62 protein-coding genes and 1 tRNA gene (1 of these 63 running past the window's edge) are annotated in these 57,671 nt (G+C 47.1%); 41 read left to right on the top strand and 22 right to left on the bottom strand.

Features of this window, described 5'->3' with window-relative positions; genetic code table 11:
* From OWQ48_05380 to OWQ48_05365, 4 genes are all read left to right on the top strand, one after another.
* Positions 1-742, top strand: partial view of a tRNA(Ile)(2)-agmatinylcytidine synthase gene (locus tag OWQ48_05380; protein MCY0868641.1) — the 3' portion only. It extends 614 nt beyond the left edge of the window; the window shows 742 of its 1,356 coding nt (coding positions 615-1,356); its start codon lies beyond the left edge, outside the window; the stop codon is at positions 740-742.
* A 61-nt stretch (positions 743-803) separates the two neighbouring features.
* Complete coding sequence (locus OWQ48_05375) at positions 804-2,003, top strand: pyridoxal phosphate-dependent aminotransferase (protein MCY0868640.1); 1,200 nt, start codon at positions 804-806, stop codon at positions 2,001-2,003.
* Between the two features lie 124 nt (positions 2,004-2,127).
* Positions 2,128-3,537 (top strand): pyruvate carboxylase subunit B, encoded by a 1,410-nt coding sequence (locus tag OWQ48_05370; GenBank protein ID MCY0868639.1) that lies wholly within the window; start codon positions 2,128-2,130, stop codon positions 3,535-3,537.
* Between the two features lie 22 nt (positions 3,538-3,559).
* Positions 3,560-4,117, top strand: coding sequence for an HD domain-containing protein (locus OWQ48_05365; protein MCY0868638.1), 558 nt, complete (start codon positions 3,560-3,562; stop codon positions 4,115-4,117).
* On the opposite strand, the gene OWQ48_05360 is transcribed toward OWQ48_05365, so the two are convergent.
* From OWQ48_05360 to OWQ48_05345, 4 genes are all read right to left on the bottom strand, one after another.
* Entirely contained in the window at positions 4,110-4,958 is an 849-nt protein-coding gene (locus OWQ48_05360) for a M55 family metallopeptidase (protein ID MCY0868637.1), read from the bottom strand. The two genes, OWQ48_05365 and OWQ48_05360, sit on opposite strands and share 8 nt — an antisense overlap.
* A 313-nt stretch (positions 4,959-5,271) precedes the next feature.
* On the bottom strand, positions 5,272-6,114 hold the full coding sequence (locus OWQ48_05355; protein ID MCY0868636.1) for a sugar kinase: 843 nt from the start codon (positions 6,112-6,114) through the stop codon (positions 5,272-5,274).
* Positions 6,115-6,117: 3 nt separating this feature from the next.
* Positions 6,118-6,363 (bottom strand): hypothetical protein, encoded by a 246-nt coding sequence (locus OWQ48_05350; GenBank protein MCY0868635.1) that lies wholly within the window; start codon positions 6,361-6,363, stop codon positions 6,118-6,120.
* A 141-nt stretch (positions 6,364-6,504) separates the two neighbouring features.
* Positions 6,505-7,149: an MBL fold metallo-hydrolase gene (locus OWQ48_05345; protein ID MCY0868634.1), complete on the bottom strand. Its 645-nt coding sequence runs from the start codon at positions 7,147-7,149 to the stop codon at positions 6,505-6,507.
* A 43-nt stretch (positions 7,150-7,192) separates the two neighbouring features.
* Here OWQ48_05345 and OWQ48_05340 point away from each other — a divergent pair, with 43 nt between their 5' ends.
* The 4 genes from OWQ48_05340 (at position 7,193) to OWQ48_05325 (ending at position 13,425) form a co-directional block, all read left to right on the top strand.
* Positions 7,193-8,614, top strand: coding sequence for a glycosyltransferase family 2 protein (locus OWQ48_05340; protein ID MCY0868633.1), 1,422 nt, complete (start codon positions 7,193-7,195; stop codon positions 8,612-8,614).
* Positions 8,615-8,728: 114 nt separating this feature from the next.
* Positions 8,729-11,437, top strand: a complete 2,709-nt coding sequence (locus tag OWQ48_05335) for an ATP-dependent helicase (GenBank protein MCY0868632.1) — start codon at positions 8,729-8,731, stop codon at positions 11,435-11,437.
* 42 nt (positions 11,438-11,479) lie between these two features.
* Positions 11,480-12,220, top strand: a complete 741-nt coding sequence (locus tag OWQ48_05330; protein ID MCY0868631.1) for an ABC transporter ATP-binding protein — start codon at positions 11,480-11,482, stop codon at positions 12,218-12,220.
* Entirely contained in the window at positions 12,202-13,425 is a 1,224-nt protein-coding gene (locus OWQ48_05325) for a SufD family Fe-S cluster assembly protein (GenBank protein ID MCY0868630.1), read from the top strand. Before OWQ48_05330 ends, OWQ48_05325 begins: the two co-directional genes overlap by 19 nt.
* 68 nt (positions 13,426-13,493) lie before the next feature.
* Here the strand turns inward: OWQ48_05325 and OWQ48_05320 are convergent, their stop codons facing one another.
* Positions 13,494-14,006 (bottom strand): CDP-archaeol synthase, encoded by a 513-nt coding sequence (locus OWQ48_05320; GenBank protein MCY0868629.1) that lies wholly within the window; start codon positions 14,004-14,006, stop codon positions 13,494-13,496.
* Positions 13,985-14,611 carry an AAA family ATPase gene (locus OWQ48_05315; protein MCY0868628.1) on the bottom strand — a complete coding sequence of 209 codons (627 nt, stop codon included), beginning with the start codon at positions 14,609-14,611 and terminating at the stop codon, positions 13,985-13,987. Before OWQ48_05315 ends, OWQ48_05320 begins: the two co-directional genes overlap by 22 nt.
* A 61-nt stretch (positions 14,612-14,672) precedes the next feature.
* Between OWQ48_05315 and OWQ48_05310 the strand changes: the two genes are divergently transcribed.
* The 7 genes from OWQ48_05310 (at position 14,673) to OWQ48_05280 (ending at position 20,372) form a co-directional block, all read left to right on the top strand.
* Positions 14,673-15,317, top strand: a complete 645-nt coding sequence (locus OWQ48_05310) for a hypothetical protein (GenBank protein ID MCY0868627.1) — start codon at positions 14,673-14,675, stop codon at positions 15,315-15,317.
* On the top strand, positions 15,304-16,563 hold the full coding sequence (locus OWQ48_05305; protein ID MCY0868626.1) for a Clp1/GlmU family protein: 1,260 nt from the start codon (positions 15,304-15,306) through the stop codon (positions 16,561-16,563). The genes OWQ48_05310 and OWQ48_05305 overlap by 14 nt, the downstream gene beginning before the upstream one ends.
* A 4-nt stretch (positions 16,564-16,567) precedes the next feature.
* Positions 16,568-17,848, top strand: a complete 1,281-nt coding sequence (locus OWQ48_05300; GenBank protein MCY0868625.1) for a UbiD family decarboxylase — start codon at positions 16,568-16,570, stop codon at positions 17,846-17,848.
* A gap of 1 nt (position 17,849) precedes the next feature.
* Positions 17,850-19,037, top strand: a complete 1,188-nt coding sequence (locus OWQ48_05295) for an aconitase X catalytic domain-containing protein (protein ID MCY0868624.1) — start codon at positions 17,850-17,852, stop codon at positions 19,035-19,037.
* A complete protein-coding gene (locus tag OWQ48_05290) occupies positions 19,018-19,413 on the top strand; it encodes a DUF126 domain-containing protein (GenBank protein ID MCY0868623.1) in 396 nt (131 codons plus the stop codon). The genes OWQ48_05295 and OWQ48_05290 overlap by 20 nt, the downstream gene beginning before the upstream one ends.
* A complete protein-coding gene (gene tmk, locus OWQ48_05285; protein MCY0868622.1) occupies positions 19,403-20,005 on the top strand; it encodes a dTMP kinase in 603 nt (200 codons plus the stop codon). The genes OWQ48_05290 and tmk overlap by 11 nt, the downstream gene beginning before the upstream one ends.
* 106 nt (positions 20,006-20,111) lie before the next feature.
* Positions 20,112-20,372, top strand: coding sequence for a HEPN domain-containing protein (locus OWQ48_05280; protein ID MCY0868621.1), 261 nt, complete (start codon positions 20,112-20,114; stop codon positions 20,370-20,372).
* Between the two features lie 35 nt (positions 20,373-20,407).
* On the opposite strand, the gene OWQ48_05275 is transcribed toward OWQ48_05280, so the two are convergent.
* On the bottom strand, positions 20,408-20,530 hold the full coding sequence (locus OWQ48_05275; protein ID MCY0868620.1) for a hypothetical protein: 123 nt from the start codon (positions 20,528-20,530) through the stop codon (positions 20,408-20,410).
* Positions 20,531-20,649: 119 nt separating this feature from the next.
* Between OWQ48_05275 and OWQ48_05270 the strand changes: the two genes are divergently transcribed.
* Positions 20,650-20,790, top strand: coding sequence for a hypothetical protein (locus OWQ48_05270; GenBank protein ID MCY0868619.1), 141 nt, complete (start codon positions 20,650-20,652; stop codon positions 20,788-20,790).
* A 107-nt stretch (positions 20,791-20,897) separates the two neighbouring features.
* Here the strand turns inward: OWQ48_05270 and OWQ48_05265 are convergent, their stop codons facing one another.
* Positions 20,898-21,275: a hypothetical protein gene (locus OWQ48_05265; protein ID MCY0868618.1), complete on the bottom strand. Its 378-nt coding sequence runs from the start codon at positions 21,273-21,275 to the stop codon at positions 20,898-20,900.
* 119 nt (positions 21,276-21,394) lie between these two features.
* Between OWQ48_05265 and OWQ48_05260 the strand changes: the two genes are divergently transcribed.
* The 3 genes from OWQ48_05260 (at position 21,395) to OWQ48_05250 (ending at position 23,199) form a co-directional block, all read left to right on the top strand.
* Entirely contained in the window at positions 21,395-21,664 is a 270-nt protein-coding gene (locus tag OWQ48_05260; protein MCY0868617.1) for a UPF0147 family protein, read from the top strand.
* A gap of 14 nt (positions 21,665-21,678) precedes the next feature.
* Entirely contained in the window at positions 21,679-23,106 is a 1,428-nt protein-coding gene (locus OWQ48_05255; GenBank protein MCY0868616.1) for a DUF402 domain-containing protein, read from the top strand.
* An 8-nt stretch (positions 23,107-23,114) separates the two neighbouring features.
* Positions 23,115-23,199, top strand: a tRNA-Leu gene (locus OWQ48_05250).
* 15 nt (positions 23,200-23,214) lie between these two features.
* Here OWQ48_05250 and OWQ48_05245 read toward each other — a convergent pair.
* The gene (locus tag OWQ48_05245) at positions 23,215-24,090 is read right to left on the bottom strand and encodes a DMT family transporter (protein ID MCY0868615.1); all 876 of its coding nucleotides are present in this window, start codon (positions 24,088-24,090) and stop codon (positions 23,215-23,217) included.
* Positions 24,091-24,169: 79 nt separating this feature from the next.
* On the opposite strand from OWQ48_05245, the gene OWQ48_05240 reads away from it, so the two are divergent.
* Positions 24,170-24,979 (top strand): slipin family protein, encoded by an 810-nt coding sequence (locus tag OWQ48_05240; GenBank protein MCY0868614.1) that lies wholly within the window; start codon positions 24,170-24,172, stop codon positions 24,977-24,979.
* 18 nt (positions 24,980-24,997) lie between these two features.
* Positions 24,998-26,344 (top strand): serine protease, encoded by a 1,347-nt coding sequence (locus OWQ48_05235; GenBank protein MCY0868613.1) that lies wholly within the window; start codon positions 24,998-25,000, stop codon positions 26,342-26,344.
* On the opposite strand, the gene OWQ48_05230 is transcribed toward OWQ48_05235, so the two are convergent.
* The 6 genes from OWQ48_05230 to gcvT form a co-directional block, all read right to left on the bottom strand.
* On the bottom strand, positions 26,330-27,823 hold the full coding sequence (locus OWQ48_05230; protein MCY0868612.1) for a DUF2139 domain-containing protein: 1,494 nt from the start codon (positions 27,821-27,823) through the stop codon (positions 26,330-26,332). The genes OWQ48_05235 and OWQ48_05230 overlap by 15 nt on opposite strands.
* Positions 27,824-27,867: 44 nt before the next feature.
* The gene (locus OWQ48_05225) at positions 27,868-28,740 is read right to left on the bottom strand and encodes a methyltransferase domain-containing protein (protein ID MCY0868611.1); all 873 of its coding nucleotides are present in this window, start codon (positions 28,738-28,740) and stop codon (positions 27,868-27,870) included.
* Complete coding sequence (deoC, locus tag OWQ48_05220) at positions 28,737-29,420, bottom strand: deoxyribose-phosphate aldolase (protein MCY0868610.1); 684 nt, start codon at positions 29,418-29,420, stop codon at positions 28,737-28,739. Before deoC ends, OWQ48_05225 begins: the two co-directional genes overlap by 4 nt.
* Before the next feature lie 65 nt (positions 29,421-29,485).
* Complete coding sequence (gcvH, locus tag OWQ48_05215; GenBank protein ID MCY0868609.1) at positions 29,486-29,917, bottom strand: glycine cleavage system protein GcvH; 432 nt, start codon at positions 29,915-29,917, stop codon at positions 29,486-29,488.
* Between the two features lie 48 nt (positions 29,918-29,965).
* Positions 29,966-31,270: a serine hydroxymethyltransferase gene (locus OWQ48_05210; protein MCY0868608.1), complete on the bottom strand. Its 1,305-nt coding sequence runs from the start codon at positions 31,268-31,270 to the stop codon at positions 29,966-29,968.
* 80 nt (positions 31,271-31,350) lie between these two features.
* The gene (gene gcvT, locus OWQ48_05205; protein MCY0868607.1) at positions 31,351-32,466 is read right to left on the bottom strand and encodes a glycine cleavage system aminomethyltransferase GcvT; all 1,116 of its coding nucleotides are present in this window, start codon (positions 32,464-32,466) and stop codon (positions 31,351-31,353) included.
* 70 nt (positions 32,467-32,536) lie between these two features.
* Here gcvT and gcvPA point away from each other — a divergent pair, with 70 nt between their 5' ends.
* The 3 genes from gcvPA to OWQ48_05190 are packed head-to-tail and all read left to right on the top strand — an operon-like array spanning position 32,537 to position 36,880.
* Positions 32,537-33,961, top strand: coding sequence for an aminomethyl-transferring glycine dehydrogenase subunit GcvPA (gene gcvPA, locus OWQ48_05200; protein MCY0868606.1), 1,425 nt, complete (start codon positions 32,537-32,539; stop codon positions 33,959-33,961).
* Positions 33,954-35,513 carry an aminomethyl-transferring glycine dehydrogenase subunit GcvPB gene (gene gcvPB / locus OWQ48_05195; GenBank protein MCY0868605.1) on the top strand — a complete coding sequence of 520 codons (1,560 nt, stop codon included), beginning with the start codon at positions 33,954-33,956 and terminating at the stop codon, positions 35,511-35,513. The genes gcvPA and gcvPB overlap by 8 nt, the downstream gene beginning before the upstream one ends.
* A complete protein-coding gene (locus OWQ48_05190) occupies positions 35,510-36,880 on the top strand; it encodes an NAD(P)/FAD-dependent oxidoreductase (GenBank protein MCY0868604.1) in 1,371 nt (456 codons plus the stop codon). Before gcvPB ends, OWQ48_05190 begins: the two co-directional genes overlap by 4 nt.
* 237 nt (positions 36,881-37,117) lie before the next feature.
* Here the strand turns inward: OWQ48_05190 and OWQ48_05185 are convergent, their stop codons facing one another.
* From OWQ48_05185 to OWQ48_05165, 5 genes are all read right to left on the bottom strand, one after another.
* The gene (locus OWQ48_05185) at positions 37,118-37,414 is read right to left on the bottom strand and encodes a hypothetical protein (protein MCY0868603.1); all 297 of its coding nucleotides are present in this window, start codon (positions 37,412-37,414) and stop codon (positions 37,118-37,120) included.
* Entirely contained in the window at positions 37,411-37,656 is a 246-nt protein-coding gene (locus OWQ48_05180) for a DUF131 domain-containing protein (protein ID MCY0868602.1), read from the bottom strand. The genes OWQ48_05185 and OWQ48_05180 overlap by 4 nt, the downstream gene beginning before the upstream one ends.
* A gap of 145 nt (positions 37,657-37,801) precedes the next feature.
* Positions 37,802-39,001: an MFS transporter gene (locus tag OWQ48_05175; protein ID MCY0868601.1), complete on the bottom strand. Its 1,200-nt coding sequence runs from the start codon at positions 38,999-39,001 to the stop codon at positions 37,802-37,804.
* An 82-nt stretch (positions 39,002-39,083) separates the two neighbouring features.
* On the bottom strand, positions 39,084-39,485 hold the full coding sequence (locus tag OWQ48_05170) for a transcriptional regulator (protein ID MCY0868600.1): 402 nt from the start codon (positions 39,483-39,485) through the stop codon (positions 39,084-39,086).
* Between the two features lie 30 nt (positions 39,486-39,515).
* Positions 39,516-39,878, bottom strand: a complete 363-nt coding sequence (locus OWQ48_05165; protein ID MCY0868599.1) for an MGMT family protein — start codon at positions 39,876-39,878, stop codon at positions 39,516-39,518.
* An 81-nt stretch (positions 39,879-39,959) separates the two neighbouring features.
* On the opposite strand from OWQ48_05165, the gene OWQ48_05160 reads away from it, so the two are divergent.
* The 6 genes from OWQ48_05160 (at position 39,960) to OWQ48_05135 (ending at position 45,467) form a co-directional block, all read left to right on the top strand.
* Entirely contained in the window at positions 39,960-40,448 is a 489-nt protein-coding gene (locus OWQ48_05160) for a MogA/MoaB family molybdenum cofactor biosynthesis protein (GenBank protein ID MCY0868598.1), read from the top strand.
* Positions 40,449-40,455: 7 nt separating this feature from the next.
* Entirely contained in the window at positions 40,456-41,181 is a 726-nt protein-coding gene (locus OWQ48_05155) for an HAD family hydrolase (GenBank protein MCY0868597.1), read from the top strand.
* A gap of 113 nt (positions 41,182-41,294) precedes the next feature.
* The gene (locus OWQ48_05150) at positions 41,295-42,710 is read left to right on the top strand and encodes an MATE family efflux transporter (protein MCY0868596.1); all 1,416 of its coding nucleotides are present in this window, start codon (positions 41,295-41,297) and stop codon (positions 42,708-42,710) included.
* Positions 42,711-42,755: 45 nt separating this feature from the next.
* Complete coding sequence (locus OWQ48_05145; GenBank protein MCY0868595.1) at positions 42,756-43,955, top strand: DUF1464 family protein; 1,200 nt, start codon at positions 42,756-42,758, stop codon at positions 43,953-43,955.
* Positions 43,945-44,556 carry a DUF447 family protein gene (locus OWQ48_05140; protein MCY0868594.1) on the top strand — a complete coding sequence of 204 codons (612 nt, stop codon included), beginning with the start codon at positions 43,945-43,947 and terminating at the stop codon, positions 44,554-44,556. Before OWQ48_05145 ends, OWQ48_05140 begins: the two co-directional genes overlap by 11 nt.
* The gene (locus OWQ48_05135) at positions 44,541-45,467 is read left to right on the top strand and encodes a GHMP kinase (protein ID MCY0868593.1); all 927 of its coding nucleotides are present in this window, start codon (positions 44,541-44,543) and stop codon (positions 45,465-45,467) included. The genes OWQ48_05140 and OWQ48_05135 overlap by 16 nt, the downstream gene beginning before the upstream one ends.
* Here the strand turns inward: OWQ48_05135 and OWQ48_05130 are convergent, their stop codons facing one another.
* The gene (locus tag OWQ48_05130; GenBank protein ID MCY0868592.1) at positions 45,468-46,961 is read right to left on the bottom strand and encodes a gamma-glutamyltransferase; all 1,494 of its coding nucleotides are present in this window, start codon (positions 46,959-46,961) and stop codon (positions 45,468-45,470) included.
* Between the two features lie 469 nt (positions 46,962-47,430).
* Between OWQ48_05130 and OWQ48_05125 the strand changes: the two genes are divergently transcribed.
* The 11 genes from OWQ48_05125 to OWQ48_05075 all read left to right on the top strand — a co-directional run bounded on the left by OWQ48_05125 (position 47,431) and on the right by OWQ48_05075 (position 56,467).
* Complete coding sequence (locus tag OWQ48_05125) at positions 47,431-47,754, top strand: hypothetical protein (GenBank protein ID MCY0868591.1); 324 nt, start codon at positions 47,431-47,433, stop codon at positions 47,752-47,754.
* A complete protein-coding gene (locus tag OWQ48_05120; protein MCY0868590.1) occupies positions 47,751-48,698 on the top strand; it encodes an NADH-quinone oxidoreductase subunit H in 948 nt (315 codons plus the stop codon). Before OWQ48_05125 ends, OWQ48_05120 begins: the two co-directional genes overlap by 4 nt.
* Positions 48,699-48,709: 11 nt before the next feature.
* Positions 48,710-49,141 carry a hypothetical protein gene (locus OWQ48_05115; protein MCY0868589.1) on the top strand — a complete coding sequence of 144 codons (432 nt, stop codon included), beginning with the start codon at positions 48,710-48,712 and terminating at the stop codon, positions 49,139-49,141.
* Positions 49,131-49,415 (top strand): hypothetical protein, encoded by a 285-nt coding sequence (locus OWQ48_05110; protein MCY0868588.1) that lies wholly within the window; start codon positions 49,131-49,133, stop codon positions 49,413-49,415. The genes OWQ48_05115 and OWQ48_05110 overlap by 11 nt, the downstream gene beginning before the upstream one ends.
* A 23-nt stretch (positions 49,416-49,438) precedes the next feature.
* Entirely contained in the window at positions 49,439-51,244 is a 1,806-nt protein-coding gene (locus OWQ48_05105; GenBank protein ID MCY0868587.1) for a proton-conducting transporter membrane subunit, read from the top strand.
* A 2-nt stretch (positions 51,245-51,246) separates the two neighbouring features.
* Complete coding sequence (locus OWQ48_05100; protein MCY0868586.1) at positions 51,247-52,554, top strand: proton-conducting transporter membrane subunit; 1,308 nt, start codon at positions 51,247-51,249, stop codon at positions 52,552-52,554.
* Positions 52,547-53,902, top strand: coding sequence for a proton-conducting transporter membrane subunit (locus OWQ48_05095; protein MCY0868585.1), 1,356 nt, complete (start codon positions 52,547-52,549; stop codon positions 53,900-53,902). Before OWQ48_05100 ends, OWQ48_05095 begins: the two co-directional genes overlap by 8 nt.
* 100 nt (positions 53,903-54,002) lie before the next feature.
* Entirely contained in the window at positions 54,003-54,461 is a 459-nt protein-coding gene (locus tag OWQ48_05090; GenBank protein MCY0868584.1) for an NADH-quinone oxidoreductase subunit B family protein, read from the top strand.
* Positions 54,458-54,910, top strand: coding sequence for an NADH-quinone oxidoreductase subunit C (locus tag OWQ48_05085; GenBank protein MCY0868583.1), 453 nt, complete (start codon positions 54,458-54,460; stop codon positions 54,908-54,910). The genes OWQ48_05090 and OWQ48_05085 overlap by 4 nt, the downstream gene beginning before the upstream one ends.
* Positions 54,898-56,073, top strand: coding sequence for a nickel-dependent hydrogenase large subunit (locus OWQ48_05080; GenBank protein ID MCY0868582.1), 1,176 nt, complete (start codon positions 54,898-54,900; stop codon positions 56,071-56,073). The genes OWQ48_05085 and OWQ48_05080 overlap by 13 nt, the downstream gene beginning before the upstream one ends.
* A gap of 7 nt (positions 56,074-56,080) precedes the next feature.
* Positions 56,081-56,467 carry a 4Fe-4S binding protein gene (locus tag OWQ48_05075; GenBank protein ID MCY0868581.1) on the top strand — a complete coding sequence of 129 codons (387 nt, stop codon included), beginning with the start codon at positions 56,081-56,083 and terminating at the stop codon, positions 56,465-56,467.
* A 157-nt stretch (positions 56,468-56,624) separates the two neighbouring features.
* Here OWQ48_05075 and OWQ48_05070 read toward each other — a convergent pair.
* Positions 56,625-57,671: CaiB/BaiF CoA-transferase family protein (locus OWQ48_05070; protein ID MCY0868580.1), on the bottom strand; the 1,047-nt coding region annotated here is incomplete at its 5' end.

Genomic DNA, 57,671 nt, shown 5'->3' with positions numbered 1-57,671 from the left:
AAACTATGATTACGAGTCGGGGAGACCGTTGATAATACCCAGGGGGCCTGACCCCGTCCTCTATGGGGTTAGAGGTGAAACCCCCAGTGATGTAATCGAAGCAAGCAGGTATATTGAAGTCGAGGAGCCGGTAGAGTACATGGCGATCTACCGTACTAACCAGCATACTGACAGCCATCTCCACGCAGTGGACTCAGTGTGTAGTATCCACCCGTATATGTGCGTGAGAACTACTGCCACTGTATCCGTGAAGCCTCGTAGAATACAGGGAGGCCACGTGATCTTCAAGGTATGTGGTGACTCCTGCTGTATTGATGTAGCAGTCTACGAGCCAGCTAAGCGATTCAGGAGTATAGTAGAGGAGCTTGAGCCGGGTGATAGAGTTGAAATAATGGGGTGTGTGAGGCCTGGTAGCAGCCTGCATGGCCCTACTCTCAACCTCGAAAAGATATGCATTCTAGATCTCGCTGTCAAGGTGATTACCCGCAACCCGCTGTGCCCTAGGTGCGGTAGACGAATGGAGAGTGCTGGTAGAGGTAAGGGCTTCAAGTGTAGGTACTGTGGTTTTAAGTCAACTACACTTGAAAAGGAGAAGCTTGTAGTTGCGAGAAGACTCGAGAGTAAGTGCTACCAGCCGCCTTTCAGCGTTTTCAAGCATCTAATGAGGCCTCTCGAGAGAGCACCAAGGAACAGGGTTTTCACCGAAGAGGAGCTCGTTCAACCATTCGTGTGGAAACCTTAAATTACTTCACCCATCCTTACTTTAACGTGGCCTAACTATAAGCTGTACGGGTGATCGAGTATTGAGAGCCTCGAAGCGTGCATCAAGCCTCCCGGTCAACCCTCAAAGAGTGCTAATAGCTAAAGCTGATGAGCTTGCAAGACGGGGTGTAAAAGTCTACAATTATACTGCTGGTCAACCCGGGCTCCCACCTGATACCACTGCCCTCGAATACTTCATCGAGATGACTAGAAGGGATCCATTCAAGCACTTCAAGTACGTTCCTACACAAGGCCTCCTAGAGTTGAGGACAGCTATCTCAGAGGACTTAAAGAAGTATGGGGGAATAGAGGTTCAACCAAAGGACATCTTGATTACCGCGGGAGGTTCCGATGGACTTGTTATCTCCCTAATCACGCTCCTCGATGAAGGCGACACACTCCTCCTCCTAGACCCCTCGTACAGCGTCTACTGGGATCTAGCCAGGCTACTAGGCTTAAAAGTAGAGACCTGCAAGCAGAGCTTTGAGACAGGCTTCAACCCTGACCCTGAATGCATTAAAAGCAAGCTTGGCTCGAAGGCTAAAGCCATCCTCTTCGCCAGCCCTGATAACCCTACAAGCAGGATTATAAGTAGAGAGGTTGCAGAGACTATTATAGATGTAGCCTACGAGAAGAAGGCGTGGGTCATATATGATGTAGCGTACAAGCATATAGTCTACGAGGGCGAGCATGTATGGCTTGAGAAGCTTGCACCCTCAATGGACTACCTGGTGGTTGTAGGCTCCTTCAGTAAAGACCTAGCGATACCTGGAGGCAGGCTGGGATACGTGTACGGTCCTAGCGATATAGTAGCTGAGATGGTGAAGCTTAAAGGAGTACTAGGGATAGTAGCACCAGTCCCCATGCAGTGGCTTGCATACTACTATCTTACATTAGGCATCAAGGATAAGTATCTACGTGAAGTACTACCAGTATACCGGAGACGCCGTGATGCAGCCTACGAAGCCTTCGCTAGAAGCCTACCCATGGCGAAACTCCATAAGCCTATTGCAAGCATGTATCTATTCCCAGATATAAGCTACTACATGAAGAGGAAGGGGGTATCAAGCGATGTGGAGTTCACATTAAAACTCGTGGAAGAAAAGGCTGTTGCCATGCTACCAGGCTCGATATTCGGTGAAGCAGGGAGAAACCATCTCAGAGTGACATTTGTTACAATGAGTGAAAGCGATCTCGCCGAGGGAATTAAACTACTAGCTGAGTTTGTCGGCGAATCGTAGTCTAGATGATACGAGAACAGCTGATTTTTCCTTTATTATGACAGGTAATGGAAGAGTTAATAATCCTCTGCAAGCCTAGTTATAGAGCAAGCTACATCTATTTAGAGTAGTTCAGGGGGTATGAATGGTTGAGATTGTTGATTTAACGCTTAGAGACGCCCACCAGTCTCTTCTTGCAACCCGTTTGAGAACAGAGGATATGATCCCAATACTCGATAAGATCGATAAAGCCGGCTTTTACAGCATTGAGATGTGGGGAGGCGCTACATTCGACGTCATGATCCGATACTTAAAAGAGGATCCATGGGAAAGGCTGAGAATTATACGTGAGAGAGTTAAGAGAACCAAGCTTCAAATGCTCCTCAGAGGCCAGAATATAGTCGGGTACAGACACTACCCAGACGACCTCGTCGAGAAATTCGTTGAATTATCCTATAAAAACGGGATAGATGTTTTCAGGGTCTTCGACGCCCTCAACGATGTAAGGAACATGAAGACTTCTATAAGGAAAGCAAAGCAGGTGGGAGGAGTAGTTCAGGGTACACTAACCTACACGATAAGTCCTGTCCACACAATCGAGCACTACTTGAAAGTTGCCGAGGAACTTGTCGCCCTGGAAGTAGACCACATAGCCATCAAGGATATGTCGGGTATCCTAGACCCGGAGACAGCCTTCCATCTCGTCAGCGCGCTTAAAAAGGAGTTCAAGATACCGGTCGACGTGCACTCACATTACACTGGAGGACTAGCTGTTGCAACATACTTGAAGGCTGTTGAAGCTGGAGCCGACTTTATTGATACAGCTATCAGCCCTCTAGCATTCGGGACATCACACCCCAGCATTCAGACAATGTACTATGCTCTCCCACATGGGAGTAGACCCCACATAGACCTCTCAGCTGTAAAGGAGATCAGCATATACCTTGAGAAAATTGTTTTCGAGAAATACAAGGAGTTAATTCACCCAAAGATATTCCTGCCAGATCCTAATGTCCTTGAGCACCAGATACCTGGAGGAATGATATCTAACTTCCTAGTGCAGCTGAAGGAGGTTGGCGCTGAAGACAAGCTCGGAGAAGTACTTGAAGAGGTAAAACGAGTGAGAGAGGATCTCGGGTGGCCTCCACTAGTCACGCCGACATCACAAATAGTAGGGGTTCAAGCCGTCCTCAACGTTATCCATGGTCGCTACAAGGTGGTGACTAAGGAGGTAAGAGACTACGTGAAGGGATTCTACGGTAGGCCGCCAGCACCAATAAAAGAAGAGGTAATCAAGCTTGTACTGGGGGATGAGAAGCCGATAGATGTGCGTCCAGCCGACCTCTTAAAGCCCATGTATGATGAGTGCTTTAGAACACTCGTGGAGAAAGGATACTATAGTAGAGAGGAGGATGTGCTAACATACTGCTTATTCCCGGAGATAGCTTTAAAGTTCTTCGAGGAGACCAGGGGGAAGCCTGCTGTCATTGAAGCCTCAAGCACAGGTAGGAGTAGTAGAAGCAGAGATCTATGGGATGAAATACTAGGCTACTAGCAGGTTACTGGGAGATCCCGCAGTGAACGTGAGACTTATCCTCAACCTGCGCTATATACCTAGAAGCGGTTGGGTGATGAGAGGGGTTCCACCCTCAATAGCTGAAAGTGTCGCCGACCACTCGTTTCTGGTATCCCTTATATCAATGGATATTGCTAGAAAGCTATCTCTAAGAGGCTTCCAGCTGGACTACACCCGTGTCCTCTCAATGAGCCTTATTCACGATGCTGCCGAGGCTGTTACAGGTGATGTTGTAAGAGGTGTTAAAGAGAACTTTAAGGAGGGTTTCTCAGCACTAGAGTTAAAGGCTATGGAGGAGTTAGGCCTGAAGGAGTACACCCCGCTGCTCAGCGAGCTGGAGAGAGCTGAAAGCCTGGAGGCGCTTGTAGTCAAAGTCTCCGATGATATTGCAACAGTGCTTGAAGGCTTAAGACTCATTGAAACCGGTTACCGTGGCGTTAAAGAGATAGTTGAAAGCACTAGAAGACACCTCTACGAATTAATCCGTAAGCAGGCTGATGAAAAACTTAGAGGTATCCTAGAGAGTATTGTTGAAGAGTACCTAGCGCAGTTCACTTAATACTATTTTTCAGCGCGTCTATACCATAGCCTACATGTGCAACTAGCTCTATGAAGCCTAGTAGCTCTCTCGCAGTACTCGCAGTGAATTCAACCCTATATGCATCAATCCTCTTGAATACTGGTAGAGCTTCAAGTACATCGGCTACCAGGGAGTCTCTAAGAGTCAACTCGACTCTGTATGGGGTTTGCCACGCGAGCGGCTTAGCAACCCCCTTCTTTAATCTTTCAACAGCTTCGCTCACTCCTTCTCTAAGCCGCTGGATCACGCTGCTTAATCCAGGGTAGATAGCGCTATACCTTGATACACCTTTCTTTAAAGCCACGAATACAGTCCAGGGAGAGTACTCTTCGACCTCAGTATTAAGGTATTCATCCCCTGCTAGAAGAATTACTGGAACACCGTGTTCTCCAGCATACAGGCTGTTTAATATGAACTCGCTAGCTCTTCTACCGTTAACTCTCACCTCAGCGAATGTTCTACCGCTGAAGGTATGGTCGAAGATACCGTGCATTGTTCCAGCTGCTGAATGATAGCCGAGGAAGAGGACTGCGTTGAAACTGGAGTCTAGGAGGGACATCATGCTGATCGAGCGCGGGTAGCCTTGAATCAGTTGAACCCTGCTATCCAGTTCAAGGTAGTCTATGTTAGTCATTAAGCCGTGGCTATCAGCTACGTAAACTTCATTAAAGCCCTTCTTGTAGAGTTCTTCAACAACAACATTAACCAGTTTTGTGACGATACTAGCAGCCCTATTGAACTGGGAACCCCATGGATTAAGCATTGTCGGTGATGGAACACCCGGGAGGCCCTCGAGATCTACTGACACATACGCCTTCATTTACACACACCATGCATACCCTTAGTTCAGAAACACTTAATATCGATAACTCTTAGAGAACCAGAATGCTAAGAAAACCATGGCATAGCGTTAAATCATGACGACTACCGCTTGAAGATATATAAGGGGATTTAGAAAAAGTTATAATCGCAGAGCCGCCTGCCACTCGAAGAGGGTTTGAGTAGCACCTAGCACACGGTGTGTTTTTAAAGCGGATACAGCAATTTTCAGTATTTCCAGCAAGTCAAGTAGACTAGTAATACGAGCAGGATGGTGCAGACCCTGTGGATGAAGCACTATCAAGTACCAGTATTTACTTCAGGGTGGCAGGCGGCGATGAAGCATTTTTCTCTAGCAGCCATCTCGTTGTCTCTTCGTGTGCTTTCTCAACCGCCCTCACTGGATCCCAAGTGCTCCAGAAGTACTTAGCGGTGGCTCCAATGAAGAAGTCGCCTGCTCCTGTCTTATCATTCACTAGAGGGGAGTCATCTACACTAATACTGTAGGATGCTTTATTGTATACTACTCTAATAGGCTTTAGCCTACCTGTTACTACGACTATTGTTCCACCCACGGTATCTTTTAGCTTGTCGACTGCTTCATCAATACTGCTAGTGCACGTGAAGGCTTTCAGCTCGTCTAGATCCATGTGGATTAAGTGGAAGAATCTGAGGAGTCTTATTAAACTGCTACTGCAGGACGCGTAAGTTATTTTTCCATTGCTCTCGGAAACTCTTATGAATCCCTGGATGTCCCCTGCGAGTAGTAGTGTACGGGAGCTTATAGCAGTTAAATGAGATTCATTCACCTCGTGGAAGACCGGGTTGACTATTGCTATATGGCAGAGACTACTACTGAGATTCCAGGGGTATAGCGGGGGAGCCTTCTCCTTTAAATACAGGGTACGTGATGCTCCATTGTATACTAGCTTGAATACCGTTGCTGCAGACGAGTATTGAAGTACTCCGGGAAGCCTGTAGACTGGATGCCCGTGTATTCTAGGAGAGTAAACTGTATACACGCTGACCTTGTAGAGACTACTGCCTTGGAAAGGTAGAGTTGAATAGTATACACCACCTCCATACGCAGTTGTACTCTCACTACCTGCTACTATCCAGTCTAGCGTCGGGTTCCCGTAGACGCATACCTCCAGCAAGCATTACTCCTCCATGCTATCCATGCTAGCAATCTTCTCTATTCTCTTATGCCATCCCCTCAAGTGGTAGGCCTTCAAGTGCTGAATTAGATCATCAAGCGTGTAGAAGAAGGAGTTCTCGAACCTGTAGTCTCCTGCTGGAGGCTTCCCGCCAAGGCATTTTGAGGATGCGTGTATGCAGATAGGGCAGGCTATCAGCCCTGTAACCCTGTCTCTACAGGTTGTGAACGAGATTCCATGGGCTTCCACTTTATAGGGCTCCCATTTAGGCTCCCATGTGTAAGCCAGTGTAAGCCACCTCAGCCGGTTGATCCCTCATCATGCTTCAGGGGGTGTGACTCATCACAAACAGGCTTTAAGCATGTAACGGGATGCTTTCAGGCTAAGCTACTACATGTAGCGTGGCTTAATAACGCTGTTAGTGTAGTCTTCGAGCGTGAACTTATTGGTGTCGAGCTCTACAATCCTGTAGTCTTTTACATGCTTGAGGAACTCGCTGAGAGGCTTTAACGGGAGTGTTACACCTGTTATCCAGTAGTGTATTGGTAGAATGTTCACGGGTTTAACCTCCTCTATAAGCCTCCATGCTTCACCCGGCTCTATTGTAAAGGTGCCGCCAACCGGTATGGCTAGCAGGTCTACGCCTTTAAGCGCTGAGATTACACTGGATCCAGGTATCTCACCTAAATCACCTAGGTGAGCTACCCGCTTGCCATCTACTTCCACGATGTAAACTGTATTCTCTCCTCTAGCTCTACCCTTGAGTTTATCGTGATATGTGAGGAGTCCTGTGACCTTTATGTTATCAACCACCATTTCCCCTCTAAATGATTTAACAACTCTTGTTTTATCCCCTGATACTACGCTTACAGCATTATGGTCGAAGTGGTCGTGTGTGACGAGTACTAGGTCGGCTTTAACCTCTGGTCTCTTAACCCCTATACTGTACCCGTCGTGTGGGTCTATGACTATCGTGTAGCCGTCTCTTCTACGAAGTGATACACAAGCATGTCCATGCCAGGCTACTTCAACCATTTATTCCACCATCTTAGTGTATCTAAGTCACAGGGATGCTTATATGCCTACAGTAGACACAATAGTATTACTGGAAGCAGTTCTAGCATTAATGATTTCAATACCTCAGCTACTCTTCTACACTACTTACGCTTTACTCTCGTGGAGGGCTCTCAAGTATAAACCTCCTACTCCACAGGGCGGCCGGATGGCCCGTGACATATCGTTCATAATACCTGTTAGAAGAGAACCTGTAGAGTACCTTGATGAGGCAGTTAGATACGTTCACAGCCTGGGTATTCCAGGCTACGAGATTATAGTAGTATCAGATGATGATGAAAGCGTTAAACAAGAGCTCTACAGGAGGCTGGATGAGTGGAGGAGGAGCGGCTTAAATGTATGGCTGGTGTGGAGGAGTATGCCTGTAGGCTTCCGCACTGGCGCCTTGAATACAGGCTTGAATCTCTCGAATAAAGACTACATCTACGTGATGGACGTGGATTCCAGGCCTGAGAAGTGCTTCTTTGATAACGGGGTTGCATTACTCGAGGGCAGCGAGGATACCATAGCTGTGGTGGGTAGATGGGAGCCCTTAAACACTAATTCAAGGCTTGGGGAGGCACTAGGATACTCAATGAAGTTCATAGTTAACGCTATATACCGTGGTAGAAGTAGCCTTGGTTTAAGCGTCTTCCCACTGGGAACTGGAACCCTCTATAAGACTAGAGTTCTCAAGAATGTTCTCGGGGGATGGGATCAAGAGAGACTTCAGGATGACATGGAGATCGGGTCGAGAATAATATACCATGGCTTCAACATAGTATACCTTGACTCCTGTGCTATATACGTTGAAAACCCATCCACCTATAAAGCACTACGGATCCAGCAGTCTAGGTGGGCTTACGGTGCTGCTGATACACTAGTATCAAGGTTTAAGCATATAGTTGCATCCAGGCAGCGACTGCTAGGTAAGATAGAAGCCTTATTCTTCCTCTCACAGTACATTGTACCCTCACTAGTTTTCCTTGGAACTCTAGTGCTAGCAGTCTATACCCTTGTGAACCCCGTGGATATTCTAGCGAGATACCTATACTTGATTACAGCTTTACTTCTCGCCGAGGGGTTATTCGGCTGGTTCTACTATAAGAGCATCAGAGAGTACAATAGCTCAGCGTGGAGGACGCTGGTAAACATGGGAAGGGCATCTGCTGTTACAACAGCTCTCTCACCATACTACTTCTATAATACTATTAAAGCAATACTGAGAATTAAAGTAAAGTATGCTAGAACACCTAAAGGAGCATACCAATGGGAGTATAAGAGGCTTAGAATACCATGGGAGATAATAATTGCAGTATTCTTTGCAGCTAGTAGTGTATGGTGTTTAATGCATGGGGTTGTGGTGACAGGGCTATGGATCCTCGTAAACACGCTGGGGTATGCTTACGTAGCCTACAGGTGGCCCCGGGACGTGATCCTCAGCTAGCCTGCTTAGAGTTCTAGGTGGCCCTAGCATACTACTTCAGCCACGCATTAATGTAGCAATAATAAGCGCTATCTATATACTGGTATAAAGAATAGTGTATATTCTATATAGCAGGTGAGGGAAACGCCAGTAGAATACGCCGTAAACGATTACTCCAGTCGCGAAGTACTAGGGGAGCTGAGACCCTACATCAGAGAATGGCTTATCAAGAAGTATGGTGACTTGACTCCCGTCCAGAGGCGAACCCTACCTCTCGTCAAGAAAGGATTCAATATCCTTGTTTCCAGTCCTACTGGAACCGGGAAGACTCTAGCAGTATTCCTTGGCGTGTTAGACAGCATGTACAGGGAGTATGAGGAGAAAGGTGTTCTACCTGAAGGTGTGCACGTAGTATACGTGAGCCCCCTCAGAGCCTTAAACAACGATATGAGGAAGAATCTACTTGAAGCAGTAGAGGGTATCAGAAGAGAGGCTGAGGCTCTAGGCATCAAGCTCCCCTCAATCAAGATCTCTGTAAGGACAAGTGACACTAGCCCGGGAGAAAAGCAGCGAATGACTAGAGACCCACCCCACATACTTATTACAACCCCGGAGAGCCTGGCGATAGCTTTAAACGCCCCTAGATTCCGCGAGAAGCTAGCTAACACTAGAGTAGTAATTGTCGATGAGATACACGAATTAGCATCCAGTAAGAGAGGAAGCCACCTGGCTTTAAGTATTGAGAGACTAGAGGAGCTCGCTAGTAGACCACTACAGAGAATCGGGCTTAGCGCCACTATATCACCACTAGAAGATGTAGCGTTGTTTCTAGTAGGCTACAAGGATAACGGCGAGCCGAGAGACTGCATAATAGTGGATGCTAGATTCGATAAGAAAATGGATATACGTGTGGTAGTGCCTGTGGGAGATGTGGTTAAAGCTTCAGCCGAAGAAATAAATGAAGCCATATACAGGGAGCTGAAGGAGGCTATAAAAAAGCACCGTTCTACGCTAGTCTTCACTAACACTCGGAGTGCTACTGAGAGAGTAGTATTCAGGCTCAGAAAGATCTTTGAGAAGGAGGGAGTACTAGATGTAGATGATATTGAAGCTCATCATAGTAGTCTAAGCAGAAGTGTAAGACTTGAAGTAGAGGAGAAATTAAAGAAAGGAGAGCTTAAAGCCATAGTAAGCTCTACATCACTAGAGCTTGGAATAGACATAGGCTACATAGACCTGGTAGTACTGCTCAGCTCTCCTAAAAGTGTCACAAGACTCCTCCAACGGGTTGGTAGAGCTGGACACCATATAAGGGAGGTTAGCAAGGGTAGGATTATAGCTGTAGACCGCGATGATCTAGTTGAATCCGTAGTGCTAGCAAAGCTGGCTCTCGAGAGGAAGATAGATAGAGTTCGAATACCCCGTAATCCTCTCGACGTCCTTGCCCAGCATGTAGTAGGCATGGCTTTAGAGAGAAAGTGGAGGCTGGAGGAAGCCTACAGGCTTGTAAGGAGAACTTATACATTCCACGATCTCAGCTACGAGGATTTTCTCTCAGTAGTAAGATACCTAGCAGCTAGGCTGGGCGACTTCTACGAGTATCAAAAAGTCTACTCTAAAATCTGGCTTGACGAGAGCGAAGGGGTCTTCGGGAGGAAGAGGAATACGAGGATGATATACTACCAGAACATTGGTGTTATACCAGATGAGAGTAAAGCAAGCGTCTACACTCTTGAAGGCCGGTATGTTGGAGATTTAGAGGAAGCTTTTGTAGAATACCTTACACAAGGAGACCTCTTTGTTCTCGGTGGACGAGTATACAGGTACTTGTACTCTAAAGGCTTTAAGGTCTACGTGGAGCCTGCTGACGGTCAGAAGCCTACAGTTCCATCATGGTTTAGTGAGATGCTTCCACTAGCATACGATTCAGCTGTAGAGGTAGGGAAGTTTAGAAGGATTATCTCTGAGATGCTTGAGGTACAGGGGAGGGAGAAGACTATTGAATTCCTCGTTAGAGAGTACAGGCTGCAAAAGCATGCTGCTGAAGCAGTCTGCGATTACATAATGGAGCAGAAACTCTACACTAATGGGCTTATCCCTTCAGACAACCTCATATTAATCGAGGTATACGATGAATCCTCCCACAGGAATATAATAGTCCACTCGGTCTTCGGGCGTAAAGCTAATGATGCTTTAGCAAGACTCTACGCTTACACTGTGAGCAGGGAGCTGGGAGTTAACATCAGGCTAACCGTGACTGATACCGGCTTCATGCTTACACTGCCAGGTCATCCAGAGGGTAGATGGCTTGAATGGTTCACTTCAATACCAGTTGAGAGTGCATGGGGGATCCTCGAGAAAGTTGTAAGGAAAACTGACCTCTTCAAGAGGAGATTCAGGCATGTAGCAGCCAGGAGCTTCATGCTACTGAGAAAGTATAGGGATACAGAGAGAAGCGTGGAGAAACTACAGGTGAATGCAGAGGAGCTTTTAAAGGCTGTTGAGGAAATACCTGGATTTCCCGTCCTCAAGGAAACCTACAGGGAGATACTAATGGACTACATGCATATTGATGAAGCAGTAGAGATTCTGGAGAAGGTTAGAAGAGGCGATATAAAGGTAGCGCTAGTAGGCCCGGAGGACGTGCCAAGCCCCTTCGCCCACAGTATAGTAGTACACGGGTACAGCGATGTAGTTTTAATGGAGGATATAAGAAGAATGCTGGCGAAGCTACACGAGCTCGTTGAGAAGAAGCTGGCTGAGCAGGCAGGCTTTAAACCAGTGGGCCACTATATTCAAGTTACCTCGAGTATTCAAGATAAGTCACCCGGCATGCTAGCTTAAACTAGGAGGAGAGTTTATTCCGTTTTACTGAGGTCGGGGGGTATGCTGGAGGTTCAGAATCTCACTGTTGAGGTTGGCGGTAGGATTGTGCTTAGAGGTATCTCGTTATCCATCAAGCAGGGTGAGCTCCACTTAGTAATGGGGCCTAATGGTAGTGGTAAATCAACACTTCTAGCGTCAATAATGGGGTTACCCTACTTGAAGGTGGTGTCGGGTAGAATATACTTTAATGGAAGAGATATCACAGAGCTACCAGCCTATGAGAGAGCACGGCTGGGTATAGCTCTAGCCTATCAAAACCCGCCTGAAATCAAGGGGGTGAAACTCAAGGATATTGCTAGATTCATTATCAGTAAGTTTGGATGCGAGGATTCAGGCTTCGTGTCAAAGATGCTCTCAGTAGACCCGCTACTCGAGAGAGATTTGTTTGTAGGTTTTAGTGGCGGTGAGAGAAAGAGAGCCGAGTTATTCCTATCTCTCCTCCAGTCGCCGAAGCTAGCAATGCTTGATGAACCCGATAGCGGTGTTGACGTAGAGAGCATTGAAAGTATTGCTAGAGTCACCGACTTAATCCTCCGTAAAGGTGGCTCGATACTACTAGTCACTCATACAGGCTTAATGGCTAACAAGCTCAGCCGGATAACCAGTGTTCACGTGCTCATTGACGGATCAGTAGTATACACAGGTTCCCCTGATGAAGTCTTACCCGTGATATTCAAGCTTGGGTATAGAAAAGGGGTGGAAGCACTTAGAGGTGGTAGAGAGTGGAAGGGTATAGTTTAGAGGAGGTTAGAAGAGCTCTTTTAAAGCCAGCTGAGTACGGCCCTGACATTAACCTAGATGACTATTCAACCGGAGAGTCGCAGTCAGCGGAAATTAAAAGTGGGGGAGAGGTTCCCGGAGAAGCCGTGAATGCCGGCGGGAGAATAGGCATAGATGCTTCTTCAGCAGCATACATTCAGGTCAACGAGCTAGCCTTGTACCGTATACTGGAGAGAACGCTTGGAAAGTATGGTGTGAGAATTATGCCTACTCGTCTAGCCCTCGAGAAGACAGAGATTGCTAGGAGCCTCGCGTGGAGGCTCGTGGATCCCAGGAGCGATAAGTACACTGCTTCAGTATTCCTTCATGGAGGCGAGTTAGGCTACTTCATATACGTGCCTAAAGGTGTTAAAGTCCCTATACCCATATACACTTGCCTCGCGATAACCGCGAATAGGAGAATACAGTATGCTCACAACATTGTATTCATCGATGAGGGGGCTGAAGCACACCTGGTAACAGGGTGTAGTGTACCCCATGGTGTCAGTGAGGGAGTTCACATAGGGGTCTCAGAATTCTATGTTTCAAGGAGGGCTAGGCTCACGTTTACAATGATACATGCATGGGCTGAAGGAATGCATGTGAGACCTCGGACAGCAGTATGGGTTGATGAAGACGGCGAGTATGTTAGCTACTACATGATTTACAGTAAGATCGCTAGCCTTCAAACGTATCCTAGAGTCGAGCTCTCTGCCGGCGCTAAAGCCTATCTTGCATCAATAATAGCTGGTAGCGGGAGTGGAGTATATGATCAAGGATCCATGGTGCTGCTGAAGGGGAGGGGGAGCTCTGCTGAAATAATCTCTCGTGTAGTTGCAACTGATAGTGCTGAAGTATATGCTAGAAGTAGTATTGAGGCCTATGAGGCTGAAGCGAGAGGCCATATAGAATGCCTTGGATTACAGCTCTCCGAGAAAGCAGTGGTTTCATCACTACCAGCAATAACATCGAGGAAGCCGGGCTCAATTCTAACCCATGAGGCAGCTATAGGCATGATAGCTGAGAGGGAAATTCACTACCTGATGAGCAAAGGGTTCACTGAGAGTGAAGCTAAATCTGTGCTAGTGAGAGGCTTCATGAGTATCAGCGTGCCGGGCATACCACTACCGGTTAGAAAAGAAGTTGAGAGACTCCTAGATATGATCGCTAAGAACGCTACAGGTTGAAATCCCGAGCCCAGTCCACGGCTAGCAGTATAGACCTGGAAGGCTAATAGCGGGGATGTGAAACACAGCTACAACTTCTCGTCTTTAATGCCAAGTATATAGGCTACATAATTGGTTAACACGTGTAGTATGAATATGAGGATAAGTGTCGCCGCGATGAAGTCTAAGTGTTTAACTACCTCCTCTACACCCAATATGAAGTAGACAAGTGTTATCGTTAAAGCAAAAGAGAGCTGGTCTACTACTGGCAGAGGCCTGCCTGGTGGTATACTCAGCCTGCGCTTCACGAAGGCTCCGATTAAATCCCCGGTCATTGCCGAAGCCCCCGTGATTACTGATAGCACCTGGATCCATGGGTCTCCGAGGATGAATCCTAGTGCTGCCCCAGTGATATATGCATTGACTACCCCTATAGCAAAACCCTCCCATGTCTTGTGTCCACCGAAAACTGGTTTTCCATCGATGAATCGCTTTCCCCCGTCAATCAGCTTAGTACCCTTCACGAGGAGGGGGGATGCGTTAGCAATCATGCCTGGGAGGTAGTATTTCGCAGCCCACACTATGTATTCTCCGAGAGCCATGTAATACCCCTCTCAGTAATCACGTACAGGTATTTTCTTCCACTACCTTCCGGCTTAACTATCCTGGCGTATCTTTTATCGCCCATTAAACCTAGATGCACTACTAGATCCGAGTAGTATTTTAAGACGGATTCACCTACAGGCGTATCTTCCCCCTCCTCAGCCTTCACCTTAGCGGACATGAAGGCTTTACCGCCAGTCTCCTCGACACTTTTTCTCAGAGACGCCATGATGTATGCTAGTTTGGAGAGTGCTCCCTCATTGAGTGCTTTAAGCCTGAAGAGCGAGTTAACGCTATCCACGAAGACTCCCTGAAAGCCCTGAAGGCGGATAAATGTAGCTAGATCTACAAGCTTCTCGAGATCATATACTTCAGTAAAGAGACTCCACTCGTAGTCTTCTGGACTAGCAGCTACTCTCTCGTAGTGGAGTGTCCCCTCAGTTGAAATGTAGATGCACTCCTTGTTCCTGCAGAACCTGCTTGCTATTACTAGCAGCATAATGGTTTTCCCAGCCCCGGCTACACCGTAGAATGTGGCTACTGTAGACTTATCTATGAGTTCATCTATCTCGGGGTTCCCTGTGTATAATCCTATAAAAATCACCCTAAGAGTTAATCATAATATCAGGATATCTAATTAGGATTAAACCTGGTGACCCATAGGCTTGCAGAAGCGCCCGCTGGTGATAGCAGTATACGAGCCTAGATGGTTTATCAGGGTCCTCGATATTCTCCGTGAGAGGGGAGTCTACTTCACTCACTACTACTCGAGCAGTGAAGTACCATACGGTAGCGTAGTGTACACTGACCACCCTTTATTCCTAAGAGAAGCCTCAGAGAGAAAGGATTTACTAGTCGTCTACGACCCAGGCCATGAATGCGTTAACCTGGAGAAGGCTATTCTAGCCAGCCACTTGAAGGAGCAGTATTCCGAGCTTGTTGTAGGCGTTGACCCCGGGAGACGCTTAGGCTACATAGTAATAGGTGACGGCGAGTACGTAATGCATGGGTCAGGAGACTATGTAGACCTCCTCAACACGCTATCCTACGTGGCTAGCTGCATACCCGCGGGGAAGTTAGTTGTGAGAGTGGGATCCAAGCATAAAGGAGTGGAGACCGCCCTCCTAATTAGAAAGGATACTGGGTTAAGAGTTGAAGTTGTAGATGAAGACGATACAACTCCTAACCCTCTTAAAACCGGGGAGATGAAGGTCTTCGAGTCGAGGTTAAGGAGGGTAAAGCCCTACAGGGAGAAGGATGTCTATGCAGCATACAAGATAGCTTTAAAGAAGGGTGTTGAGGTGGGGTAAGATTCCGCGTTTAAGCCTCGCTAGAGGCGAGTTTGTTAAGGTATACGGCCCTATGCATATAACTATCACTAAGGGATCAGTGAGTATCCTCTGGAGGACTTTTAGGGAAGGAGAGAGCCTAGTTGTCCACAAATCGAGAAACTATATTATTGAAGCCTTAGAAGACTCAGAGCTCGATGTTAACATGAGTAATGAATCCACTATACAGCCACTAGATGAACAGGACCCCTATAGGATGAGGGTTAATCTAGCACTAGACGTGGTTTCAAGAGGATTTAAGAGAATAGTGGTTATTGGGGGCACGGATTCAGGGAAATCATCTTTTTCAACTCTACTCGTGAATATAGCTATGTCAACAGGCTTAAAGCCAGGCTTGGTAGACGGTGACCTCGGCCAGTCTAATATAGGTCCTCCCGGGTTTATCTCTCTTGGGGTACCTGAGAAGCCAGTCTTATGGAGTAGCGAGATCCCGGTTTACGCAATGAAGTTTATAGGTGATATACGGCCGCAAGGCTATACCCACGTGATTCCCAGGGAGATAAAGTGGCTGCTTAATCTCGCAGAGTCTGCTGGATGTAATATTACAGTAGTGGATACTGATGGCTGGGTTAAGGACCCCGGCGCCGTATACTACAAGCAACACCTGGTTGAAGTAGTGGAACCAGATGTCATAGTAGTTTTCGGTGAGGGTTTAAGCCAGTACTTTAAGCGGTACAAGTTGATTGGTGTTGAGGTATATGAGCTACCAGAACCCTCAGCAAGAAAAATTCGCAGCAGAGAGGAGAGAAGACTGCTGAGAAGCATGAAGTATAGGGATTTCCTGGCGAACGCGCCTTTAAGGAGGATCCCCATGGACTCCATACTCATTAATGGCCATCCACTATTCCACGGGTACCCTGTTGATGCATCTATGCTTGAAGGCCTAGTAGAGGGCAAAGTAGTCTATGCTTCACGGATCCACGGCGAACTGAACATCTATGGATCTATTAAAGCTGTCAGCAGGGAGGAACTAGCTAAGAAGCTAGGGGTAAGCGAGGTGAGAGTCCATAATTTAGGCTTTGAGAAAGGAGTCTACTGTAGTGTAGGCTCTCTAAGAGGAGGAGACTACCCTTGCCTCCTAGAGAAGCTGGACTTCGAGAGTAAGCAGGTTCTAGTTAGAACAGGATTCCAGGGAAAGATAGATATCTTAAAGCTGTCACCTATAAGGCTTAGAGAAGACTACAGCGAGGAGTACATTGGGGCCTGAGAGCTTGAATCTGAAGACTCTCGAAGAACTAGCCGGCAGGCTGGGTAAAAACATAGTTGACATAGGCTTAGTGGAGGAAGGCTACGAGGTCACTAGAGCAGCATGGAGTAATAGAGATAAGGTCGTAGTCTTCAGAGTAAGAGGTAAAGAATGGATTGTAGGCTACTCGAATCTAGTCACTAGAAGACAGGATTTACATGGGCTCTTCAATTCTAAAAGCGATGAGGAACTATATGGAATTCTAGATGCCGCCTTAAATAAGCCTGCCACTCTGAGAAAAGATGACTTCGACAAGTATTTTAAGCGTGCTGAAGGACTACTTGAAACCCTCCCATTCATAAGGTACTACAGGGAAGACGGGGGGTCATACCTCACAAGCTCTATTGTAATAGCATGCACTAGGGAGTTCTGCAATAGTAGCTTCCACAGGATAATGTATCACGAGAGAGGGAAGGCAACAATTAGAATAGTACCCAGGCACCTCCACTATATTGTCTCAAAGAACAGTGAGGAAGGCCGGGATACCCCGGTGGCAGTAGTCCTAGGTGTTAACCCGTTCCAGGAGATAGCATCAGCTATGACACCGCCTCTAGGGGTATTCGAGATTAGCGTGGGAGCAGCCCTTGGTGGCGGCGACCTAGTCGCTGAGACACCCTTATTCAAGATACCAGTTCCAGTTGACTCCAGCATAGTGGTTGAAGGCTTAATAACACGTGAAAGAGATAGAGAAGGGCCCTTCACAGACATTCTAATGCTAGTCGACGAGGAGCGAATGGAGCCTGTCTTCAAGCCTCTCGCTGTATACGTGTCTAGAGTAGAGGATCCAGTCTTTCATGCAATAGTCCCAGGTTCATGGGAACACCAGTTTCTAATGGGCTTTCCTAGGGAGCCAGTCATATACAGCCAGGTGAAGAAGGTTGCACCAGGCTTAAAGTCTGTGAGGTTAACAGAGGGCGGGTCAAGCTGGCTCCACGTAGTTATCTCGCTGAGACAACAGTCGCCGGGGGAAGCCAGGCTAGCCGGTCTTGCAGCTATAACAGCCCACCCAAGCGTCAAGCACGTCATCGTGGTTGATGACGACATAGATGTAGATAATCCATTAATGGTTGAATGGGCTTTAGCAACAAGAATGAAGGGTTCAGAGGATATAATAGTACTCCGCGACCTCAAGGGGAGCACGCTGGATCCTAGGAGCAAGGATGGAGTAGGAGATAAAGTCGTCTTCGTGGCTGTCAAGCCGTTTAACGAGCCTTGGAGTAAGTATAGGAGAGTCGAGGTCCCGTAGATTGTATTTAACACGCCTCCAGGAAGCCATGCTTAAAGGAGAGTACGGTTGGAGTACTGCTAAAGCTGTAGAGATACTAGTTAAAGTCGGGGAATCCATGGGTGCTGAGAGACTAATTGAGATAGTCCACGCGCACGTCTCCGGTGTATCATTTAGTAATATAGGTGTCTACGGTGCCGAGTTCATTAGAGAGCTCTACGAGAAGGGAGGAAGGGCTAGAGTATACACAACCGTGAATCCTGGAGGCGTGGACTACAGCAGCCTGCAATCAATTATAGATAACAGCTTAATGACCCAGCAGGCTGTAATAGATAGTGCTCTCACCGGGATGGGCTTCAAGCCTGTCTTCACCTGCATCCCATACTGGTATAGGCCCCCGGCTCCCGGCGAGCACTTAGCATGGGGTGAGAGTAGTGCTGTTATAGTAGCAAACTCCATCTACGGTGGATTCACGAATAGAGAAGGAGGACCTGTAACTCTAGCTGCAGCTCTCACAGGCTTCACCTATGATGCTGGACTACACAAGCTGGAGAACCGTGTTATAGAGGTAAGTATTGAGGTTTCACGTGAAGCCAGCGGCTACCCTAGTGGGGCGATCGGCCTCTGGATAGGTGAGAACATCCGTGAGAAACCGTTGCTCACCTTCGCCAGGAGGCTTAGTCTACTAGAGCTTAAAGTTCTGTTAGCAGCGATGGCTGCCTCGGGCAGCCATGCACTGGCTGTTATACCAGGCTGGACCCCTCAAGGAACATACAGTTTGGATGTCAGGGAGAATATAACTATTGAAGCAGGCGATCTCGAGAAGTATATTGGAGGAGAGTACTCGCTTAACGGCGAGATACTAGGGTATACTGGGTGCCCTCATTTAAGCTTAGAGGAGATCATGGAGGTAGCCAGGATTCTAAGGAGGAGAGGCTACCGGGCCCCTAGGAGAGGGAAGCTCTTGATAACAATTCCAGCAGAGTACCCTTCAAGATTTAAGTGGATTGTGAGCGAGCTGGTCTCAAGAGGTGTTGAAATAGCTGCAGGCACCTGCCCGGTAGTATCAGTGCTACGCAGGAGGTACGATGTAGTTGTAACTAATAGCGGTAAGGCTGCATTCTACCTTAGGAGAATACATGGGCTGCGGGTTAAGATAGCAGGGCTTAGAGAGGTGGTTGAAGCTGTCTATGGAGAGCTGGCGGGTTAAAGTAGTAGTCGACGGTGACTGCGAGGGGGAGCCAGTACTCGTAGACCAGTACCTAAGCTTCCTAGGAGAGGTAGAACCTGCTAGAGGAGTTGTGAAAACGGAGGGGGAAGAGGTATCTATTAGTGGTAAAGTCCTAGTATTCAAGGGGAGTAGAGGGAGTACTGTAGGCTCCTACATAATCTACGCGCTGAAGCGTCACGGTAAGTCACCAGCCTGCATGATCGTGAAGGAAGTTGAACCCATACTGATAGCAGGATGCATTATAGCTGAGATACCCCTGCTAATCGCAGTAGACTACGAGGAATTCAAGATTTTTTTGAAAGGAAAGAAGCTGTTGAGGTATAAGCGGGGCTCAGGTGTAATCTATGCTGAATAAGGGATACTTTATAGTGCTAGAGGGGGTTGATGGAGCTGGTAAGACAAGCATAGCTTTAAGACTAGTCAGCGAGCTTAATAGAATGGGGTTCAAGGCAGCCTACACCTATGAGCCAACAGACTCCGAGATAGTTAAAGTAATTAAGTCACGCTACAATAACCTGAGGGACCCATACATAGATGCATTAACCTTCGCGCTCGACAGGCTACTACACATTAAGGAGAAGATTAAGCCTCTCCTCGAGGAGCACGCTATAGTAGTCTCTGATAGATACTTCTATAGTAGTGTAGCCTACCAGTCAGCTAGTGGAGCACCATTCGAATGGATCCTAGAGGTAAACAAGTATGCTCTTAAACCAGATCTAGCAGTATACCTGGATGTGGATCCCCAGGAGGGGCTCTCAAGAAAAGCCAGCGCGTCATCTAGATTCCCTGAGTACGAGGAGGTAGAGTTCCTCAGAAGGGTGCGAGAAGCCTATCTTAGGATGGTGGGGATGGGGTTACTCCTGAGTATTAATGCGTCGAGACCCCTAGAACACGTATACGAGGATGTATGGAGGGCTGTATACAGCTTAATATCACGTGGGATGTAAACTACTTTGACTCTTATTAGATTATTTATACTTACACTTAGTGTGAGAACCTCTGGTAGCGTGGCCTCCATGGTAAAGAATAGATAAAGCGTGTGACTGGATTACTATGGCTCGTGAAGACTTAAGTGTTGCATACAGCATCTTCAACAGTGATCAACATGCTGCATCGGTCTTCTACGCTGAGCTTGCATCGCAGAAGGCGGTGAAGGCATTAATAGCTGCTTCAGGCTTTGAGCCTGGTAAGACACATAGGCCGACAGTTGTGTTAAAAGCTTTAATCTCCAGTAGAATTGTTGACTTACCGGTTCCACTATTACTTCTTCAACTAGGTGTTGCTTGTAGTATATGGAGCCGGGGGGGTCCTTAACCCAGCCACTTTATCTCTCTTGGAGTCACGTGGGTTTAGCCTTGTGGCCGTATATCACCTATAAACTTCACTGTGTAAACCGGGATCTCGCTACTCCATAAGAGAATTGCGAGAGGTGAGGAGAAACCATTTCCTGAAAGCGATATAGGTGTGCTCATTATAGTAGAAAGCCTTCCTGAAAAACCCCTCTATTAGGTGGTTTACTACTCTAGAATATAAGGCTGACATAGGGGTAATAGAAGATATATGGTTAACACCTCGAGAACTTCTAGGCGCAGTGGAAGGAGGTTGGGGTGTAATACTAGATGCGCTAGCTGATGGAATAATAATGTATGATAAAGAAGGATTACTGATGAAAGCAAGGGAGATAGTAATGAAGAAGTATCAGAGAATAGGAAGAGAATGGAGGATATGCTAGACGATCACTTACCTGGTAGACTTATGAGGTAGTAAACTCTGAACTACAATCTCTCTACGTGAATACCGGCTTCAAGCCACTGGAGGATAGAAGCTGTAAGATTAAAGCTATGATCTTGAGGGGGGAATGTACTGCTCTTTTCTCAGCATAGACTTCAGCCTTTGGACTCTCTCTAGCACCTCAAGCCATTTCACGATGTCAGCGGCATCTACGTCTACTTCCTCCACTAGTGAGCTTACAGCTTTAATAGCTGCTGCCTCCACTCGATCGAGGAGTGCTGACAACGAGGTCTTAGAGTATACTTCTTTAACCTCTTCTTCTGTTCTAACCACGTGTACTTTACCGTGGATAGGGCATACGATCTCACCACTCTTCAACTTGAAGAGAGGGAGGTTGCATCCCTCAACAGGACAGGTCTCCGGGAGCATTACTGCACCGGACTTAAGGAGTTCAGCCATGATTTTAACTGGGTCTTTTGATGACACTTAAACCACCTCTAAGACTACATTAACATAAGCTTAAAGCTTAATCAAGATTTTAATTTGGAGGTTGCAACTCAATTGAATCTGATAATAAGTAAAGCTGTTGTGGAGAGGTGGGAGGCTTGAGCCGGGCTCCTGACAACGAGGTTAAATTAAGGAGCGCTATATACCTTTTAATGAGTATTATTAATGATACTGCTGTTCCAAGAAATATTAGGAGAGCTGCTACTGAGGCGTTAAATCATTTACGCGATGAGCGGTATACTCTTGGAGTTAGAGCAGCGAACGCTGTAGGAGCATTAGACCAGGTAAGCCAGGATCCAAACATGCCTTTAAGCGCTAGGACAAAGATATGGCAGGTTATAGCAATACTCGAGACAATACATGATTAACGAGGCAGGGCCGGTTGATTCGGGTTAGAGTTAGAGGCATATACTCTACGGCAATAACTAAAATGCTCGCCGAGAAAGGGTATAGGATAGTCCAGGCTAGCGAGAAGATTATGAGCAGGCTGGGTTTAAGCTTCGATAACTCACCTAGTGATGTAACAGTCAAGGACAGCGATGACGGCGACGGAGTAATAGTAGTGGGCTTCCCAGCTGAAACCAGAGAAGTATTCGACTACCTGACCAACATGATACCCTACACTATTAGAGCCCTATCGAAGATAGAACTGTATTCAGTCTACCTGGCTAAAGTAGAGGAGAATAAGGGTGGAGAGTGCACTGTAGACGCTGGTGACTTTAAGGCACAGGTCACCCCGTGCTCTGAGAGACCCGGTGGAAAGCTCATAATAGGTGTGAGAAGGGCCCCCTTATACCCTGGTGAGAGGATAATTGTATCGAGGAGCTTTAGGCTTACAGGCCGGCTAGTAGCATTAATCCACGGTGACTCGAGAGTATATTTCTCGAAGCATATCAGGGATCCTGAGTTGAAGGCGAGGCTAACAGCTATTGCAGCCTCACGCATCGCCGGTAGTGGTCTCGGCGTGCACTTCAGGAGTAGCTCTCGGTTTGCTGGAGTCGAGGATGTACGAGCTGAAATAGACTTCCTGCTAGGAGAATATAGTAGACTGCTATCCCGGGCTAGAGATTCAGAACCCCCGCTTAAACTGTATAGTGGAGAGCTGGTAGGCTATATAGGCTTCACTAGCCTTTCGAAGAGCTTCCTCGATGAGGTGAGAAATACCATAGTGCCGACTGTAATAGGGCATCACTCTCTTCGCTCCATGAACCTCGGGGATCTAGTGGAGCTAGCAGAGCATGCCATCACCTACGGGTGCGATAGAAGTAACATCTCAAGAAGCCTACTGGAGTATGTTCTCCTCAAGATTAGAGAGAAAAATGTAATTCATATTAGGCACATCAAGCCTACAGGTGAAGTATTAGAGTTAACTCCCGGGAGAATTGAAAGTGTGGTTGAAGCACGTGGATCCAGGAGGATACTAGTTAAGCGTGTTATAGCTGGAGGCGGATTCTATGACGGCTTGAACGTGGAGAAGAAGCCGGGTGATGTTGACTACGCGCTCATCCCTCTAGGTGAATCCTTCATCTCGCACAACTACTATAGAGATGGCGTGTGGCTGGGCTCGTACATAAACGTCAACACTCCACCCGAGGTTTCCCCGGGACTTTTAAAGTATCACGACCTTCTTGTGGATGTAGTAGTATCACCTCAGTTAGAAGCTAGGATTATAGACGTAGATAGACTTGAAGATGCCTGCTCGAAGGGATTGCTCAGCCATCAGCTATGTGATCACGCGATGAAGACGGCTGAGAGTATAGCTAGGGATCCAGCTCTCTACCTTTATAATCCAGCAAGTTTAATTCAGTGATTCACGGTGCGGGGGTGCCCGAGCTTGGTCAAAGGGGTCGGGCTCAGGACCCGATGGCGTAGGCCTGCGTGGGTTCAAATCCCACCCCCCGCACTAAAAGCTGCTGGGTTACTTGTATAATACTGAGAGAGCTATTGAGAGAGCCACGAGTACTCCTCCAGCTAGCTCGTTTCTACTAACCTTTCTACCTCCAGTTTTAAGGGAGAAAGCTTGGCTTAAGACTGGTACAGCTGCTGTAGCTATCGTAGCCTGTGATACATCAATGTACTTTAGTGACTCAAAGTAGAGTGTGCCTCCCACTAGGTATCCTGTTAAACCTGTAAGCATAGTGTACTTAAGCTTCATAGGTGCTTTAACTAGTACTTCTGTTAACCCGTATCTTCTAATAGAGTAGGCTAGCAGGAGGACACCAGATACTAGGAGCCTAGATGAAGCTAGTGCTAGCACATCCAGGTTAAGCCTGCCCACGTAGATCCATGCGAGAATACTCCAGATAGCCCAGAAGAGATTAGCTAGTAGCGCCGCAATTAATCCACTCCTATTAACTGTTAGAAGCATTCCTCTACCATACATCGCGGTATAAACGCCTGCTACAGCTATTAGAACTGGGATCCATGCAAGTAGACTTCTAGAGCCTGGTAGTAGAATCTGCTTAAAAACAAGTGTTGTAGCAACATAAGAGTAGCAGATTACAACAGCCAGAGATGGCCTCAACCTCCTAATTGCTAGTAGGTAGAGAGAGTCACCTACCACTATACCTGTTAACCCGATTACAGTGCCAGCAGCCAGGTACTTAACGGGATTAGCGAGTAGTTCCCCGAGTGATAGAGGGAGGAGTAGTAAGCCGGCTAAAAGTGCTCTCAGCCCGTTAGCTGTGAAGCTACTATAGCTATCACTATCCATCGATATGAGTAGGGGTGTAAGAGACCATAAAACCACACTGATACTCACATAGGTTAAACCAGTAAGCACGTCTAGCGCCATTACTACCACCGAGTTTAACGGATGGTTTTAGGTAGTTTTTTAAGCTGTGAATTCAGAATATATTAGCTTGGTGTACATGATGGAATTAATCACGCTAATACTTCTTGTGGTATTCCTGCTCTTTATAGTTATTCCACTGCTCTCAGCTTCTATTAAAATCATAAGAGAGTATGAGAGAGTCGTGGTCTTCAGGCTAGGGAGGCTTGTAGGTGCTAAAGGGCCGGGGCTAATCTTCGTAATACCATTCATAGACCAGGTGTCTAAGATTGATTTAAGAATAGTTACAGTTGATGTACCCAGCCAGGAGGTCATAACCAAGGATAACGTGAGCGTTAAGGTTGACGCTGTAATATACTACAGAGTAATTGATCCAATAGCAGCTGTAACCAAAGTAGCCAACTACCACTACTCGGTAAGCCTGCTCGGGCAGACCGTGCTGAGAGATGTTCTAGGGCAGTCAGAGCTAGACGACCTCCTTGAGAAGAGGGAAGAACTCAACAAGAAGATAACAGGGATTCTCGATGAGCTAACAATGCCCTGGGGGATCAAGGTGTCATCTGTGACAATCAAGTCCGTAGAGTTGCCTGAGGGATTAATGAGAGCTATGGCTAAGCAGGCGGAAGCTGAGAGGTGGAGGAGAGCCAGGATCATAGAGGCAGAGGGAGAGAGACAGGCATCTCAGATCCTAGGTGAAGCAGCAAAGATATACGAGGAGCACCCGGTTGCATTAAGACTCAGGGAGCTTCAGACTCTAATCGAGGTTGCCAGGGAGAAGGCCCTCGTAGTTGTAACAGAGACTGGCGCTTCACCCACGGGATCCATGATAGGCGTATATAAGGCTTTAAGGGAGATGGAGAAAGGGGCTGGAGGAGAAGAGAAGAGCAAATGAAAAAGGGGCGGTTAAAGAGTGTACTGGAGGAAGCTACTGTTTTTTCTTCTATTGATACTACAGCTCGCAGTGATTACTGCTACACTATCATTAGCGTCTGGAAGCGAGTCCTCCAGTACTGTAGTTGTAGATAAAGCTATACTACTCGATATAACTCCGCCATTCGACACTATTGACAGCGGAGTTGCTGAGTGCTTCAAGGAAGCATTGAAGACAGCTGAAGCATCCGGCTCTCTGCTAGTATACCGTGTGAACTCTTATGGAGGGCTTCTTGACGCAGGCTTTGATATAGGTGATGCAGTAATGCACTCGAAGATACCTGTTGTAGCATACGTGGAGAGCAAGGCTTTAAGCGCTGGCACGCTGATAATTCTGCCAGCGGATATCATAGTCTTACAGAAAGGGTCAACCATAGGAAGCATGCAGCCTGTTATAGTGGATCCACTAACAGGGAGCATACAGTTCGTTAATGAATCGAAGATACTTAACCCGATAATAGAGAAGGCGAAGACCTATGCTACTAGAGGCAACAGGAATCAGAGTGTAATAGAAGACTTTGTAAGGTACGCTTTAACACTGAACTCCTCGAAGGCTGTCGAGCTGGGTGTAGCAGACTTAGAAGTCGACAGCTTTAGCGACCTGCTGGAAGCCTTAAGAGGCATGCATGTAAAGCTCGGCGGCACCGAGTACGTTTTGAATGTATCATCAATGAAAACGTTTAGCTGTAGTATTAGATCTAGATTCATATCGCTTCTCTCCAACAGCTATCTTGCAAACATTCTTGTCACCATAGGAATGCTTGCATCAATATTTGCTTTAGTTGCAGGTAAACTATCCATCCTCCCATTGACAATCGGGTTACTCTTACTCGGCTTAATAGGTACAGGCTTAAATGCCAACATAGTATCGGTATTCCTTATTCTCCTAGGGTCGATATTACTTGCAGTAGAGATGTTCGTGATACCTGGTTTCGGCGTGGTAGGTGTAAGCGGGATAATACTCTTAGCTCTTGGATTCATGCTGCTGCCGATGTATGTGCCAGTAGGCATTATACCTGCTGAGGAGTATATTACTACCCTAAGAGTATATTTGATCACGGTTTCAACAATACTTGGTGGTGTATTCGGTGTTGTAATCTACAAGGTGGTTGCAGTGAAGCGTAGGAGGCCAATTGAATTCCTCCCAAAGGGGAAGAAGGGGAGAGCACTTGATGAATTAAAGCCTGGTTCGGTAGGCTATGTGATGGTTGAAGGAGAGTATTGGAGGGCTGTCTCCGAGGAGCATGTAATGCCCGGTGAGGAAGTAGTTGTAGAAGATGTGCTTGAAGGCGGTTTATTGAAGGTGAGAAAACTAGTTAAGAATTAAGTGTATCCTTGCCTCTGGGTCGCTCTCCTCAAGCTTGAAGGAGACAATGCTCCAGTATCCTTTGAGGTCAATAGTGTTCTTGCCTTTACTGAGAGCTATGGTATCCTGTTCTAGAAGCTCTGGTGGAAGGCTTAGATCATAGTGGTAGACTACCAGCTTATTAGGTTTACTCAGGTAGGCTACTAGACGAGGCTCCCTGTAGCCTGTTAACGGTATCCCCCCGAAATAGCTATTATTGATCATCCATCCGTAGACCTTGAATACTAAGGGAGGCGGGCTACCAGTAAGCAGTGCATCCTTCCTGATAAACATTAATCCTTTGACACCAGCGTCCACAGGCATGGCGTCCCGGCCTCCTAGATTAGGAGCTGAGGAGTAGCCTAGAATAACTTCATCCCCCTTCACTGTCATACTGGTGACTCTTGCCCCTAGAGCTGCAACTATCCTGGCTTCAGGTGGAGTTATATACACTAGTACCGAGGGGCCTACAATAGTATTATAGTATCTTGCCAGCGAGACTGACTGGCTGCCGGGCTCCTCGAGGCTTAGACCAAAGCCGTGGAGGAGGCCGTGAGTGTAGGCGTTAAAGGGGGCTAGTATACCGCCTCCAAGTATAATAGCGTTGCTTCTATGAGGTGCATATGGGTTTCTACCAAAGTCGAAGAGTCTTACGAATCTGGGTTCCTCGATCCAGGGTTCAACAGGGTTGCCTACAAGCACTCCACCCCGGATGAAGTGGAAGTATCTTGTATACGCGCTTACAGCATAGCCGCTTCCCCGTAGTTCAACCGGGCCTCCATCAACAGATATCCTGCTCCAGGATTCAATAGTGTGCTTTAAGAGCCTGCCGTTAACTAAGTCTACGCATTGAACTCCATCTATACCGCGCCTCCAGTCAGGCTGCATGTCAAAGCACGCATAGTCGAGGAACAGCGAGCCTTTCAACCCGGGTGTATCGCTAATTACAGTAGGCTTTCCTCCTCTACGTGGAAGAGAGTATATACCTAGATTCACGTGGCCATCAGCTCTTCCTAACAGGAGTCTATCACCTATTGGGTCATATATGATCTGGGAGATCTCGCCTGCCCACTTGTATTCATCGTGAATGCTTTCACTCCACAGTAATCGAATACTGTGCTCTGAAATATTGTATACGTGGACGTGACTATACTTGTTCCTGAAGTCTATTTCACCGGAGCCGTTAACTTTACCTTTGAATACTGCGGGATTGTGAACCCATCCACCAAAGAATATCTCGTCATCCACGAAGTCAACGGCATTATATGTGTCGCCACCGGAGGACGGCCCTGGCCCTAGATACTGGAATCTATATACTTCTTCAGTATCATCTCCACGAGAGAAGAATGCTTCAGCTTCCATGGATACTGTATAGTAGAGGACTCCTTTATGGTATGTTAACCCGAATATCCCGCCACTACCCCATTCAGGCCCATATCTCTGAGGATAGTAGTACCTCACGTTGCATCACACTACTTATACTTACAGGGTAGTGAATTAAAAACTTACTCGAAGTAAATACTTGATGCAGGCCTTGTAATACCCTTATCTATAAGCCCCTTATACCTTCTTCCATTAATGTACTTTACTTTTACGTTTCTAGCTGCTAGTCTTGCATCAAACTCCTCTGGGGTAATTAAGCCTGGGTTAAATGCATCAGATGCTACTATGAAGTTAACGTTTAATCCGAAGCTGGGTATCCATGTATCGTATTCAACTATGTACTTGAATACTTTTTTCACGTTTTCGAGAACATAGTCGTACTCCCTCGGGTAGAAGTAGCTGCTTCCAGCTTGTGTTGCTATCACCCCGTTTTCTCTAAGCACCCTCTTAACCTCCCTGTAGAAGTCCTCACTATAGAGGGGTTTAGCTGCATCGCCAGCGTAGGGGTCTGTTAGATCCATTAATACTACATCGAAGTATCCGCTTGGGGCCTCTCTTACATACCTGGCTCCATCCATTATGACTACTCTAGCTCTTGGGTCGTTGAAGCTTCCTTGATGCATGTACTCGAGGTATTTTTTCGAGAACTCTACAACTACGGAGTCTATATCCACCATTACAGCTTCCTTCACGGTTGCATGCTTTAATACTTCTCTGAGGGTTGCGCCTTCACCTCCTCCAATGATTAGTATCCTGGATGGAGCAGGATGCACTATCATGGGGGGATGGACGAGCAGCTCGTGGTATAAGTATTCATCCAGCTCTGTGCTCTGCACAAAGTTATCTATGACGAGTGCTCTACCGAAGCCCTCGAGCTCTACGAGCATTACCTCCTGGTAGGGTGATTTCTCCACTGCGTACACCTTGGTTACATGGAGCATCATTCTAAACTTTCTGCCGGCAGGCTCAACTAAGTATAATCCCTCACAACTCATGTTCTCCCCTCTTTAATCGCTATAAAGTCCTCTACTATCTTATCGCCTGAGCTCGACCCGATCCTAGATGCCCCGGCCGCTATTAATGCTAGCGCGTCGAGCCCGCGTCTTATACCTCCTGCAGCCTTCACGCCTATCCTACCGCTTGATGCCTTGTATAGCAGGGTGACGTCGTGTACTGTTGCACCTGTACCTAGGAATCCCGTTGACGTTTTAACGAAGTCTGCTCCTGATGAAACAATAATATCAGTTGCCTTCTTCTTCTCCTCATCGCTCAGTAGCCCGGTTTCAATGATTACTTTGACTACTTTCACGCCACTTGATTTAGCGGCTTTCACGACTTCCACGATATCTTTTTCAACATACCTGTAGTCCCTGGACTTGAACAAGTTTATGTTCATCACCATGTCTACTTCACTAGCGCCTAACTCAGCTGCTTCCACGGCCTCAGCGACTTTCACCCTGGTGGACGTGTTACCTAGTGGGAAGCCTACTACTACTCCAACTTCAATTGTTCTCCCGGCAAGCTCTCGAACCCTATCTACAAGTGAAAGCGGTATCATGAGTAGCTTAAACCCGTATTTCCTAGTATCCTCAATGTATTTTTCAAGCATCCTTAAATCAGCATCCGGCTTGAGTAGTGTGTGGTCAATCATGCCTGCCAGGGTTCTAGCATTCATTCTCTCCACTAAGTCTTCAAGCAAGCCTGACACCAAGACTACCTTCTAGAGTAAAAGTATTTACATTAATGCTGCTGAATTCTCCTCTTAATTGACTCAGCGTATTTTTCAGCGTCGAGTAGCTGCGTGTACTCGCCTGGATTAGAGGGTTCTATTACAGCTATCCAGCCTTCACCATAAGGGTCTTTATTAATGAGCTCTGGAGCAGTTAGCAGTTTCTCATTAACCTCTACAATTCTTCCGCTTACAGGCGCGTAGTATGATGATGAAGATTTAATTGAGTCTACAATGCCTAGTTCTCCTCCTTTCTCTACAGTCCTCCCTACCTCAGGTAGCTCGACTGATACTATATCCTTGAGTTCCTTCTGAGCGTAGTCTGTTATACCGATCTTCACGCGGCCGCCCTCGAGGAGGGCCCATTCATCGCTCTCAGTGTATCTTCTATCAGTTTTAATAATGTACTTTCTCCCTTTAACCTCTACTGTGATCTCGCTCATAGTATCCACCTGCCAGGCTACATCGTGTATGCGGAAGCTAGATAAAAACTATTTTTCTGCGTGGAGCATTATCTTCAATAATTTAACTTCATCTTCTCTAGTTAGCTTGAAGCCGTAGTGAACTTCAATATAGTTTCTCCTGAATTCTATAACCTTCTCTCTAACTTCAACTGGATCCTTCTTGTCTATGAGAACCATTCTAATGAAGCCTGCTATCTCCTTCATTTCGCTCTCCCTCATACCCCACCTGGTTAGCTCCTGTGTTCCAAGCCTTAAGCCGCTTGGATCCTTGACGTCCTCGGGTTTATCCCATGGCAGCATATTCTTGTTGACTATTATGTACGCTTCTTCAAGTTTCTTGGCTGCCTTTGTTCCCCTTCCTAGATCAGCTACATCTACAACAACCTGGTGGCTTGAAGTATAGCCTTTCGACTCCATTACTACTTTTAATCCTTCAGCTGCTAGGGCTTCTGCTAGAGCTTTAGCGTTTCTAACAACCTGCTTAGCGTACTCAGCTCCCCACAGCTTCATCTCGATTGCTGTTACAGATGTTGCAGCAAGCCTGTGGAGATGGTGGTTTGAAACGAACATTGGGAATACTACTTTCCCGATCTCCTTGTAGTCTTCTTCACTAGCTGTCGCTATAATACCTCCCTGTGGCCCTGGGAATGTTTTATGTGTTGATGAAGTAATTATATCGGCACCAAGCTTTAACGGGTTCTCCCACACTCTCCCTGTGATCAAGCCTAGAACGTGGGCGACGTCGTGTACTACTTTAGCGCCCACGCTGTGAGCAGCTTCAGCTATCTCCTTAGTTGGATGCGGGAAGAGGTAGAGGGAGCCTCCAAGTGTTACGATTTTAGGTTTAACCTCCTCTATGAGCTTCCTCGCTTTATCTACATCGATATTCCACTCCTCTATGTCGAATGGCATGTCGATTTGCTCTATGCCTAGTGCTCCTAGAGTCCCGTACCTCGTATGGCTGACGTGAGCACCTGCCTGTACAGGTGCTACTACAGCTTTATCCCCTGGCTTCGTGAATGCTCTGAAAGCTGATGCATTAGCCGTAGTACCGCTTATAGGCCTTAAATCAACGTACTTAGTGTCGAGGAGCTTGCCCATTAACTCTTGGGCTTTGACTTCTAATTCATCAACGTAAGTGAGTCCCTGGTAGAATCTCTTGAATGGCTTGCCTTCAGCATACCTGTGCATCATGTCATTTAAGTATACGAGCATAGCTAGAGGCGACATCACGTTCTCGCTTGCAATCAAGTTTACTGTTTGGCGCTTACGCCATATAGTGTGATTTATTGTGAGATCTAGTACCTCCTTAAGGTCAGGGTACATCTCCATTAGAGCCTCGAGGCCAAGCGACTCGCCGGACTCGTATGCCATATCCTACACCACTGTATCTACTTGTCTACCCCCTATAACTACCTTTGCTTCTGGATGAAGGGGAAGTCCACTATTCTAGCAGGATACTTCTTTCCTCTAATATCTACTTCAACCTCCTCGCCGAGCAACGCGTACCGGGTGTCAAGGTAAGCCATTGCAATACCTCTATTCAGGATAGGCGAGTACGCGCCACTAGTCACCCATCCAATCCATAAGTCCTCTACGTGGACACTGGCTCCCTGGCGAGGGAAGAGTCTACCAGCCTCCTTCCCCATCTTCAAGCCGACTCTCACCCATCTCACGCCTTCACGCCTGCAAGCTCTTAATGCTTCCTCGCCGATGAACCCCTTCTTCCCCCATGTAATAGCTCCCATTCCATACCTAAGGCTTACAGCACAAGGGTATCTGACGGGGTCCTCCCCATACTCGTGTCCTCCGAGAACAAACCCCATTTCAATGCGTAGTGTATCTCTAGCGATCAACCCGGCGGGCTTTACACCTCTCGAGATTAAAGTATCTACCAGCCTCCTGATCTCTCCGTGATCCCCCCATATCTCGAATCCATCTTCACCCGTCCACCCGCTTCTACTGACAAGGAATACTCTAACACCATGGATCTCCTCATTCAACCGGAACTCGAGGGGTTTTAAGTCCCCAGCCCACTTAGCACCTAGATCCTCTAGGATTTCTGCTGCACGAGGGCCTTGAAGAGCTATCATGGAGTACGTGAAGGTTAAGTCGGAGATTTCAACCTTAAAGTTCTTCTCTCTTCTTACAGCCTCAAGGTGCCCTAGCATTGCTTCTCTAGCTAGAGCATTTACAACTACCAGCCACTCTTCATCGCTTATCTTGTATAGCATTTCATCATCTTTAACTCTAGCCCACTGGTTTAAAGCTAGGGTTGGCCCGCTCATAAAGTACTCTCTCGTCTTACTGATATCCCTGGTGTAAACGTACTGTGCTAGAGGTAGCGCGTCAGGTCCTTTTAGTGATATCCGGCCCATATGGGATACATCGAAGAATCCAGCGTTGCTTCTCACGTTAACGTGTTCTTCAAGCGCGTTGGTAAACCTGTAAGGGACCTCCCAGTCACCGAAGAAGCCTGTCTCAGCTCCTATCCCGGTATAGTATTCGAGTAATGGTATCCTAGGCATGCACTACACCACTACCTATATATCGATACATAGCATAAATATTTACAGGACATTATATCATGTTGACGTGGTGGTGGATACGTTAAGCCATCCCTGGATTCCAAGCTTAACAAGTGAGTCTGTTAGAAGAATGCTAGAGGTAATCGGGGTTAGAGATGTCAGCGAGCTCTTTAATGATATACCTAGAGAGATCCTTCTCGACGAGGAAGCCTGGAGTAAGCTTGAGATTGGAGCAGGAAGGCCTCTCTCAGAGATAGAGGTTAAAGGAATTGTTGATGAGAAGCTAGCACGAAACAAGGTGTTTAATCCACCGCCATTCATGGGTGGCGGCGTCTACCCTCACTACATACCCCCGCTCGTAAAGTATATTATATCGAGAGGAGAGTTCCTTACAGCCTACACGCCTTACCAAGCCGAGATATCTCAGGGTCTCATGCAAGCGCTCTTCGAGTATCAGAGCTTAATAGCCGAGCTGCTGGATATGGACGTAGTCAACGCGTCTATGTATGATTGGGCTTCAGCTGCAGCTGAAGCAGTCCTCATGTCGCTCAGAGTTAGAAAGGGGAGGAGGAAGATCCTGCTTCCAGCTGCTATGAACCCCCTCCACAGAAAGGTTGTTGAAACCTATGTTAAACCCCATAGTGTTAGAGTAGATACTATACCCTACGATGCAGAGACCGGTGCAACCAGTATTGAAGCTGTTAAATCCTTGGTTGATAGTGATACAGCCGCCGTCTACATCCAGTACCCTAACTTCTTCGGGATTATAGAACCCAATGTCAAGGCTATTGGAGAGCTAGCCCACGAGAAGAATGCCATCTTCATTACAGGCGTGTACCCTATGGCTCTAGGCCTGCTCAAGCCGCCTGGAGAGCTGGGTGCTGATATAGCAGTAGGCGATGGACAACCCTTCGGGCTTGGATTAAACTATGGTGGACCGTATCTAGGTATCTTTGCCGTCAGGTACGATGCTAGCTTGATCAGGCAGATGCCGGGTAGAATTATAGGTTTAACGACAACAGTAGATGGTGGTGAGAGAGCCTTCGCAATGATATGGCAGGCGAGAGAGCAGCATATCAGGAGGGAGAAGGCTACATCGAATATATGCACTAATGAAGCCTTAATGGCTGTAGCAGTCGCCGTCTACCTCTCACTAGTCGGCTGGAGCGGGCTTAAACGCCTCGCTGAGCTGATGTATATGAGAGCACACTACGCGTCGCAGAGAATGAGGGAGATCGGCTTAACGAGAGTATTCAAAGCCGACTTCTTCAACGAGTTCCCTATCTCCTTCAACAATACTGGCGTCAGCTACAGGTTCGTGCACGAAGAGCTACTTAAACGCGGGATCCATGGAGGGCTCTACATAGGAGGATACTATCCGGAGCTGGGTGAAACAGCCCTCTACGCGTTCACAGAGCTTCACACCGCTAAAGCTATAGATCGACTAATCAACTCTCTGAAGGAGATACTAGAGGAGGCTGGTAGACGTGTATAGGCAGGCAGGCTTCAAGGAACCCTTAATCTTCGAGATAGGCGGGAAAGGCAGAGTAGGGATACTTATACCTGAACCCGAAGAGGAGGTGCGGAGACTGGTAGACGGGATCAACGTGCCATCAGAGATGAGGAGGAGTAGTGAGCCCAGCCTTCCAGAGCTAAGCGAGATAGAAGTAGCAAGACACTTCACTAATCTAACCCATATGGCATACGGGGTTGACAACGGCCCAGTCCCCCTTGGATCCTGCACTATGAAGTATAACCCTAAGATCGCGTTAGAGGTAGCTAGCGATCAGAGGATAGTGAACCTCCACCCCCTGCAGGATGAGAGGACAGTACAGGGTATCCTGGAGATCCTGTACGAGCTTCAGAAGTGGCTTGCAAGCATCACCGGGATGGATACATGTATTCTTCATCCAGCTGCAGGTGCTCACGGAGAGCTTGCTGGAGTCCTAGTGATTAGAAGGTACCATGAGGTGAAAGGACAGGTAGACAGGAAAACCGAGATAATTATACCTGACAGTGCTCATGGAACCAATCCAGCTAGTGCAGCAATGGCTGGCTTCAAGGTTGTAGAAGTACCCTCAGCTGAGGACGGCAACATAGACATGGAGGCATTGAAATCCGTGGTAGGGGATTCAACTGCTGGATTAATGATAACGAATCCAAGCACTCTAGGCTTGTTCGAAGAACACATCCTCGACATAGCAAGACTGCTACACGAGCATGACGCCCTACTATACTATGATGGAGCAAACCTCAATGGGATAATAGGCTACGCTAGACCCGGCGACATGGGCTTCGACATAGCTCACTTAAACATACATAAAACCTTCGCTGCCCCCCATGGCGGGGGAGGTCCTGGCGCTGGACCAATATGCATTAAGGATAGAGTAGTCGACGAGAAGAGGAATATAAGGTTATCGGATTTAGCCCCCGGCTACAGAGTCATCTACGATGAGGAGGCAGGCCTCTACAGAGTGAAAGCTCCCGGTGAGCATAGCGCGGGATTGCTGAAGGCGTTTCTAGCTAATATAACACCACTGGTATGGGGGTACGTGTATATTCTAAGCATGGGGCCTCAGGGATTAAGAAGAGTTGCAGAGCACGCTGTCCTAGTAACCAACTACTTTATGAAGCTAGTGGAGGGTGTTAGAGGCTATAGTATACCTTATGGTAAAGGTAGATTTAGGAAGCATGAGGTTGTTCTAAGTGCTCAACCAATGATGGAGGAGACAGGGGTTACAGCTGAAGATGTAGCGAAAGGACTACTAGATGCCGGCTTCTACGCTCCAACTATATACTTCCCTCTGATAGTTAAGGAGGCTCTAATGGTGGAGTTCACAGAGTCTGAAACCCCCGAGAATGTTGAGAGGTATGCTGAGAGACTGAAGGAGATAAGTAGAATTGCGTACAGTAATCCAGATGAGCTTAAAAAGTGGCCGAGGAATACTAGTGTAGGGAGAGTAGATGTAACCAGGGCTAATCACCCTAAATACGCAACTCCGACATGGAGGATCCATGTTAAGAGAATTCGAGGGGAGATCCAGTGAGGTACAATGCAGTAGTAGTGGGTTCAGGCACCGGGGGATACCCTGCTGCAGTATACCTGGCTAGCAGGGGCTTAAAGGTAGCTGTAGTCGAAGAACACTTAATCGGAGGAGAATGCACTAATTATGGCTGCGTGCCGAGCAAAGCATTCTACAATATAGCCGAGGCCATTCGAAGCCTTGAGAAAATCGGTGGTGAAGCCTCTGTTAAATGGGAGAGTCTCGTAGAATGGGCTAGAGGAGTCGTCAAGGAGAGTAGGGAGGGGATTAAAGGACTCTTTGAATCACATAATGTGGAGTTAATTGAAGGAAAAGCCGTGCTAAAAAGTCCCCGCGAGGTACTCGTTGAAAACGCGGGCGGGAGAAAGCTTCTAGAAGCGGAGAGAATACTTCTAGCCTTAGGCACTAACCCCTCTATGCTACCAGGCGTAGAGTTCGATGGCAGAGGAATCCTGAGTAACAGGGATGTATTCTACCTTGACGAGAAGCCTGAAAGCATGCTGATAATTGGTGGTGGAGTAGTAGGCGTGGAAATAGCTAACGCTTTCTCAGCATTAAAGGTTAATGTAGTGTTGGTTACAAGGAGACAGATACTATCAGACCTAGATAGAGATGTAGCTCAAGCATTAAAGTTGCATCTTACATCAAAAGGAGTAAAAGTACTGGAGGGGGAAACAGTAGTATCCGTCAGCAGGTCTAATGGAGAGTATACTGTTAAACTATCCAGCGGCATGGAGGTTAGAGCAGAGAAGATAGTTGTTGCAGCCGGTAGAACCCCGAGGACGAGTGGAGTGGGGCTCGTGGAAAACGGCATTGAGCTATACGGGAAAGGGTTCGTGAAAGTAAATAACAGGTTTGAGACTAGTGTTCCAGGCATCTATGCTACAGGAGACGTTGTCGGGGAACCTCTGCTAGCCCATAAAGCTATACTTGAAAGCATCTCAGCAGCGAGATGGATGAATGGTGAGACTGGTTTCCCCGTAGACTACTCTAGTATACCATTAACAATATTCACAGGACTTGAAGTATCAACCATAGGCTACACGGAGAAAGCTCTCACTGAGAAGGGAGTAAAGTACGTGAAAGTGAGGATTCCAGCATACTATCTCTCAGCAGTGAAGATTAAGGGAGGAAAGCAGTCCTTTATAAAAGTACTGCTAGACGAGAAAAGGGAGAGGGTTCTCGGGATACAAATAGTAGCCCCTAATGCCTCCGAGGTGATATCAGCGTACATGCCACTATACCTCGGTAAGCTAAGCTTCACTGAGGCTGCAATAACAGCATACCCGCATCTAACAGTATCAGAGTCGCTTAGAGACCTCGCTGAATACATACTAGGAGAACCAATACACCTACTAAGAAAGCAGTGAAAGTAGATCAATACTATTGATCTACCTTGAAAATCAACTATAATTTTCTCTATACTCTAATAGCAGGCTACCTTACCCTATGCTTCACAATACTTGAAGGAGGCGGGGAGCCTCAGACAGGTTTTATGCGCTTCAAGCCTCAATACAGCGTATATTACTGCTATCATGAACCCGCTATAATTTAGAGCTTTAATATGAAACCATAGCGAGACTGTTTAGTAGTCCTGGTAGAGCCTTTCATCTAGAGAGCATGGCTGGCGGTTCTCTAGGTGTCTTAGCGTGTATCACGCTTAATACTAGTAGTATAAGAGTGAGAATAATGCTGAGTACTATTGAGGCTAGAAGAAGGATGTTCCCATAAGTACCCGAGCCAAAGCATATAGGTATGAAGAATACTATTATGCAGCCTCCAGTGGATACTGTTGACGAGCCACTACTGAATGCAGCCTCGAGAGCAATAGCCAAGCTTCCAATAGCTACAAAGATTATCCCTGTAATAATGAGGAAGAATGCCAGCCTTGAGATCTCCCTCATAGCCGCCACCACGGGAGCAGGAATAGTATTACAGCGAGGAGTGTTAGCACTATAGCTAGAATCATTAGTATACTACTGGTTTTCTCGTCGCTCCCGAAGACTACTGGTAGAGGGCCGATTACTAGAACTACTCCTCCCTTCACTTCCTCTTTTTCTCCTCTAAGCATACCGAGGATTAGCAGCGTGACACCTGTAAGCACTAGAACAAATCCAGCGAGGATTAACAGTAGTGGCACCAGCACTTTAATCCCCCTTACATTAAACCCCACTTGGAGTAAACCCTGATAAACTCTTAGCTTTCTTCACTTTAAGACTCTGTCCTCTGGTTTAATCGTGCTTACACTCGAAATATAATTCACGGCTTCCTCGAAGACCAGTGTTGTCATTTTACGTGCCTGCCGCTTTATATGTTTCCTTTGTTAATACTATAGTAGAGATGATCCCTGCTAGAGCTATTAGGAGGCTGGCTATGATAGACCATACTGGGTCTATTATAGTGAATGTGTTCTGTATTACTGCTATGCCTGTGAAGAGTATTATATTGAAGAATGAGACTGCGGTACCTGAAATCCCCGGGTCGTAGGGTTCTTTAGCCATGGTTGGAGCAACAATGTGTAGTCCTAGTGAGACACCAAGCGTGACTAGGGATGCTAGGAGTAGCTGGGTTGAGTGTAGTATAGTTGACAGGTACATGAGAAGCCATGAGGCTGCGGAGGCTGAAGCCGAGGCTATCAGGAAGGGTTTCCTCCGCTTGAGCTTATCGCTGAGGTATCCTGCTGGAATACAGCTAACTGTGAACACTACAGCTATCACCATGATGTAGATGCTGATAGTGTTCTTATCCATAGCGAAAGCCTTCTCCAGGTGTATCTGACCCCATGCTGATTGATAGGCTAATCCGACTCCATAAGTGGCTATGCCTGCGAAGCCTGCCCCCCATATATGCCTGTCTCCAGCGACTAGTCTTAGAGTTGAGAGAGGGTTGCGGGAGCTTCCAGTATCTCTACCTCTACCTTCATCTCTTGATGTAGCGTAAACCATTACCGCTAGAATGAATGCTAGCAGCGCAAGTATTATTAGCGCGGGTGCTACCCCTGCAGCATTTAATAGTAGTCTTAGAGGATATGATGCTAGAATAGTGCTCAGGCTTCCAGCAAAGAGAGCATAGGATGCCAGCCTCCCCTGCATGCTGATATCAAATCCAAGAGCTGAAGTCCTCATGTATGATAGGAAGGCTACAGCAGCTGAAACCCCTATGAGTATACGGCCAGCTACAAGAGTGAGAGGGTTTGGCAGGCTCATTACTAGTGTAGCTAGGCCGAGTAGTGCTAGCATTAAGCTTCCAACCCGTCTAACCCCGTAGTAGTCTAGTAGAGGGCCTGTGAAAGCCTGGCTGGCAGCATAACCGTAGAAGTAGGCTGAAGCCATTACTGCTAGAAGCATGCTTGGCTCCACCCCGTAGTAGCTTGAATAGTAGTCTATTTCAGGCTTCATCACTCCTGTCATCGTCCTATGGAAGTAGACTAGCATGTAGGCTGCTAGGAGCACCACTACCACTGGAATGTTATTTCCCCGCGAGCTCTTCATAAGCACATCCACCAAGGGTTACCTAGAAGCCCTAGGGATTAAAACTAGAAGGTCTTGAAGCCACCTTAAAGTACAAGGGCTATTATCCCCCTGCTGTCTGACGGGGAATCTTCACGCTGCCAGCTGGCTCTCCAACAGCTTCGAGGATCCTAGTGTAGAGTCCAGTTGAGAGTAGCTGGTAGCACAGCGTGCATAACTCGAATTCCCCTTTCTCTATGAATCCTTCGACCAGCCTATCAAGGATCTCTCTGACACCTGGAACCCCTAGGATCTCATCGTAGTACCTAGGCTTCCTTCTACCGGTAGCAGCGTAGTTTACTGCAGACTGCTTTAACCCCAGTATTCTTGCAGCCTTCACTTGAGTTAAACCGTAATCTCTTACAAGCTTCCAAGCTAGGTAGAATTTTACTGCTGGAGCTATCTTCCTATTGAGCACCTCGCAAAACGTCTTCACGTTAACCACCTCTAATAACACTGTTATCATCAAAGTCTTAAAGAATACACTTCAATCCTATTACTCTAATATCATCCCTCCCACATCCACTATGAACTCCTTTTCAACCCGGTTATCTTTAACTCTGACACCCTCTAGCTCTAGTAATCGCTTCTTGAGTAGCGGCCCCCCGTTCGAGAAGCCTCCTAAACCCCTGTTGCTGTACACGACTCTATGACACGGTATCTTAATTAACTCCTTATTCTTGGAGAGGCAGTAGGCTACAATCCGCGGGCTTACGCCGAGCACTCTAGCAATACTAGAGTATGTTGATACTCTACCTGGAGGTATAGTCATGGTTACAGCGTACACGGCTTCACATATATCGCTAAGGGATGCCTTCCGCAGTATTAAAACCCCGTTTTGCTCTTCAATAACGATCACACCGCCCACCAGCCATGGCTGTGGGACCTGTAACACGAGTTAAAAACACGCGGTAATTAAGTATAGGGTGGTGGCTAGTTTATGATACTTGACTTCCATGTTGTAGTTGTTAGCGATAGAGTAGCCAGAGGGGAGGCTGTAGATACCAGCGGTGAGAAAGCAGTTGAATACTTATCGGGGAGAGGCTATAGAGTCACCGGTAAAACTGTTGTAGGGAATAGCTACAGGGAGATCCTTAAGGCTATACGTGAGGTTAAAGGTAGAGTCCTAGTGCTTATTGGTGGCACGGGACCAAGTCCCAGGGATATAACAGTAGATGTCGTTGAATCAATAGCGTGGAGAGAGCTACCAGGCTTTGGTGAAGCCTTCAGGAGAGCATCTTTCGAGAGTATTGGAGCCCGCGCGATAATCACGAGAACCGGACTCTACATCCTCCACGATGGAAGAGTAATCGTAGTGCTACCAGGTTCCCCGCAGGCTGTTGAAACAGGCTTAAAAATACTTCTTGATGTAATCAACCACGTTATTGAGGAAGTAGACAGGTTTGAAGGACCCCATAGAGACAGGTGAATACAGGTTGAGTAGTTGCATTGCAGTAAGCTTCGATGTATGGGGTACGCTAGTGGATTTAAACATGGTTCTCACATCTATTTCCGAGGTAGCCTCGAGGAAGCTCCAGGTTAGCTTAGAGAAAGCCCAGGAAGCCGTGTTCAACTCGTACACGAATGCCCGCAGGCTTAGGAGGCTAAATCCCAGCTTGAATCCAATGGAGCTACTATCAAAGTCTAGGGATTTAATGGCTACTAGCCTCTCAACTACCACTGAGATGCTAAATTCAATTATAGAGGAGGCCTTCAAGGACATCAAGACTAGGAGGGTAGTATTCCCAGATGTACCGGGTGTACTCGAGAAGCTGAGAGAAGAAAACGTATACATGGGTTTAATAGGAAATGTTCTCTTCTGGCCTAGCAAGTATACAATGCTACTACTAGAGGAGGTAGGGCTCTCAGAGTACTTTAAGATAACAGTGTTCTCAGATGTAGTCGGGTACGCTAAACCCGATAGAGCCATCTTCCTCGAGTTCGCAAAAGCCTCGGGCTTCAAGCCGGATAACATAATACACGTGGGGGATAACATTATAGAGGATGTAGGAGGAGCCTTATCCTCAGGCTTCACAGCAGTGCTAATTGACAGAGATGCCGGCAGAAGCATCTACGTGGAGAAGCTGAATGCTGCAGTAATAAACAGCATGAATAAGCTAGTAGGATTGTATCGTAGAGTGTCAGCACGGAAGTGCAGGTAGCGGAATAAAGCTAATTGAAGTTTATAAGTGCTCTGCACAGTGGATTCGAAGACGGGGTAAGCTCACCTAACACGTGGAATCCAGGGTAGCTGAGAGAGGTTGAAGACCAAATGATGAAGAGCATCGAGGAGAACAGGGAGAGAATACTGTACGGTCCAATTGGGAGAACCCTTCTATGGCTTGGGCTGCCTTTAATGCTGGTTCAATTAGTCAACGTATCCTACAATATTGTTGACGCGTACTGGCTCAGCTGGTATAGTGATATAGCCTACGCTGTCCCAAGGCAGGTTATGCCTACATTCATGCTGGTGACATCAGTAGCTCAAGGCTTGATGGCAGCTAACCTAGCATTAATAACGCAGCTGATTGGTGCCCGTAATTATAGTGAAGTTAAAAAGTATATCTCGTATTTTATCTCGTCAACGCTTCTCGTCAACACTATTCTAGCATCAGCGTACTATGTTTTAAGGCCGCTTATATTCCGCTATATTGTGGCTACACCTCCAGAGCTGTACAGTGATGTCCTCGATTACTCTGGAATCATAGCGTTCGATATGGTGCTTTCAGCTGTCACGTTAACGTATTCGACGATACTTCAGTCTATAGGTGATACTAGAACCCCAGCATTGATAAATCTAGCGGCTGCAACAGCAAACGTGATCCTAGATCCCTTATTCATTCTAGGCTACGGTATCCTGCCGGCGATGGGGGCTGCTGGGGCAGCTGTAGCTACAGTGCTCTCGAGGCTTGTAGGCGTGGTACTACTAGTCTACAGGTTGTCTAAGAAGTACCCGTACCTTAAATCCAGGCTAACCCTCCACTTGGATAGAGAGTGGGTTGTAAGCAGCGTGAAGATAGGTGCACCGGTATCACTCATGATGGCTTCCAATAGTTTTGCATTCATGCTTCAAAACAACTTGATCAACCAGTTCGGTGCATATGTAGCAGCAGCGGCAGCAATAGGATTCATCTTAATGGATCTAGCTGATGCAACACTATGGGGTTTCATCGGCAGCATTTCAGTGATGGTCGGTCAGGCTCTAGGCGCCGGCTTAAAGGAGAGAGCTAGGAGGGTAGCTTCAAGATCAATCCTCTACGTCGGGCTTTCAACTACCGCTGGCTCCCTGCTCGCCCTAGTACTAGAGGACTCGTTTATCACTTTGTTTACAAGCAATCCTATAGTGGTCGCTGAAGCTGATAGATTCGTCTCTATTTTCCTGCCGACACTAACATTCTTTGCTATATTCTTCGTAGGCATGGGTGTTGGCAGAGGCTCTGGGCACACACTCTACCCGACGGTATTAGACATCATACGCTTATGGCTCCTCAGAATAGCTCTTGGATATCTTTTCGCATTCCATGCAGGCTTGGGCTCCATGGGTGTGTGGATTGCGATGAGTTTAAGCAACCTTATAGCTGGTCTTGCAACAATACCATGGGTCCTTTATGGTGGCTGGACTACGCCTGTAGTTAAGACTAAAGAAGTAGAGATACCATTGAGGAAGACAGCACTAATTAAACGCGAGTGAGTTTTTTGCACTCAAGTGGACTCTAAATCTCGGAGGGTAGACCCAATGGTGAGGGTACTCGGCATAGACCCAGGGTCTAAGAGTATAGATTTATGCGGCCTCTGTGATGGAAAAATATGTTTTGAGAGATCAATTGAGGCTTCAGCTGCTAGTAGAGATCCAGGAAGAGTTGTCAAGCTTATAGAGGAGTTTGAGCACGTGGATCTAATAGCTCTCCCATCAGGTTATGGTGTTGGAGTAACCAGCCTGGACGACATAGATGAATCACTACTAGCTGACTGGTACTATACTTTCATACTGGCATCAACAAGAGAAGACATTGAGGAGGGATTAAAGAGGAATTCTACGGGAGCCTTCATTTATGATGCTATGGCTAAAATGATAGTCGAGTTGAAACGAATGAAGGTTAAAGGAGTGTTCATTCCATCCGTGGTAAACCTTGATACAGTACCATTACACAGGAAGCTGAATAAAATCGATATGGGTACAGCGGATAAGCTAGCAGTAGTTGTACTTGGAATCCACGAGGTTTCAAGCGAGCACAATCTACCATACGAGAAAGTAAGCTATATTCACGTTGAAATGGGCTTCGGCTATAATGCTGTAGTAGCTGTTAGAAATGGGCTAGTAGTTGATGGGGTAGGCGGGACTCTAATGCCGGGTCCAGCATTCCTTACATCAGGCTCAATGGATTTAGAGGTAGCTCAAGCTGTAGGCGTTATCAGAAAGATGGATGTCTTCTCAACTGGGTGCAGCTTGATCACGGGTTCCCTGACCCCGGATGAATGGTTTAGTAGAGTCGACACTGATATCTATGCTGGTGTATGTTTTGAAGCGATGATGGAGTCTATTGTTAAAACAGTCTACTCTATGATACCAGTGGTAGGTGGCATCCAAGAGATACTTCTATCTGGGAGGATTTCAAGGAACCCAGTTGTAAGAGACTACCTTGAAGATAAACTGGGAGATATAGCACCTATCAGAGTAATGAAGGGGCTGCCGGGTGCATCCATAGTTAAAGAGACAGCTCAGGGGTATGCTGTCGTCGCAGACGGCTTGGCTGGAGGAGTATTCAAGCACCTCGTGGAGCATGTGGGTATTAGGAGAGCTAGAGGTACTGCACTAGACTACATACTACATCCAGGCTTCAAGTACTCAAGGCTTGGCTTAATGTATACTAGGTTGAGGAGGGTGGTGGATGGAAGAGCATTCAACATGGAGTGGTGGAGTAAGAGTGGTTATTAAAAGGGGTATAGTCTATGAGGCAATAATATCCATGCTAGACCAGGGACATCCTTACGCTACTCCAGTAGGCTTCCAGATCAATGATGACAAGCTAGTAGTAAGATTTTACAAGGGCTATAGAACACACGAGCTCTTAGAGAAAACCCTTAACCCTGTCTTAAACATTACAAGAGATCCAGCTGTATTCTTCAAAGCTGCTTTTAAAGCTGAGACAGGAGGTTTAAGTCTAGAGGACTTCATAGTGGATGAAGTGAGAGGTCTAGTATACCTCAAGAATGCTGAAGCGCACCTAGTTCTGAAGCTTAAGGATATTGAGGATCACGAAGACTACAGTTTATTCAGGTATGAAGTCCTCGAGGAGAGAGTCAACCAGCTGGAAACACTGGAACCCTATACGAGGTGCTATAGTTCTCTGATAGAATTGATTATATATGCATCTAAGGTAAAGGCTTGGAGAAACCTCACGAGTAGTGAACGCACTGAAGTATTAAGAGGAGTAGAGTCTTCTACTACAACAGCTTTAAAGACCTGTAGGGATTCCAGCTACATGAATCTGCTTAGGGATTTAAGGGAGTTGATTGAGAGTTGGCTAGAGCAGTAGAGATTGTAACACCCTCACGGCTGCACTTCGGCATGGTGAACCCTTTCGCGAGAGAGCTGAGATTATACATCTCGGCTGGCGTAGCTATAGCTAGACCAAACAATACCGTAATAGTTGAGGAAGACGATACACTAGTAGTCGAGGGCTGTAGAGCCAGCGAAGTCTCCTCGAGGATATCGGGTTTCGCGAGAAGGCATGGCTTGAAGGGTACTGTTAGGATCGTAGAGTGCATACCTAAGCATATTGGTTTAGGTTCTACGACACAGCTACTACTAGCAGCTGCATACGGATTATCTCTTGTGAATAATCTTGAAGTAGATCTAGTTGAAGCAGCCAGGGAGCTCGAGCTAGGTAAGTACTCTGGTGTAGGAACATACGTATTTAAGCACGGCGGCTTTGTCATGGATGCTGGTCGAGGGGGGTCCACAGTATTCCCTCGTCTTATAACTAGGCTTGAATTCCCCGAAGAATGGGCTTTCATTGTGGTCACTCCTCCTGGAGGAGGCCTCGACGAGAAGCTCGAGGATCAAGTCTTCAAGGAGGAAGTTAAAGTACCATTAGAGTTAGTTCAGAAGGCTGCATACTACATGCTTGAGCTTTCAGCATCAGTGGCTGACAGGGATTTCAATTCGTTTTCTAGAACCCTCCGCCTCCTCCAGGAGACTGTTGGAGAAATGTTTTCAAGCTACCAGGGGGGAGTTTTTTCAGCGAGCTCAGCTGAAGCTATTAAAGCTTTAAGAGAAGCTGGAGTTGAGGGTGTAGGGCAGAGCTCGTGGGGGCCTACTGTCTACGGGGTTGTCTACGGATACGAAGAAGCAGAGCGTATCGTGGAAAAAGTCAGCAGGCCGGGGTGGAGGGTTTTCGCTGCTAGACCTCTAAATAAAGGCGCTACAGTCAGGTTTCTTAGGTGACTAGAGAGCTATAGCTACCCCTTCGCTGCGTGGATCGTTCACTAGTATAACTCTATCTTCATCTACTACTGCTACATGGACATGTCCATGGCTGGAGAGATAGCCTACTAGACTTGTATTTACTTTACCAGGCGGCTTCAACGGCTCCTCTACAACAACTTTCTGAGTGTTATAGAGTTCCGTGTATATGAAGCGTGGGGCTTTCACAGCGTCAACTAGATTCATGTTGTAGACGAATATATTCTCATAGACCCTCAAGTGGAGCTGGGGTCTATAGTCTCCTCCAACACAGCCGATTATATACTTCCTCCTGTCGTCTACAACGCCTAGTACTGAGAGCGTGTGGAGTGGGAGTTTCCGTGGTGCAGGGGAGTTGGGGAGTCCTCTGCTTCTAGCAAAGCCTATACCTCTATTCTGAACTGGGAACCCTTGCGCTATAAGGCCTGAGCCGAAGGGGTAGAAGAGGCTCTGGATGAACCCGATTACTGATTCTCCATCTGATACTATGAAGAATGTTGTATCACCTGTATTAACCTCTGATTGCATGCTGCTCACGTCTTTCAACGCCCTCTTCACGCTACTGTACGTTAGATAGCTTTCAACATCTATGGTCATGTAGTCAGGGTCTCCTAAGTACAGGTCCCTGAACAAGTATACGTCGCTAACCGGTTTGCTCCAGGCCTCAATGCGCTCAGGATCGTTGAAATCAAGCTTACTCAACTCCTCCTCATATAACGCACTGATCAACTGGAGTGTTGAAGCCCCCTGCGTGTTAGGTGGCAGTTCATAGTGAATGCGGCCGTCGACCTCAAGCTTGAGGGGAGTGGTCTTAAAGCCCGAGTGATCCATTAAATCCTCTAATCCGATATCAACCCCCTGCTCCTGTAGTTCACTTACAATACTCTCAGCGAGATCCCCCTGGTAGAACTCCTCCCAGCCTCTTGAAGCAATCAGCCGGAGGGTTCTAGCCATATCCTTATTAACTACCCTGCCTCCTAGTCTAACCCCTTTATAGTAGTCAGCCCACTTGTAGCTTGAGAGCTCTTTTTCCACGGCTTTAACAGACTCGGCTAGCGTGTAGCCGGCGTGGAAGCCATTATAGGCTAGCGATATTGCTGGACGGAGGAGGATTGATAGATCCATTGATCCGTACTCCTCGTTTATAATACCCCAGAGGTACACTAGCCCAGGGACTGTCACAGTTAAAGGCCCTCTTACAGGCTTCTCCTCAATGAATTTATCAGCATTAAAGCCACTGGGGGATCGACCGGATGAAGCGTACGCTACCACTTGATCCCCGATGAAACCTAGGAGGAAGCCATCGCCTCCCGGACCCCCCATTTGAGGTTGAACAACTGATAGCACAGCACTAACCGCTATAGCGGCATCAAAGGCGTTACCACCCTCCTCGAGCACTTCTAATCCAGCTTTAACTGCCAGCGGATGGTCTGCTGTAACACCTTTAACACCCACTCCTATCTTAGCTACAGGCATAATTTCACCATTAGGGCCTGATGGTTGCTTGGGTATTTCATGGTTTTCTACGTCTTCTATACCACAGTATATAGGGAGGTCTATTTATAGCGCTAGCTATAAGTGGTTGTAAGAGACTTTCATTACGCTTAATTGTGCAGAGATTCTCGGACATTTACCTTCCTACTTGTATTCGTTTGAATATCCTAGTAAAAGTTCAACAAACTATGAACGTTAGGTGTTATAATCTCAGCGATAATGATCAATGATGCTACTCTAAAATGTAAATCTTTAGATATGGAGTAAGCCTCCTTGAAAGACTAGTTCACCGCTTTTACCTCTACTTCTTGCATGCAAGTTCCTAGGAGACTTCACTCTTCGCTTTAGAACTTGATGTTTTTAAAAGCAGCTACCCTAGTATAGACTACCTGGGAGCCGGGAACGAGGAGAATGAGAATCAAGATTAAAGAGCCCTGCCTGGTGCTGAGCCATGATTACACCTATACTGGCACTTGTGTCCGTAGTGATTGCAGTTAGCAGTCTCTATGTTGTATCAAGGAGTCTAGCCCCGCCTTCAAGAAATGAAGATAATGCTATAGACCCCTACATGTGTGGAGAGAAAACTGAACCCGTAGTCAGAGCTTCTTCACCGTATCCTTGGCTCCTCCTTCTATTTGCATCAACTGAGTCTGTCCCTATAGTAGTGTTCGTCTCTGGTGGTATAGCGGTACTTCTTCTTGTAACAGCTGGTGTTTTCCTCTTCATAGTAGCTTTTAGCTCAATTCGTGTTAAGAAGAGGTCTGAACACGGATGAACCCCCCCGAGCTCATAGTAGAATCCATAATATATCCTGGGTTAATGTTCATAGCACTGCTTGCGCTTTTAATTGAAGGTATTGAGCGGAAATTTGTTGCAAGACTCCAGAGTAGGATGGGGCCTGCTTACACCGGGCTTAGAGGGTTCCTGCAACCTTTTTTCGATGTAATCAAGCTACTCGGTAAGGAGGATCTACCACCTAGAGGTCAAGACCCAATAGTACCAGCCCTGCTCATCGCAAGTCTTAGTCTTGCAGTCTTCGCAGCACTTTACGTGCCCTGGAGCGGGGTTACCGAACTTGACTTTCAGGGTGATGCAATCCTTGTTCCCGCTTCTCTAGTTTTATCCACAGGTCTTCTCTACATGGCATCTTATTCGACCCACAGCCCCTTCAACATAGTTGGTGGTCTCCGTCTCCTTGGACTGCTAGCAAGTTATGAAGTAGCCTTCGTATCATTGCTGGCGATCCCTTACGCTATCACAGGCTCGCTTGAGATAGCTGAGATACGGCTACAGCTTTGGAGTAGCCTAGCATCCAAGCCCATGCTCATACCGGTCTGGTTAGCTGGGCTGGTACTCGGTTTCCTCCTACTGCTCTTTGAGAGCGGAAAAGGACCTTTCGATATAGCAGAGGCCAAGACAGAAGTGGCTGGTGGTATTGTAGCAGATTTCAGCGGACGCCGGCTAGCCTTCGCACATCTCACTCATAGAGTGCAATTCGCTACTGCCATCTTCTATTACGCTTCACTATTCATCGCGCCTCCTTTAAGCGGATTCCCCGGTTTCCTCCTCCTTCTTGTATCAGGGATAATCATAGCCATCTTAATTGCTCTTATATCAGCTGCTTCTCCAAGGATACGGCTGGTGGATATAGGGAGATTTTCCTGGGGTATACTCGTGCCAGTCTCACTTTTTCTTGCAACTATAGCTTTGATTATATGAGGTGGTCAGTTGTGAGTGGTATAGCACTACTACTCGCGGCTGCCACTACATTAGGTGGGCTCTATGCCGCGTTAACAAGTGAAGATGAAAGAGCTCTATTCTCATCCACTATGACTCTAGTAGTCATTGCCTTTCTCTTCCTCGAGATGGGGGAACCACTAGCAGCTGTAGTTCAGCTCTCGCTTGCCAGTGGATTTCTTGCTGCTGCAGGCTTCTTGATCCCGGAGCTTCGGGGAAGAAAGCTCAGCGTTCTACCAGGCCTTGGTGCTATTAGTGCACTCCTCTTGTTCATGGTGTTCCTATACATAGGTTCTCGTCTTGAGTCGCAGGTTGTCCATTACGAGAAGTGGGTTCCACTAGCTATAGCTATGGCTTCCCTACCACTTGCAGCAGCTCTTCTAGCGTTGAAACTTCTCATGGAGGAGAGTAGCGGTGGAAGCTAACCTAGCTTACTCGCTAGTTGTAGCTACGTTAATGTTGTCAGGCCTTGTAATCATTACGCGAGACTCCAGCTTTCTACGCATACTCGTAGGGTTGGAGCTTGTATTAGCATCATCAGCGGTATCTCTCGTTTTATGGGGTGGTAGCCTAGGCTTCTTCATCCTCGTAGTGGTGGTGGACACGAGTACCGTAGCCGTGGCAGCGGCTCTAGCTCTTAAGGCTTCTAGAAGATATTGTTCTCAAAGCGTGGATGAACTAAATAAGTTGAAGAAGTGATCCCCGTGATGTTTAACCTGGTTATGGCAGGTTACACGGCAATCCTAGTACCATTAGCTGCATCTTCCCTAGTAGCTGTAGCAGGCCGGCTATTTAACCGTAAGGTTTCATGGGTTCTTGCCCTAGCCTCTAGCCTGATCACTTTTATAGCCTCATGTATCATTTATGTGGTCCCGGCAGGCACTATCTACGTTGAGGGACCTCGTATACCACTCGTGCCCGGCGTCCCCGTGGGCCTCTCCCTTTATATTGATACATTGTCTGCCTTCTTCTCTATTGTGGTTGGGCTTATAGGTTTATTAGTTATCATATACTCTTACAGCTATATGGAGGATTCTCCCGGCTACACCAGGTACTATAGCTTGATCACGCTCTTCATAGGCTCTATGGAGGGACTAGTGCTTACTGGCGGGCTACTAGAGCTATATATTTTCTGGGAGATTGTGGGGCTTTGCAGCTTTACCCTTATAGCTCACCACTACTACTCACCACGGGCCTCTAGGGCCGGTATCAAGGCACTTATAACCACGCGGGTGGGTGATGTAGCCTTCCTAGTGGGCATAGTCTACGCATACCTGACTGTAGGCTCACTTGAATATCCCTCACTTATAAGAACCGGGTTCCAGGCCTTGCAGCTCCCCCTGCTACTTCTCCTTGTAGGGGTTATCGCTAAAAGTGCTCAGCTACCACTTCACATCTGGCTTCCCGACGCTATGGAAGGCCCTACACCAGTCTCTGCATTAATACATGCTGCAACAATGGTTAAGGCAGGCATCTACCTGCTTTTAAGAATAACAGTACTGGCTTTATCCAGTGGAGGGACTTTGCCAATCAGCGTGATACAGTTATCTTCGGGGATAGGGGCTGCTACAGCTCTCTATGCAGCTTTATCTGCAGCCGCTCAACGCGATGTTAAAAGACTACTAGCTTACTCAACAATGAGTCAGCTGGGCTTCATGATCGCGGCTATAGGATCCCAGGGGCTTACTGCAGCACTCGAACACGTGGCAAGTCATGCAGTGTTCAAAGCGCTACTCTTCCTTGCGGTAGGAGTCTTAATACATGAGCATGAGCATCTCTTCGGGCCTGAGAAGGCTAGGGATATACATTATATTGCTGGTACTGCCCGCAGAAGCAAGCTGCTAGCAGCAAGCCTTATAGTGGGAGCAGCAGCATTAGCTGGTGTACCACCCTTTAATGGGGCATGGAGCAAGGAAGCCGTGATAGACGCCGTTCTCCATTACAATATCCTTATAGCACTCATACTACTAGCAGCATCTATTGTCACAGCCTTCTACTCAACTAAACTAGTCTACTACCTTGTATTTGCTGAGTCAAGGCACAAGAACATCGCGGTCAGGAGGATCCCTCTAGCAATGTCTCTACCACTACTTATACTTGTTGCGTTATGCTTCATTTCTCCTCTACTCTTAGAGTTAAGGCTCCCGGTGACCGAGCCAGGTATCAAGGCTGTTGCTGCTAGCATTACTGCTGTTCTAGTTGGTCTTCTCGCAAGCTTTCTCCTGTATTCAGGTAAGCTGAGACTCGGTATTCCAGCAGGCCTCCAGCACATGGTTTTCGAAGGATTCTATGTAGACCGCGTCTATATGAAGCTGCTCGCACCCACTCTCTTCTCCGCATCAAGGTTACTGGCTAGGAAGCTTATAAGAGCAGTGGATATCCTGGTTTCTTCACTAGCTCGATTCTCGCTTCAGCTGGGGAGAATCTTAAGCGGTATGCATCTAGGTAAGCTCAGCTACTACTATACTGTTTACCTAATTGGGCTCATCATGCTCGTAATAACAGTTTTAATAAGTGTGGGTGGATAGCTATGGTGGTACTGCAATTGGTAGACTACGTGGGAATTATACTTACTATAGTAGCCCTAGCAGCAGTACTGCCTGAGAGAGCTTCACGCGTAGTCACTCTAAGCGGTATTACAGCGATGCTTATATTCACGGTAATACTGCCTAGGGGTAGCGTATACAGCTATGAGGGGTTAGGTTTAGTGCAAGTAGTAGAGGGGTATAAGGCTGCCGGTATCCTCCTGCTAACTTTGGAGCTACTAGTGCTTCTAAGCTTCATAAGAGATATTGATCGCAGGAATGGCCCGCTACTCATCTTGATGTCTGCTGGAAGCCTCCTAGTACTCTACTCAGAGAGCTTTATAACACTCATCGTTGGCCTGGAGACAGCTGCAGTAGCACTAGCAGCTCTCTACAGTGTAGGAGAAGACCGTGCAACCGAGGCAGCAATTAAGTACTTCTACTCTTCAATGCTCGGTGTAGCGTTTATTGTTCTTGCTGCTGCCCTCTTTTACAATAACGGGATACACGATTTCAGCGAGCTGGATAGCAACGTGAACATCCTCAACTCTCACACCAACCTACTCCTTGGCCTAGTATTCCTGGTTGCAGGCCTCTCGCTTGAAGCAGGACTCGCCCCATTCTACATGTGGCTTCCCGACGTTGTGGAAGGAGCTGGCCTGCTCAGTGTGGCAGTAGCATTACTTCTCCTTGACGCTTCAGTGACACTGAAATTGCTACACCTAATAGCTAGTGTGGGGACCGCTACCAGCATAACACTGATTATGCTCGTGATGGCAGTAGCAAGCATGTTTATTGGCGAGTTTTCCGCTCTTGCCCAGAATGGTGTGCGTCGCATGCTGGGATACAGCATCGTAGGCGGGGCAGGCTACAAGGTTATACTGGCACTTGCACTAGCTCTCGCAGGTAGGAGTACTCTAACCCCAATAGTCTACCTTGTGACTGCGAGCAGCATGTCAGTAGCGTTAGTCGTAGCCTCACAGTACTACCAGGATACTCCATGCGGTAAGATAGCTGAGGTAGTAGGGCTTCTCAGCATGGCAGGTATACCACCGCTCTATGGGTTTGCTGCGAAGCTAATTATGCTTATGACAATTATATCGGCAGGCTGCATCTGGATAGCACTCGCTACCATAGCATTCTTCCTCGTAGCAGCATCCTATATAATACGTTACATGCTTTCAAGTAGCTTTAAGGTTAAGAAGAACAGTAGTCTCGAATCAATCCCGCTTGTCATCTATGCAGTCCTGGTTTTCGTACTCGGTATCTGGCCTCAAGTAATCGATGTTCTCGAGGTGATAAATATTGGTTGAAATTGAAGTAGCGTTCCTGGTCTCAATGATTACCGCTTGCCTAGGTGTTGTTGCCTCAGTTTTTTCGGTTACTTCAATAGTATTTGCTACAGTGGTAATCTCGACGCTAGTTACCCTCACTGCAAGCGATGGACCTGCATGCGTTCCCTGGCTTGATTCTATTCCACTCTGCTTAGGAATAGATCTTGTATCTAAGCTCTTTGCAATACTTTCAAGCGTAGTTATCACCGCAGTTCTAGTTTACAGCTGGGAGACTAAGCTGAGAAAGGGTGCACTCCAGCCAGTTGTAGTGGGGCTTCATGCAGTAGTGATAGGACTCGTCTACTCTTTCAGCCTTCTATTATTTTATGTGTTCTGGGAGATCACCTTACTGCTCGCCACTGTAATTGTATGGTTATGGGAGCCGAGGAGAGCACTAGTGTTCTTCGTGTACATGCATGCAGGCTCGCTACTGCTCTTGGTATCAATATCCCTCCTCTTATCCTCGGGTATAACCGTGTTCGGTGCAATCGTTCCAGCTAGGCTAGCAGGCTTAGCACTAGCACTAGCTCTTACAGCTTTCGCTATAAAACTCGGCATCTTTCCCTTCCACACATGGGTACCCGTGACCTACACCGCTATACCCTCATCCGTAGCCGGTATTATTGCTGGAGTAGTTACAAACATCGGGGCTTACGGAATGTACAGATTCATAGTAGATCTTACCTGGCCACAGGCTCTAACCGGTATCCAGAGCATTGCAGCCTGGCTAGGGGTGGTTTCAGCCCTCATTGGTGCTCTGCGCGCTCTAGCCTCAAACAAGCTCGACCTCATAGTATCCTACAGCAGTGTCAGCCATATGGGGGTAGTATACGCTGGCCTAGTTGTATTGGATCGCCTAGCTCTAGCTGGAGGCATACTACTTGCAATCGCTAACGGCATTGTAAAAGCGCTTTTCTTCCTGCTCACTGACGTACTCAAGGATCGAGCCGGCACGAATGACATAAGACGCATGGGCCTCTTCGCTTACAACATGCCTCTCACAGCTTTCACAGCCTTCACAGCAGCCATGAGCCTGGCAGGTCTGCCACCTTTCGCCTTATTCCCCGGCGAGCTACTAGTTGCACTAGGTATAGGAGGTAAAATGGGTGTTAAGATTTTAGTTGTGCTCGCTCTAGCCATGATCGCCTCCACAGCTTACGCTCTACGATTCTGGCATAATATCTTCTGGCATCCCGAAATAACTATCCCTAAGCCGCCGCCAAGGGAACCGCCCATTAGGATCTTAATGCCACTAATCGCTCTATCAATAATCTCTATAATCCTGGGTGCAGCTCCAGCACTTATCATAGAATTACTAATCTCGTGAGCCGAGTAGTCACTTATATAAAAACTTATCTTATATAAAACTAGCAGTATATACAATGAGAATGTATGTGGAAATGTAGAACAGAAAACAGGGGATACTGATGTCGAAGAACAGACGACGGAGAACAATGTTTACTCTGAGAATGATAGCACGCTCACCATGGGTGATGCATTTTAATACTGGGGCGTGCAACGGTTGCGATATAGAAGTCGTAGCCGCTTTAACCCCCCTCTACGATCTAGAACGCTTTGGTGTAAAATTAGCCCCCAACCCCCGCCATGCTGATGTAATAATAGTAACTGGTGCTTTAACTAAGAAAGCGGCTGAAAGACTTCAACGGCTATATAAGCAGACACCAAACCCTAAATACGTGGTAGCAGTAGGTACATGTGCCATCTCAGGCAACATGTTCAAGAATAGTTATAGTGTTATCGGAGGAGTGGATAAGGTAGTTCCAGTTGACCTCTACATTCCAGGCTGCCCTCCACGCCCGGACACTATAGTTCAAGGCATCACCGAGCTCCTCAAGAAGGTTAGAAAGGAGGTTGAAGATGCTTGACGCAAAAGTTACTAGGGGTTAATGGCCGGAAAATAGTATTCACCGAGATTAAACCCCACCGCCTCGAGGCGAGAATCACGGATCCACGGGCTATGCCAGAAGCTGTTAAGAGCCTTGTAGAGGCATACTCAGGTGACATGTACATATCAGCTATAACGGCAATAGACCTCCCTGAGGAGAACTACATAGAATTAGACTATATCTTCTATGTTATACCAGAGAAGACCATTGCAGTACTTAAGACACGAGTACCCCGATCAGACCCCCGTATTCCAAGCATTACTAGCATTCTCCCCGGTGCATCAGCCTACGAGAAGGAGGTCTTCGACCTGATGGGTGTGGTGTTCGAAGGCAACCAGGATCTCCGCCGGATTTTCACGCCACCTGATATAGCTGGATACCCTCTCCGCAAGGACTGGAAGGAGGGTCAAGGCTCATGCCCATTATAGAGGTCTCAGTGGGACCTCAGCATCCAGCTCTACACGAGCCTATAATGCTCCGAGTTCATGTTGATGGCGAGGATGTCGTGGGAGTAGATGTTGCTACAGGCTACAACCACCGTGGTATAGAGAAGCTAGCTGAGAACAATACATTCCTTAAAACACTTTATCTTGTGACACGGGTCTTCGGTATCTGTAATATCTCCCACTCGACATGCTACACTCAGGCTCTCGAGGAGATACAGGGAATAGAGCCTCCACCCCGAGCCCGAGCCCTCCGTGTCCTCGCCCTTGAACTCGAAAGGCTTCACAGCCACATGCTGCTTGCAGCAGTACTTGCAGAGATAATGGGGTTTGAGAGCCTCTTTATGGTGATAATGAGGGATCGTGAAAAAGTTATGCAGTTGAAGGAGTTACTGACTGGGAATAGAGTAATAGCCGACTACGTGCAGCCAGGTGGTGTCCGCCGCGACATAAATCCCGAGACAGCTGAGAAAATTAAGCATGTAATGAACTTCCTAGAGCAACGTATAAAGTACTACATGGAGGTGTACACCTCAGACACGCTTATACGAAGCCGCTTGGAGGGCGTAGGCGTCATCCCCTATAAAGATGCTGTAAGTCACGGGCTTGTAGGCCCTGTAGCCCGCGGCTCCGGAGTTAACATTGATGTACGGCGCGATAACCCCTACGCGTTGTATGATGAACTAGACTTCAACATTCCGGTAAGGAGAGAGGGCGATTCTCTAGCCCGCGTAATAGTCCGGTTCGAAGAGATGTTAGAGTCTATAAGCATTATACACCAGGTGTTAGAGAAGCTACCCAGCGGCTCCATAATGGGGTTAAAAGTTCTACCACGCAGCTTCCGTGAGGGAGAAGCTATATCCAGAGTAGAGGCGCCTAGAGGCGAGCTACTATACCATGTAGTAAGCCGTGGTGGTGCTAAACCCTACCGAGTGAAAATAAGGACACCGAGCTTCCCTAATATACTGAATAGTCTCGTAGCGTACAATGCCGCGACGCTTGCAGACATTCCAGTAATATTAGCTAGCTTCGATCCCTGTATATCTTGTATGGAGAGAATGATAATTGTTGATAAGCGTACAGGATGCGAGCGCGTGGAAAGTATACGTAGGATAGCACAAATGGCAGCAAGAAAGATACAGAGGTGACATGGGTATGCCACGGGTACTCCTCCTACTTCGCGACCTCCTCTCAAATCTAGCATGCAAGCCTGTGACCGTTGAATACGGGGTGAAAACGGAGCCTACACCTAGTGACAGCTATCGAGGCCTCCACATAGTGGATATTGGGGCATGTATAGGCTGTAGTCTTTGCGCTATAGAATGCCCTCCAGGAGCTATAATAATGAAGACTCTTCCAGCCCAGGCTGGAGAGAAGCCACGTAAGTACCCTGTCATACACTATGATCAATGCATTTTCTGCTATCACTGTGTAGATATCTGCCCACGTCACGCTTACCATGTAAGCAATAGAGTCCCACCACCTACAGGGAATCGTGATAGCCTTATTGGTGATCCTCTTGCAAGAAGCAGTAGTGGGTAGACTTAATTTCCTCAACCCTAGTTTTCAATCGCTCTTGATAAGGCAGTGCAACCGAGCTGTTTCCAGGCTTCTAGCATGACTATTGAGTAAGAGGATTGCAGATGCGTTAAGGAGTATCCTGGAAGACATGAAAGTCTAGGTTAAACAACCGCTAGAATTAAGCAGGCTCAGGATAGTATACTACTCCCTTCTCTTTAAGCCTAGCTATATCTTCATCGCTATACCCGAGCTCCCTGAGTACTTCTCTCGTATGCTCTCCCAGCCTGGGTGGAGGAATCGGGGAGTTATACCTTACATCATTAAAGCGCCCTGGCTCGGAGAGCTGGGGGATCTCGCCTAGCACTGAGTGTTTAACTCTGTAGACTAAGCCTTCCTCGATGACGTAGGGGTCTTTGAAGACCTCATCCAGCTCGTAGACAGGTGCAGCTGGGACTCCAGCCTCCTCAAGTTTCCTAAGCCAGTTATCTCTCGTATCCTTCTCGAAGATTTCCTGGAGTATTCCTACTAGTTCATCTCTATTTACTACTCTATCAGCATTAGTCTTAAAGCGGGGGTAGCTGGCGAGATCTTCTCTCCCTAGAGCCTGGCAGAGGAGTTGCCATAATCTATCGTTGGCGGCTGCTACAATAAACCATCTTCCATCTCTATCCCTGAAAGCCTGGTAGGGTACCATGGAGGGGTGGGCGTGACCCATCCTCCTAGGCTTCCTCCCAGTCGTCAAGTACATAACTGGCACGTAGCACATTGAGAATAATGCTGCATCATACATAGGTACCTCTATTTTAACAGGTCTTCTCCCAGCGTAGAGAGCGCTTAGAATATATGTTGTAAGAAGAAGACCTGTTATAACATCGAAGAGCGCGAAGCTAACTCTGACGGGTGGACGCCCCTCCTCCCCGGTGGAAGCCATGAGCCCGCTCATACCTTGAATCACGAGATCGTATGCAGGCTTAAACTGGTATCTACTCCCCTGTCTAAACCCTTTTATACTAGCGTAGACTACTCTAGGGTTTACTTTAACGAGGCTCTCATAGTCTACCCCCAGCTTCTCCGGCACGCCGGGTCTAAAGTTCTCTACAACTACATCACTCTTCTCAACCAGCCTATATATGATCTCTCTACCCTCCTCCCTCTTCAAGTCGACTACAATACTCTTCTTACCCCTGTTAATGGATAGATAGTAGGAGCTTTCACCATTAACAAA

Origin of the sequence: Desulfurococcus sp. (assembly GCA_026626905.1) — an archaeon.
Lineage (GTDB): Archaea > Thermoproteota > Thermoprotei_A > Sulfolobales > Desulfurococcaceae > Desulfurococcus.
Note: the sequence above shows the minus strand (reverse complement) of the source record. Positions and strands in the feature narration are given on the sequence as shown.

Excerpts from the sequence above, each read along its gene's own strand:
- gcvT (MCY0868607.1), bottom strand. The coding sequence starts at position 32,466 with ATGCCTAGGATACCATTACTCGAATACTATACCGGGATAGGAGCTGAG.
- OWQ48_05280 (MCY0868621.1), top strand. The coding sequence starts at position 20,112 with ATGGCTCGTGAAGACTTAAGTGTTGCATACAGCATCTTCAACAGTGAT.
- OWQ48_05210 (MCY0868608.1), bottom strand. The coding sequence starts at position 31,270 with ATGGAGATGTACCCTGACCTTAAGGAGGTACTAGATCTCACAATAAAT.
- OWQ48_05130 (MCY0868592.1), bottom strand. The coding sequence starts at position 46,961 with ATGCCTGTAGCTAAGATAGGAGTGGGTGTTAAAGGTGTTACAGCAGAC.
- OWQ48_05320 (MCY0868629.1), bottom strand. The coding sequence starts at position 14,006 with ATGGCTCTCGGAGAATACATAGTGTGGGCTGCGAAATACTACCTCCCA.
- OWQ48_05150 (MCY0868596.1), top strand. The coding sequence starts at position 41,295 with ATGAAGAGCATCGAGGAGAACAGGGAGAGAATACTGTACGGTCCAATT.
- OWQ48_05240 (MCY0868614.1), top strand. The coding sequence starts at position 24,170 with ATGGAATTAATCACGCTAATACTTCTTGTGGTATTCCTGCTCTTTATA.
- OWQ48_05275 (MCY0868620.1), bottom strand. The coding sequence starts at position 20,530 with ATGAGCACACCTATATCGCTTTCAGGAAATGGTTTCTCCTCACCTCTC.
- OWQ48_05370 (MCY0868639.1), top strand. The coding sequence starts at position 2,128 with ATGGTTGAGATTGTTGATTTAACGCTTAGAGACGCCCACCAGTCTCTT.
- OWQ48_05090 (MCY0868584.1), top strand. The coding sequence starts at position 54,003 with ATGTCGAAGAACAGACGACGGAGAACAATGTTTACTCTGAGAATGATA.
- OWQ48_05340 (MCY0868633.1), top strand. The coding sequence starts at position 7,193 with ATGCCTACAGTAGACACAATAGTATTACTGGAAGCAGTTCTAGCATTA.
- OWQ48_05160 (MCY0868598.1), top strand. The coding sequence starts at position 39,960 with ATGATACTTGACTTCCATGTTGTAGTTGTTAGCGATAGAGTAGCCAGA.
- OWQ48_05170 (MCY0868600.1), bottom strand. The coding sequence starts at position 39,485 with ATGATAACAGTGTTATTAGAGGTGGTTAACGTGAAGACGTTTTGCGAG.
- gcvH (MCY0868609.1), bottom strand. The coding sequence starts at position 29,917 with ATGAGCGAGATCACAGTAGAGGTTAAAGGGAGAAAGTACATTATTAAA.
- deoC (MCY0868610.1), bottom strand. The coding sequence starts at position 29,420 with ATGAATGCTAGAACCCTGGCAGGCATGATTGACCACACACTACTCAAG.
- OWQ48_05360 (MCY0868637.1), bottom strand. The coding sequence starts at position 4,958 with ATGAAGGCGTATGTGTCAGTAGATCTCGAGGGCCTCCCGGGTGTTCCA.
- tmk (MCY0868622.1), top strand. The coding sequence starts at position 19,403 with ATGCTGAATAAGGGATACTTTATAGTGCTAGAGGGGGTTGATGGAGCT.
- OWQ48_05175 (MCY0868601.1), bottom strand. The coding sequence starts at position 39,001 with ATGAAGAGCTCGCGGGGAAATAACATTCCAGTGGTAGTGGTGCTCCTA.
- OWQ48_05225 (MCY0868611.1), bottom strand. The coding sequence starts at position 28,740 with ATGAGTTGTGAGGGATTATACTTAGTTGAGCCTGCCGGCAGAAAGTTT.
- OWQ48_05145 (MCY0868595.1), top strand. The coding sequence starts at position 42,756 with ATGGTGAGGGTACTCGGCATAGACCCAGGGTCTAAGAGTATAGATTTA.
- OWQ48_05100 (MCY0868586.1), top strand. The coding sequence starts at position 51,247 with ATGGTGGTACTGCAATTGGTAGACTACGTGGGAATTATACTTACTATA.
- OWQ48_05120 (MCY0868590.1), top strand. The coding sequence starts at position 47,751 with ATGAACCCCCCCGAGCTCATAGTAGAATCCATAATATATCCTGGGTTA.
- OWQ48_05080 (MCY0868582.1), top strand. The coding sequence starts at position 54,898 with ATGCCCATTATAGAGGTCTCAGTGGGACCTCAGCATCCAGCTCTACAC.
- OWQ48_05075 (MCY0868581.1), top strand. The coding sequence starts at position 56,081 with ATGCCACGGGTACTCCTCCTACTTCGCGACCTCCTCTCAAATCTAGCA.
- OWQ48_05185 (MCY0868603.1), bottom strand. The coding sequence starts at position 37,414 with ATGAGGGAGATCTCAAGGCTGGCATTCTTCCTCATTATTACAGGGATA.
- OWQ48_05345 (MCY0868634.1), bottom strand. The coding sequence starts at position 7,149 with ATGGTTGAAGTAGCCTGGCATGGACATGCTTGTGTATCACTTCGTAGA.
- OWQ48_05245 (MCY0868615.1), bottom strand. The coding sequence starts at position 24,090 with ATGGCGCTAGACGTGCTTACTGGTTTAACCTATGTGAGTATCAGTGTG.
- OWQ48_05330 (MCY0868631.1), top strand. The coding sequence starts at position 11,480 with ATGCTGGAGGTTCAGAATCTCACTGTTGAGGTTGGCGGTAGGATTGTG.
- OWQ48_05290 (MCY0868623.1), top strand. The coding sequence starts at position 19,018 with ATGGAGAGCTGGCGGGTTAAAGTAGTAGTCGACGGTGACTGCGAGGGG.
- OWQ48_05125 (MCY0868591.1), top strand. The coding sequence starts at position 47,431 with ATGATTACACCTATACTGGCACTTGTGTCCGTAGTGATTGCAGTTAGC.
- OWQ48_05105 (MCY0868587.1), top strand. The coding sequence starts at position 49,439 with ATGGCAGGTTACACGGCAATCCTAGTACCATTAGCTGCATCTTCCCTA.